The 56,580-nt window shown below is 71.9% G+C and carries 53 protein-coding genes (2 of these 53 running past the window's edge); 34 read left to right on the top strand and 19 right to left on the bottom strand.

Annotation, left to right across the window (positions count from 1 at the left end):
- Both OWR29_RS37125 and OWR29_RS37120 read left to right on the top strand, forming a co-directional pair.
- Nucleotides 1–79, top strand: the 3' portion of a protein-coding gene (locus OWR29_RS37125; RefSeq protein ID WP_267568188.1) for an alpha/beta hydrolase. The gene continues 2,606 nt to the left of window position 1, outside the view; 79 of the gene's 2,685 nt are visible here — the last part of the coding sequence; its start codon lies off the left edge, out of view; its stop codon occupies nt 77–79.
- Nucleotides 80–239: 160 nt separating this feature from the next.
- Nucleotides 240–1,073: a PPK2 family polyphosphate kinase gene (locus tag OWR29_RS37120; RefSeq protein ID WP_324291294.1), complete on the top strand. Its 834-nt coding sequence runs from the start codon at nt 240–242 to the stop codon at nt 1,071–1,073.
- 62 nt (nt 1,074–1,135) lie between these two features.
- Here the strand turns inward: OWR29_RS37120 and OWR29_RS37115 are convergent, their stop codons facing one another.
- A complete protein-coding gene (locus OWR29_RS37115; RefSeq protein WP_267568186.1) occupies nt 1,136–2,734 on the bottom strand; it encodes a cellulase family glycosylhydrolase in 1,599 nt (532 codons plus the stop codon).
- A gap of 185 nt (nt 2,735–2,919) precedes the next feature.
- Between OWR29_RS37115 and OWR29_RS37110 the strand changes: the two genes are divergently transcribed.
- Together OWR29_RS37110 and OWR29_RS37105 are read left to right on the top strand one after the other, a co-directional pair.
- Complete coding sequence (locus tag OWR29_RS37110; protein ID WP_267568185.1) at nt 2,920–4,914, top strand: AAA family ATPase; 1,995 nt, start codon at nt 2,920–2,922, stop codon at nt 4,912–4,914.
- Nucleotides 4,915–4,952: 38 nt separating this feature from the next.
- Nucleotides 4,953–6,356, top strand: coding sequence for an FAD-dependent oxidoreductase (locus OWR29_RS37105; RefSeq protein ID WP_267568184.1), 1,404 nt, complete (start codon nt 4,953–4,955; stop codon nt 6,354–6,356).
- 58 nt (nt 6,357–6,414) lie between these two features.
- Here the strand turns inward: OWR29_RS37105 and OWR29_RS37100 are convergent, their stop codons facing one another.
- The 4 genes from OWR29_RS37100 to OWR29_RS37085 all read right to left on the bottom strand — a co-directional run bounded on the left by OWR29_RS37100 (nt 6,415) and on the right by OWR29_RS37085 (nt 12,466).
- Nucleotides 6,415–7,986, bottom strand: a complete 1,572-nt coding sequence (locus tag OWR29_RS37100; RefSeq protein WP_267568183.1) for a GGDEF domain-containing protein — start codon at nt 7,984–7,986, stop codon at nt 6,415–6,417.
- A 141-nt stretch (nt 7,987–8,127) separates the two neighbouring features.
- A complete protein-coding gene (locus OWR29_RS37095; RefSeq protein ID WP_267568182.1) occupies nt 8,128–9,702 on the bottom strand; it encodes a ricin-type beta-trefoil lectin domain protein in 1,575 nt (524 codons plus the stop codon).
- Nucleotides 9,703–9,943: 241 nt separating this feature from the next.
- Nucleotides 9,944–10,720, bottom strand: coding sequence for an SDR family NAD(P)-dependent oxidoreductase (locus OWR29_RS37090; RefSeq protein WP_267568181.1), 777 nt, complete (start codon nt 10,718–10,720; stop codon nt 9,944–9,946).
- 129 nt (nt 10,721–10,849) lie between these two features.
- Entirely contained in the window at nt 10,850–12,466 is a 1,617-nt protein-coding gene (locus tag OWR29_RS37085; RefSeq protein WP_267568180.1) for an MFS transporter, read from the bottom strand.
- 104 nt (nt 12,467–12,570) lie between these two features.
- On the opposite strand from OWR29_RS37085, the gene OWR29_RS37080 reads away from it, so the two are divergent.
- Both OWR29_RS37080 and OWR29_RS37075 read left to right on the top strand, forming a co-directional pair.
- A complete protein-coding gene (locus tag OWR29_RS37080; protein WP_267568179.1) occupies nt 12,571–13,041 on the top strand; it encodes a MarR family winged helix-turn-helix transcriptional regulator in 471 nt (156 codons plus the stop codon).
- An 88-nt stretch (nt 13,042–13,129) separates the two neighbouring features.
- Nucleotides 13,130–13,861 (top strand): cellulose binding domain-containing protein, encoded by a 732-nt coding sequence (locus OWR29_RS37075; protein ID WP_267568178.1) that lies wholly within the window; start codon nt 13,130–13,132, stop codon nt 13,859–13,861.
- On the opposite strand, the gene OWR29_RS37070 is transcribed toward OWR29_RS37075, so the two are convergent.
- Genes OWR29_RS37070 through OWR29_RS37060 form a run of 3 tightly spaced genes read right to left on the bottom strand, consistent with a single transcriptional unit; the run spans nt 13,858 to nt 16,869 of the window.
- The gene (locus OWR29_RS37070) at nt 13,858–14,976 is read right to left on the bottom strand and encodes a monodechloroaminopyrrolnitrin synthase PrnB family protein (protein WP_267568177.1); all 1,119 of its coding nucleotides are present in this window, start codon (nt 14,974–14,976) and stop codon (nt 13,858–13,860) included. The two genes, OWR29_RS37075 and OWR29_RS37070, sit on opposite strands and share 4 nt — an antisense overlap.
- 26 nt (nt 14,977–15,002) lie before the next feature.
- Nucleotides 15,003–16,229: an LLM class flavin-dependent oxidoreductase gene (locus OWR29_RS37065; protein WP_267568176.1), complete on the bottom strand. Its 1,227-nt coding sequence runs from the start codon at nt 16,227–16,229 to the stop codon at nt 15,003–15,005.
- Nucleotides 16,230–16,236: 7 nt separating this feature from the next.
- A complete protein-coding gene (locus tag OWR29_RS37060; protein WP_267568175.1) occupies nt 16,237–16,869 on the bottom strand; it encodes a LysE family translocator in 633 nt (210 codons plus the stop codon).
- A 198-nt stretch (nt 16,870–17,067) separates the two neighbouring features.
- Here OWR29_RS37060 and OWR29_RS37055 point away from each other — a divergent pair, with 198 nt between their 5' ends.
- The 17 genes from OWR29_RS37055 (at nt 17,068) to OWR29_RS36975 (ending at nt 31,741) form a co-directional block, all read left to right on the top strand.
- Nucleotides 17,068–17,547 carry a GNAT family N-acetyltransferase gene (locus OWR29_RS37055; protein WP_267568174.1) on the top strand — a complete coding sequence of 160 codons (480 nt, stop codon included), beginning with the start codon at nt 17,068–17,070 and terminating at the stop codon, nt 17,545–17,547.
- A gap of 125 nt (nt 17,548–17,672) precedes the next feature.
- Nucleotides 17,673–18,833: a tryptophan synthase subunit beta gene (gene trpB, locus OWR29_RS37050; RefSeq protein ID WP_267568311.1), complete on the top strand. Its 1,161-nt coding sequence runs from the start codon at nt 17,673–17,675 to the stop codon at nt 18,831–18,833.
- Complete coding sequence (gene trpA, locus OWR29_RS37045) at nt 18,830–19,627, top strand: tryptophan synthase subunit alpha (protein ID WP_267568173.1); 798 nt, start codon at nt 18,830–18,832, stop codon at nt 19,625–19,627. Before trpB ends, trpA begins: the two co-directional genes overlap by 4 nt.
- Nucleotides 19,628–19,690: 63 nt before the next feature.
- Nucleotides 19,691–20,677 carry an ornithine cyclodeaminase family protein gene (locus OWR29_RS37040; RefSeq protein ID WP_267568172.1) on the top strand — a complete coding sequence of 329 codons (987 nt, stop codon included), beginning with the start codon at nt 19,691–19,693 and terminating at the stop codon, nt 20,675–20,677.
- Nucleotide 20,678: 1 nt separating this feature from the next.
- Nucleotides 20,679–21,512: an alpha/beta fold hydrolase gene (locus tag OWR29_RS37035; RefSeq protein ID WP_267568171.1), complete on the top strand. Its 834-nt coding sequence runs from the start codon at nt 20,679–20,681 to the stop codon at nt 21,510–21,512.
- A gap of 155 nt (nt 21,513–21,667) precedes the next feature.
- A complete protein-coding gene (locus tag OWR29_RS37030; RefSeq protein ID WP_267568170.1) occupies nt 21,668–21,946 on the top strand; it encodes a BMC domain-containing protein in 279 nt (92 codons plus the stop codon).
- Between the two features lies 1 nt (nt 21,947).
- Nucleotides 21,948–22,235 (top strand): BMC domain-containing protein, encoded by a 288-nt coding sequence (locus tag OWR29_RS37025; protein ID WP_267568169.1) that lies wholly within the window; start codon nt 21,948–21,950, stop codon nt 22,233–22,235.
- A 36-nt stretch (nt 22,236–22,271) separates the two neighbouring features.
- Nucleotides 22,272–23,294 (top strand): PEP/pyruvate-binding domain-containing protein, encoded by a 1,023-nt coding sequence (locus OWR29_RS37020; RefSeq protein ID WP_267568168.1) that lies wholly within the window; start codon nt 22,272–22,274, stop codon nt 23,292–23,294.
- Between the two features lie 35 nt (nt 23,295–23,329).
- Entirely contained in the window at nt 23,330–25,168 is a 1,839-nt protein-coding gene (locus OWR29_RS37015) for a PEP-utilizing enzyme (protein ID WP_267568167.1), read from the top strand.
- A 7-nt stretch (nt 25,169–25,175) separates the two neighbouring features.
- A complete protein-coding gene (locus OWR29_RS37010; protein WP_267568165.1) occupies nt 25,176–25,952 on the top strand; it encodes an HAD-IA family hydrolase in 777 nt (258 codons plus the stop codon).
- Nucleotides 25,918–26,697, top strand: coding sequence for a tryptophan 2,3-dioxygenase family protein (locus OWR29_RS37005; protein WP_267568164.1), 780 nt, complete (start codon nt 25,918–25,920; stop codon nt 26,695–26,697). Before OWR29_RS37010 ends, OWR29_RS37005 begins: the two co-directional genes overlap by 35 nt.
- 10 nt (nt 26,698–26,707) lie before the next feature.
- Nucleotides 26,708–26,983 (top strand): EutN/CcmL family microcompartment protein, encoded by a 276-nt coding sequence (locus OWR29_RS37000; RefSeq protein ID WP_267568163.1) that lies wholly within the window; start codon nt 26,708–26,710, stop codon nt 26,981–26,983.
- On the top strand, nt 26,980–27,273 hold the full coding sequence (locus tag OWR29_RS36995) for a BMC domain-containing protein (protein ID WP_324291293.1): 294 nt from the start codon (nt 26,980–26,982) through the stop codon (nt 27,271–27,273). The genes OWR29_RS37000 and OWR29_RS36995 overlap by 4 nt, the downstream gene beginning before the upstream one ends.
- On the top strand, nt 27,270–28,865 hold the full coding sequence (locus tag OWR29_RS36990; protein ID WP_267568162.1) for a TrpB-like pyridoxal phosphate-dependent enzyme: 1,596 nt from the start codon (nt 27,270–27,272) through the stop codon (nt 28,863–28,865). Before OWR29_RS36995 ends, OWR29_RS36990 begins: the two co-directional genes overlap by 4 nt.
- On the top strand, nt 28,862–29,890 hold the full coding sequence (locus OWR29_RS36985; RefSeq protein ID WP_267568161.1) for a DUF1611 domain-containing protein: 1,029 nt from the start codon (nt 28,862–28,864) through the stop codon (nt 29,888–29,890). Before OWR29_RS36990 ends, OWR29_RS36985 begins: the two co-directional genes overlap by 4 nt.
- Complete coding sequence (locus OWR29_RS36980; protein WP_267568160.1) at nt 29,890–30,864, top strand: enolase C-terminal domain-like protein; 975 nt, start codon at nt 29,890–29,892, stop codon at nt 30,862–30,864. The genes OWR29_RS36985 and OWR29_RS36980 overlap by 1 nt, the downstream gene beginning before the upstream one ends.
- A gap of 100 nt (nt 30,865–30,964) precedes the next feature.
- Nucleotides 30,965–31,741: a GntR family transcriptional regulator gene (locus OWR29_RS36975; RefSeq protein ID WP_267568159.1), complete on the top strand. Its 777-nt coding sequence runs from the start codon at nt 30,965–30,967 to the stop codon at nt 31,739–31,741.
- 3 nt (nt 31,742–31,744) lie between these two features.
- On the opposite strand, the gene OWR29_RS36970 is transcribed toward OWR29_RS36975, so the two are convergent.
- From OWR29_RS36970 to OWR29_RS36955, 4 genes are read right to left on the bottom strand one after another with little or no spacing between them, the layout of a single operon-like run.
- Entirely contained in the window at nt 31,745–32,653 is a 909-nt protein-coding gene (locus OWR29_RS36970; RefSeq protein WP_267568158.1) for a sugar ABC transporter substrate-binding protein, read from the bottom strand.
- On the bottom strand, nt 32,644–34,194 hold the full coding sequence (locus OWR29_RS36965) for an FGGY family carbohydrate kinase (protein ID WP_267568157.1): 1,551 nt from the start codon (nt 34,192–34,194) through the stop codon (nt 32,644–32,646). The genes OWR29_RS36970 and OWR29_RS36965 overlap by 10 nt, the downstream gene beginning before the upstream one ends.
- Nucleotides 34,191–35,195: an ABC transporter permease gene (locus OWR29_RS36960; RefSeq protein ID WP_267568156.1), complete on the bottom strand. Its 1,005-nt coding sequence runs from the start codon at nt 35,193–35,195 to the stop codon at nt 34,191–34,193. Before OWR29_RS36960 ends, OWR29_RS36965 begins: the two co-directional genes overlap by 4 nt.
- On the bottom strand, nt 35,192–36,679 hold the full coding sequence (locus tag OWR29_RS36955) for a sugar ABC transporter ATP-binding protein (protein ID WP_267568155.1): 1,488 nt from the start codon (nt 36,677–36,679) through the stop codon (nt 35,192–35,194). Before OWR29_RS36955 ends, OWR29_RS36960 begins: the two co-directional genes overlap by 4 nt.
- Nucleotides 36,680–36,781: 102 nt before the next feature.
- Here OWR29_RS36955 and OWR29_RS36950 point away from each other — a divergent pair, with 102 nt between their 5' ends.
- Both OWR29_RS36950 and OWR29_RS36945 read left to right on the top strand, forming a co-directional pair.
- Nucleotides 36,782–37,285, top strand: coding sequence for a flavin reductase family protein (locus OWR29_RS36950; protein WP_267568154.1), 504 nt, complete (start codon nt 36,782–36,784; stop codon nt 37,283–37,285).
- Nucleotides 37,286–37,320: 35 nt separating this feature from the next.
- Nucleotides 37,321–37,497, top strand: a complete 177-nt coding sequence (locus tag OWR29_RS36945; protein WP_267568153.1) for a DUF1059 domain-containing protein — start codon at nt 37,321–37,323, stop codon at nt 37,495–37,497.
- Here OWR29_RS36945 and OWR29_RS36940 read toward each other — a convergent pair.
- The 4 genes from OWR29_RS36940 to OWR29_RS36925 form a co-directional block, all read right to left on the bottom strand.
- Nucleotides 37,472–38,773 (bottom strand): outer membrane protein assembly factor BamB family protein, encoded by a 1,302-nt coding sequence (locus tag OWR29_RS36940; RefSeq protein WP_267568152.1) that lies wholly within the window; start codon nt 38,771–38,773, stop codon nt 37,472–37,474. The genes OWR29_RS36945 and OWR29_RS36940 overlap by 26 nt on opposite strands.
- 84 nt (nt 38,774–38,857) lie before the next feature.
- Nucleotides 38,858–40,267, bottom strand: a complete 1,410-nt coding sequence (locus OWR29_RS36935; RefSeq protein WP_267568151.1) for an NADP-dependent succinic semialdehyde dehydrogenase — start codon at nt 40,265–40,267, stop codon at nt 38,858–38,860.
- Nucleotides 40,268–40,333: 66 nt separating this feature from the next.
- Nucleotides 40,334–41,929: a GGDEF domain-containing protein gene (locus tag OWR29_RS36930; protein ID WP_267568150.1), complete on the bottom strand. Its 1,596-nt coding sequence runs from the start codon at nt 41,927–41,929 to the stop codon at nt 40,334–40,336.
- An 87-nt stretch (nt 41,930–42,016) separates the two neighbouring features.
- A complete protein-coding gene (locus OWR29_RS36925; RefSeq protein ID WP_267568149.1) occupies nt 42,017–42,529 on the bottom strand; it encodes a MarR family winged helix-turn-helix transcriptional regulator in 513 nt (170 codons plus the stop codon).
- Between the two features lie 84 nt (nt 42,530–42,613).
- Here OWR29_RS36925 and OWR29_RS36920 point away from each other — a divergent pair, with 84 nt between their 5' ends.
- From OWR29_RS36920 to OWR29_RS36905, 4 genes are all read left to right on the top strand, one after another.
- Complete coding sequence (locus tag OWR29_RS36920) at nt 42,614–43,204, top strand: NADPH-dependent FMN reductase (RefSeq protein WP_267568148.1); 591 nt, start codon at nt 42,614–42,616, stop codon at nt 43,202–43,204.
- A 7-nt stretch (nt 43,205–43,211) separates the two neighbouring features.
- Nucleotides 43,212–44,582, top strand: a complete 1,371-nt coding sequence (locus OWR29_RS36915; protein WP_267568147.1) for a nitroreductase/quinone reductase family protein — start codon at nt 43,212–43,214, stop codon at nt 44,580–44,582.
- Between the two features lie 95 nt (nt 44,583–44,677).
- Nucleotides 44,678–45,520 (top strand): alpha/beta fold hydrolase, encoded by an 843-nt coding sequence (locus OWR29_RS36910; RefSeq protein ID WP_267568146.1) that lies wholly within the window; start codon nt 44,678–44,680, stop codon nt 45,518–45,520.
- A gap of 51 nt (nt 45,521–45,571) precedes the next feature.
- Nucleotides 45,572–46,498: an NADP-dependent oxidoreductase gene (locus tag OWR29_RS36905; protein ID WP_267568145.1), complete on the top strand. Its 927-nt coding sequence runs from the start codon at nt 45,572–45,574 to the stop codon at nt 46,496–46,498.
- A 6-nt stretch (nt 46,499–46,504) separates the two neighbouring features.
- Here OWR29_RS36905 and OWR29_RS36900 read toward each other — a convergent pair whose 3' ends face one another.
- The gene (locus tag OWR29_RS36900; protein WP_267568144.1) at nt 46,505–47,422 is read right to left on the bottom strand and encodes a GGDEF domain-containing protein; all 918 of its coding nucleotides are present in this window, start codon (nt 47,420–47,422) and stop codon (nt 46,505–46,507) included.
- A 298-nt stretch (nt 47,423–47,720) separates the two neighbouring features.
- Between OWR29_RS36900 and OWR29_RS36895 the strand changes: the two genes are divergently transcribed.
- Entirely contained in the window at nt 47,721–47,927 is a 207-nt protein-coding gene (locus tag OWR29_RS36895) for a DUF397 domain-containing protein (protein ID WP_267568143.1), read from the top strand.
- Between the two features lie 6 nt (nt 47,928–47,933).
- Here OWR29_RS36895 and OWR29_RS36890 read toward each other — a convergent pair whose 3' ends face one another.
- On the bottom strand, nt 47,934–48,755 hold the full coding sequence (locus OWR29_RS36890) for a helix-turn-helix domain-containing protein (RefSeq protein WP_267568142.1): 822 nt from the start codon (nt 48,753–48,755) through the stop codon (nt 47,934–47,936).
- A gap of 181 nt (nt 48,756–48,936) precedes the next feature.
- Between OWR29_RS36890 and OWR29_RS36885 the strand changes: the two genes are divergently transcribed.
- Together OWR29_RS36885 and OWR29_RS36880 are read left to right on the top strand one after the other, a co-directional pair.
- Nucleotides 48,937–51,126 carry a S1 family peptidase gene (locus OWR29_RS36885; protein ID WP_267568141.1) on the top strand — a complete coding sequence of 730 codons (2,190 nt, stop codon included), beginning with the start codon at nt 48,937–48,939 and terminating at the stop codon, nt 51,124–51,126.
- A gap of 61 nt (nt 51,127–51,187) precedes the next feature.
- A complete protein-coding gene (locus OWR29_RS36880) occupies nt 51,188–52,366 on the top strand; it encodes an SGNH/GDSL hydrolase family protein (protein ID WP_267568140.1) in 1,179 nt (392 codons plus the stop codon).
- Here the strand turns inward: OWR29_RS36880 and OWR29_RS36875 are convergent.
- Nucleotides 52,350–53,918, bottom strand: a complete 1,569-nt coding sequence (locus OWR29_RS36875) for a helix-turn-helix domain-containing protein (RefSeq protein ID WP_267568139.1) — start codon at nt 53,916–53,918, stop codon at nt 52,350–52,352. The genes OWR29_RS36880 and OWR29_RS36875 overlap by 17 nt on opposite strands.
- 61 nt (nt 53,919–53,979) lie before the next feature.
- Between OWR29_RS36875 and OWR29_RS36870 the strand changes: the two genes are divergently transcribed.
- Nucleotides 53,980–55,815 (top strand): siderophore-interacting protein, encoded by a 1,836-nt coding sequence (locus OWR29_RS36870; protein ID WP_267568138.1) that lies wholly within the window; start codon nt 53,980–53,982, stop codon nt 55,813–55,815.
- 14 nt (nt 55,816–55,829) lie between these two features.
- Nucleotides 55,830–56,580, top strand: the 5' portion of a protein-coding gene (locus OWR29_RS36865; RefSeq protein WP_267568137.1) for an ABC transporter substrate-binding protein. It continues 215 nt past the right edge of the window; the window shows 751 of its 966 coding nt (coding positions 1–751); its start codon is at nt 55,830–55,832; its stop codon lies off the right edge, out of view.

Here is a 56,580-nt window from a genome sequence, read left to right as displayed (position 1 = left end):
CGAGCAGGTACGGCTCGAGATGTACGGAACCAACGACGAGACCCCCTTCACGACGGTGATCGGCACGGTCACCGACTAGGCGGTCCACAAGACCGCACAGCGGCAGCCTCCGCAGAGTTGGTGCCTGGCCCGCAGCCACATCGACTCTGCGGAGCGCTTCATGGGGGCGGACACGGGCATGGAGCCGGTTCGCCCGGGTAATGCGCAAGTTCATGCCTGACTTGCGAGACATTCTGAGGGTGCGACCCGACACCCGGCTGGCCGAGATCGACCCGCGCGGCACTCCCGGTCTGCCCGGCGGCAAAACGGTCGGAAAAGACCCGAAGCGGTGGTCGAAGACCGAGGTGGCCGCGATCTCGCAGGAGCTGGCCGGCTATCAGGAGCGGATGTTCGCTTCAGCCAAGGAGGGCGCGACCGACAAGCGTGTGCTCCTGCTGCTGCAGGCCATGGATTGCGGCGGCAAGGACGGCACCGTCCGCAACGTCACCCAGGGCATGAGCCCGGCCGGGATGACGGCGGTCAGCTTCGGCCCGCCCAGCGAGGAAGAGCGCCGGCACGATTTCCTCTGGCGCGTGCGGCGAGCCCTGCCCGCGCCCGGCTACGTGGGAATCTTCAATCGTTCCCAGTACGAGGATGTGCTGATCGTGCGGGTGCACGACCTCGTGGGAGAGGACGTCTGGTCGCAGCGTTACGACGCCATCAACGAGTTCGAGGCCGAGCAGGCGGCCGGCGGGCTGACCATGGTGAAGGTGATGCTGCACATCTCGAAGGGGGAGCAGAAGCAGCGGCTGCTCGACCGCCTCGACGACCCGGCCAAGAACTGGAAGTACAACCCCGGCGACCTGACCGAGCGCGCCCGCTGGGACGACTACCAGCAGGCCTACCAGGACGCGTTGACCCGGTGCAGCACCGCTGCCGCGCCCTGGCACGTCGTGCCCGCCGACCGCAAGTGGTATCGCAACTGGGCGGTCGCCACCCTGCTGCGCGAGACTTTCGCCGACCTCGACCCCCGCTATCCCGCACCCGACTTCGACGTCGACGCCGAACGCGCCAAGCTGCTTGCCGCCGGCTGATCGCGTGCGGTCGAGTGAGGCGGGGGCCGGGCTACGGAGTAGCGCCGGCCCCAGCGGGTGGGTCAGCTGCAGGTGGCGCCGTTGAGCTTGAAGCCGGTCGGGGCGGCGGCGTTGCCGGTGTGGTTGGCCTGGTAACCGATGGTGGTCGAGCCACCGGGCGCGAGGGTGCCGTTGTAGCTCGCGTTGGTCGCGGTGACCGTGCCGGTGGCGGGGGAGTAGGTCGCGCTCCAGCCGCCGGTGATGCTCTGTCCGGTGGCCAGGGTGAAGGTCAGCGTCCAGCCGTTGACGGCGGTCGAGCCGGTGTGGGTGATGGTGACGCTGTTGGTCAGCCCGGTGTTCCACGCGCTGACGGCGCTGGTGACCCGGCAAGTCCCGGTGGGGTTGGCCGGCGGCGTGGTCGTCGGTGGCGTGGTGGTCGGAGGTGTGGTGGTGGGCGGTGTGGTCGTCGGCGGCGTGGTGCCGCCCGCGGCGGTGATGATGGCGTCGATGATGCCCTGCTGGGTCACGGTGGCCGTGCTGCGGTTGAACAGCCCGAACCCGTACGCGCCGTTGTAGCCGTTGTCCCAGTACGCGGTGGCTGCCCCGTACTTCTTGGCGGTGGACACCAGGGTGCGCGCGTAGTCGGCGCGGTACCGGTTGTTCGTGGAGTCCGCCGCGGTCTTGTCGATCGAGCCGTACTCACCGACGAGCACGGGGTAGCCGCGCGCGACGAAGGTGTCGCGGACCTTCTTCAGCTGTCCGTCGAGGTAGTCCGCCTGTCCCCAGGTCGACGTCTTCGCCGGGTTGGTGGCGTTCGGGCCCCACTGCGTGATATTGCCGTCCTCCTGACCCGTGAAGTCCCACGGGTCGTAGTAGTGGACGGAGATCATGAGCCGCTGTTCGCCGCTGGGAATGGACGACGACCGGTACTGGTCGGTCGGCAGGGCGAACCCGTAGTTGCCGACGGTGTAATCGATGTTGGTGTTCCAGCCGGGGACGAGCAGCCACCGAGAGGCATTGACGCCGCCGGTCCGGCGGACGGTGTCCACGAAGATCTGGTTGTAGGCGTTGATGTTCGAGTAGCACGGCTGGGTCGGGTTGCCGTACTGGCCGTCGAACTCCTCGTTCATCGACTCGAGGATGAGATGGTCGTTGTAGCTCGCGAACCTGGTGGCGACCTGCTGCCACACCTTCTGGTACTTGGCCCTGATCGTCGTCTGATCGGCCGCGTCGCAGATCAGCCAGGATCCGCCGACCGACTTGTAGCCGTCGCCGTGCATGTTGATCACGACGTACAGGCCCTGGTCGTACGCGTACTTGACCACTTCCTCGATGCGGTTCAGCCACGCGGCGGTGATCGTGTAGTCGGGTCCGGAGCCGATGTTGCCCAGGTAGGAGACGGGGATGCGGATCGTCCGGAAGCCGGACGCCTTCACCCGGTTGATGAGGGCCTGGGTGATGACCGGGTTGCCCCAGGCCGTCTCGCTGGGGATGCCGTTGTTGCTGGCCTCCAGCTGGTTGCCGAGGTTCCATCCGGCGCCCATGTCGGCTACCAGCTGAGGAGCGGTCAGCTGGGCTGCGACGTCGGCCGAGGCGGGCCTCGTCGCGCCGTACACGGCTCCGGTGAGGGCCAGGGCGGCAGCGACAACTGCCAGCCCGGCCCTCCTTGCCGTCGAACTCATAGAGCTTCCTTTCGTCCAGGTCGTGGCGCGGGACCGGCGGTGACTCCGGTCCGCACCTGGCGAGAAGTGTTGGCCTGCGCCGGCGCTCGTGTCAATCGAAACGCTTCGATTGATGGTGACTGCAAAATGCAAATTTGTCGGCTGGACGCTCGCGCGGCCCCGCCGGGACGCCGAGACTGTGCTGCATGGCGAACCTGGGCGACGTCATGGACGACGTTCGGTGGCACGGCTTCGTCGGCCGGGCCGCGCAGGTGGCCGCCTTCGACGATGCCCTGGCCGGCCGAACGGCTCGTCGCGTGCTGTTCGTCCACGGCCCGGGCGGCGTCGGCAAGACCACCCTTCTGCTGCATTTGCGCAGCCGGGCCCGGCGGGCCGGCCGTCCCGCCGTCTACCTGGACGGCAGCGAGCTCGATCCGTCCCCGGAGGGCTTCGTCCAGGCTGTCCAGTCGGTGGACGCCGGTGCCGCGCCGGTGCTGCTGGTCGACGGATACGAGCATCTCGCCCCGATCGACGGCTGGTTGCGCCGTGACCTGGTGCCCACTCTGCCCGCCGACGGCGTCGTGGTTGTCGCCGGCCGCGACCCTCCCGCGCCGGCCTGGCGGGCCGACCTGGGCTGGCGGGGACTGGTCGCCGTGCACTGCCTGTGCAACCTGGACGAGTCCGACAGTGCCGCCCTGCTCGAGCGGGCCGGTGTCGTCGCACCGGACCGGGAGGCGATCATGCGGCTGGGCCGTGGCCACCCGCTCGCCCTCGCCCTGCTCGCCGACGCGGCTCTGACCGGCGCCGTGCCGGAAACCCTGGCCGACGCGCCGCACCTGATCTCCGCGCTGATCGCGTCGCTGGTGCATGACGCGCCGTCGGAGGCCCACCTGGTCGGCCTGGGCACCTGCGCCAAGGCGCTGCTGACCACCGAGGACCTGCTGCGGCGGACCGTCGGCGACGACGCGCCGCGGGTCTGGGAGTGGTTGCGGGACAGGCCGTTCGTCACGGTCCGGCCGCACGGCCTGACGCCGCACGACCTGACCCGCGCCGTTCTGGAGGCCGAGTTCGAGCGGCGGTTCCCCGACCGCTACCGGGATCTGCACCGGATCGTCCACGACTACGTCGTCGAAGGTCTGCACGCCTCCGCCGGCACGCATCGTCAGCTGCTCGCCCAGCAACTCGCCCAGCTGCACCGCGAGGGGCCGTTCAGCGCCCAGTTCCGCGCGGTAGCGGCGGACGGGACCGTAGCCCTGGCGCGGGCGCGTCCGGAGGAGCTTCCCGATGTCGCCGAGCTGATCGGCCGGCACGTGGGCCCCCGGTCGGCCGATCTGGCTCGCGGCTGGTTCGCCGAGCGGCCGGCCGGCGCGAGTGTGGTGCGGGTCGAGGGTGGGGCCGGCGGTTTCATCTATCACGCGCGGTGCCCGTCCGGCTCCCCGACCGAAGATCAAGATCCGGTGGTACGGGCCATTCTCGATCATGTTGCCCGTGTCGCACCGCTGAGACCCGGTGAGAAGGTCGACATCTCGCGGTTCCTGCTCGGGCGCGACGGTGCGCAGAGTGACCCGTACGCGGTCTTCGCCGGGTCCATCTCGTCGATCATCGAGTGGTGCGGCCGGCCGCTCGCGTGGGCTTTCATCGTGTCGGTGGAGCCGTCGTTCTGGGGCCCGTTCTTCGACTATCTCGCCTTCCGCGAGGTCCTCGAGGTGACCTTCGACGGGCGGCGCCACGTGGTGTACGGCAACGACTGGCGGCGCTTCCCGGTCCACGCGTGGCTCGAGCTCATGGAGGAGCGGGAGCAGTCCGGCGGCACCGGCCCGCCACCGGACTGGATGCAACGACCCCGGCCGCTGAGCCGCGACTCGTTCATTGCCGCCGTACGCGCCGCGCTGCCCAACCTGTGCCGGCCGGACCGGCTCGCCGCGTCCCGCCTGGTCGGCACCCACCTGGGCGCCGATGCCGCCGCCGTGCGGACAACGTTGCGCACGGCGGTGGACGAGCTGGCCGGGTTGCCGCGCGGCGATCGGCTCCGGGCGGTGCTGCACCGCACGTACGTCAGTCCCGCGCCCACCCAGGAAGCCGCGGCGGAGGTGCTCGGCCTGCCCTTCAGCACCTACCGGCGGCATCTCGCCAAGGCGGTGGACGCGCTCGCCGAGCGGCTGTGGGTTCAGGAGACCGGGCAGGAAATGACCGGCGACTGACCTGGAGAGTGAACAGCGCCCGGTCCCATCCTCGGGCCATGACGACCACAACGATCCTGGGCGCCGGCCTCGCCGGTCTGACCACCGCGATGATGCTCCACCGGGACGGCCACGAGGTGACCGTCCTCGAACGTGACCCGGCCGCGCCCGCCGACCGGCCGTGGGACGACTGGGACCGGCCGGGGGTGAGCCAGTTCCGGCTGCCGCACTACCTGCTGCCGCGCTGGTGGGCGGAGTTGCGCGCGGAACTGCCCGACGCCGCGGCTGCCGTGCAGGCCGCCGGCGCCACCGTGGTCAACCCGTTGGCGGCCCTGCCATCGGATATCCGCGGCCCGGATCGCGACGGTGACGACCGGTTCGCCACGGTGACGGCTCGTCGCCCGGTCCTCGAGGCAGCCCTGGCGTCGGCCGCCACCGCCGCCGGGGTCGGCATCCGGCGCGGTGTGCGCGTCACCGGCGTACGCACCGACGGCCACCTTCCGGTTCCCCGGGTCACCGGCGTCACCACCACCGGCGGCACGGTGAGCGCCGACCTGGTGATCGACTGTGGCGGCCGCCGGTCCGCGCTGCCGGCGTGGCTGGCCGCGGCCGGCGCCCGGCCGGTCGCCGAGGAACGTTCCGACGCGGGCTTCGTCTACTACGCCCGGCACTTCCGGTCGCCGCACGGCCGGCTCCCGGAGATCAGATCGATGCTGATCCAGCCGTACGACTCGCTGTCGGTGCTGACGCTGCCGGCCGACCACGGCGTCTGGAGCGTGGTGCTGACCACCAGCGGCAGGGACAAGGCGCTGCGGGCACTGCGCGAACCGGCAGTCTGGTCGGCCGCGGTCGGCCGCTATCCGGCGGCCGCGGCCTGGCTCGACGCCGAGCCGATCACCGGCGTGGACGTCATGGCCGGCCTGGAGGACAGGCTGCGCCGGTACGTCGTCGACGGCCGACCGGTCGCCACCGGCGTCGTCGCGGTCGGCGACGCGTGGGCGTGCACCAACCCGTCGCTGGGCCGCGGCGCCTCCTTCGCGATCATTCACGCCCGCGTCCTGCGTGACGTCCTGCGCGAGGTCGGTGTGGCCGACCACGACAAGCTGGTCCGCCGGTTCGACGAGGCGACGGCTCAGGTCGTCGAACCGCTCTACCGCGCCACCAACTTCGTCGACACGCACCGGCTGGCCGAGATCGAGGGTGACGTGTCCGGTGTGCCGTACCGGCCGGACGACCTGCGCTGGCTCGCTTCGAAGGCGCTGTTCGCCGCCGCCCTCCGCGACCCCGCAGCGCTACGCGGCTACCTGTCGATCAGCTCGTTCCTGGACACCCCCGACGAGGTCTTCGCGACGCCGGGCCTGCGGGACCGGGTCCTGGCCCTCGGCCTGTCGGCGCCGCAGTACCCGCTGCCCGGGCCGTCCCGCGCCGAACTCCTGGACGCCGTCGCCGGCGGTACCCGATGAACATCCCCGCTGCTGTCGATTCGACGACCCAGCTCGCCGGCGCTCAACGCATGGCCGTTCAGGCGGCGACGGCCACCTCGTCGGGGCCTTCCTCGATGCCGTCGCCGCCACGGCGTTTCACTCGGTACATCGCGCGGTCGGCCCGCTCCACCATGTCGATCAGGGTGCCGGCTCGGCCGCTGACCAGGCCGATGCTCACCGTGGCCGGGCAGTCCGGGATGTCGCGGACGGCGCGGACCATGCGGGACGCGACTTCCTTGGCCACGGCCGTGCCGGCCCCCGGCAGCAGGGCCACGAACTCGTCGCCGCCCAAGCGGGCGATCAGGTCGTCGTCGCGAATCTGGGTCGAAAGTGCGCGAGCGATCGCCCGCAGAGCAGCGTCGCCGGCGGCGTGGCCGGCGGTGTCGTTGATTTTCTTGAACTTGTCGGTGTCGATGACGAGCACCGCTACCAGATCGTCGGGGCGGGCGGAGGCCTGAACAAGCGCGCGGTCATAGGCGCGCCGGTTGGCGATGGCCGTCAGCGAATCGAGGTCGGCGGCCTTCGAGGCCTGCTCGTGACTCTGCCGCAGAGTCTCCAGCGACTTCATCATGGTGACCGTGTGCAGGGTGCGCTGCCGTTGCTGCCACAGCGCGGCGGCCAGCGTGTCGCCGTAGGCGAGACCGGCCCTCGCGCCGGCCGAACCCGAATCGGCCAGCAGCAGCGCATGGGTCCGCCGGGTGGCCAGCGTGATGGTCAGCCCGGCGTCGGCGGGCAGGGTGGCGATCGCCTTCTCCAGCACCACCATCGCCTCGTCGGGGCGGCCGGTGCGGCGCAGCGCGACCGCGTGGAACGGCCGGCTGTACGCGAGCAGCGCCGTACTCATCCCTTGCGATTCGAGCACGCCCAAGTGGTGGCCGATCTCCTCGGCGGCGGTCGCCGGGTCGTGCCGGTCGGCCTTCGCACAGGCGGCCAGCAGCAGGGCGTACTCGTGCCAGACGTCGGCGGCCGAGCCGTCGGCCTCGGCGGCCGCGCGGCTCGCGATGATCTCGGCCTGGGCGGTGTGGCCCTCGGCGGCTGCCACCTGGCCGACCGAATACAGCTCCAGGGCCCAGTGCAGGTGCAACTCGGCGATGTTCGACAACCACATGGCCCGGTTGCCGTTCTCCTGCCCGTCGAGCACGGTGATCTCGTACGCGGCCTGGTAGTGCTCGCCGACCAGCTCGAACAGGCGCAGATCGAAGTAGCTGGCGGCGACCGCGACACGGCCGTTGATGGCGGCGACCGGCTCGGTCTCCCGCATCACCAGGTTCTCGGCGGCGACCAGATCGCGAAGGACCTCCTCGAGGTCGTAGTCGGCGCCGTCGACCTCGCCGACTTTGATGCGCTCGGAGGCACGGGTGGCGATGGCGCAGCCCAGCCAGCCGGGGCTCTGCTCGCGCTCGGCCACCGCCGCCATCCGGTCGAGTCCCTCCCGCGCCGCACAGAGGTCACCCAGCATGTTCAGCGCGATGGAGCGTACGAAGTGCAGGCAGGCGACGTCCCCGCCGGGCTCACCGAGCAACTCTTCCACCTCGACGAGCACCTCGGCCGCGTGACCGCCCTGCGCTCTTTCGAGCAGGTGCGCCGCGTGCCGCGTGACGTCAGTCATCGCGCCTTCCACGTAGGGGCCATCGGCAGACCGGGAGCCCACTCCAGGAAAACGGCGAAGTTTCGGCACCGCATACAGCGCCGCCGCGACAGCTGAGGTGGTTGGCCTCAGCTGTCGCGGCGGCGAGCTTCATGCGGCTGGTCAGCCGCGGCGCCACTTCTGGTTCGCGCCGCCGGTGCACTCCCACAGCACCAGCTTGGCGCCGTCGTTGGGGTTCCAGGCGTCGATGTCGGCGCACTTGTTGGCCTGCGGGTTCACCAGGTCACCGGCGGCCGACAGGACCCACTGCTGGGCCGGGTTGCCCGAGCAGCCGACGATCTGCAGGATCGCCCCGTTGGCGGTCGAGCCCCACGCCACGTCCAGGCACTTGTTGTTTCCCGTACGCAGGGAGCCGTTGACCGATTCCCACTTCTGGGCGGCCGAGCCGTTGCAGTTCCACATCTGCACCCGTACGCCGTCGGAGAAGTCGCCGTTCGGGACGTCCAGGCACTTGCTGTTCAGGGCGCTGATGAGCGCGCCGCCGCTGCCGCCGCTGTTGCCGCCGCCGCTGGTGACCAGGGCGATGCCCCAGCGCGACAGGATCGGGTTGACCGGCTGGAACCAGGTCTGCGGGTTGGCCGAGCCACAGCCGCCGGAGATGCCCGAGGTGACGCCCTGGGCCTGGTTGCCGGCGATGACCGAACCACCGGAGTCGCCGGGGTTGGCGCAGGCGCTCATCCGGCTCATCCCGTACACCGGGCCGTTCGAGTAGTTGATCGTCTCGTTGCGGCCCTGCAGGGTGCCGCAGGTCCACGAGGACGTCCGCCCGGAGCGGCAGATCGACGAGCCGATCGCGGCGTCGTTGGAGCCGGCCACGATCACGTTGCCGCCGGCGTAGTTGTTCACCCACGGTTGCGGGGTCCAGTTGCCGTTGGCCGCCACGTAGGCCATGTCGGTGTTCGGGAACTCCGACTCCTGGAAGCTGCCCAGATCGACGTTGTTGACGCCCTTGACCGGGGCGCCCCGGCCGCCGCAGTGACCAGCCGTCACGAATCCCGGCGCGCCGCCGCGGCGGGCCGGGAAGCCGACCGAGCACAGCGTGTTGCCGTTGATGACGTACTGGTCGCCGCCGCGGATGTCGTACACCGGCTTGGGCGCGACCGCTGAGGTCTCCACGGTGATCTCGCCGACGCCGCTGTCCTTGGCGAACGCGCGAGCCTCGGCCTCGGCACCCGGCTTCACGGTCACGACGACGCTGTTGGTGGCCGGGTCGATGCGCCAGGCGCGGATGGTGTCGTCCGCCTTCGCGGCCCGCTTGTCCAGCTTCGCGCGGTCGGCGGCGAGCGCGCCCTCGCCGCGGTCGACGATCTCCGCCCGGGCGCCTTCGGCGCGCACCTGCTTCGCGGCGGCCTCGGAGGTGACGGCGACGGTGAGACGCTCCTCGCCGTTCTTGATCCAGGCGCCGCCGTACGCCTGGCCCAGCTTGGCCTTCAGCCGCTTCTGCACGACCGGGGCCGCGGCCTCGGTGCGCAGGCGCTCGGCGACCTGCTCGTCGCTGCTGAGGTCGAGGTCGCGCTTCATCGCCTTGACGACACCGGCCGGGAGGTCCAGGGTCTGCGCCACGTCGACCCGCGGGTACGGCGTGGGTTCGTCGTCGGCGAAACTCATCAGGGGGGTCAGGCCGACCGCCGTCACCGCAACTGCGGCCACCGCGATCCACCGGTACGGGCGAGCCATGGGGGAGCTCCTCGTGTGCAGACATGGGGGAAAGTGAGCGGACGCTTCCGTTCACTCGCGTTGGAGTCTGCGGATCAGTAAACAACCCGTCAAGAAGTGACGTCCGACGATGGCCTGCCGAGGGTCAGCGATGTCCACTCGGGCAAGAATCGCCCGGAATTACCGACGGATCACAGCTGGGCGACGCAGTGGGGGCACCGGACGCCGCGGTTGAACAGCACGACGCCGTAATCGCCGGCGATCAGCTGCCGGGGAGGGCGGCACCGGTCAGCCGGGCGCAGAGCGCGAGCAAGCCATCCTGCTTTCCCGGGTCGTTCTCGTTCCTCCCGGGTCGCCAGGCGCGTTCGGTGTCGTAGGAGTCCGGCGGCACCTCATCGGCCGTCGCGAGCCGGGCCAGGCGTTCGCCCGCGTGTTGCGGGGTCAGCGGCGCGGTGTCGCCGTTGCGCAGGGTCATCTGGGTCGACACCCATCCCGGGTCGAACGCCAGACTTTCCACACCGGACCAGCGGCGACCGATGCCCAGCGCCAACAGGATCAGGTGGAACTTGGTGTCCTGGTAGACCTGCCAGCCGTCGAACGGCCGGTGGGCGCAGTTCGGGTCGTCCAGATCGAGCGTGCCGTTGCTCGCGAGGGCGGACGAGGTGAAGATCAGGCGTCGCGGCCGGGGGAGCAGGGCGGCGACCAGGTAGGCCGACAACGTGTTGACCTGGAACATCAGTTCATTGCCGTCGACGGTCAGCTCTCGCTCGGTGGCGTGCTTCAGGCCGAGGCCGGCATTCAGTACGACAGTGTCGTACCGTCCGAATTTCTGCGCCTCGGCCACCATGGCGCGGGTCTGCTGGAACGAGGCGAGATCCGCCACCACCGCGCCGGCCGCCCCCGGCACCGCGGCGAGAGCCTGCTCCGCCCGTCGCTCGTTCCGAGCGTGCAGCACCACCTCGTGCTCCTGCTCGACGAGGGCGACCGCGGCCGCCTGCCCGATGCCCGTGGAGGAGCCGGTGATCAATATTCTGGACACGCGGCGACTATAGACGGCGTCCGGCTCGCAGCCCGGCCACGGAGATCGATGTCGATGCCGGCGGCGGCTTCGGCTAGATGACGGTTTCACCTGTTCGAGGCGTACTCGGGCGACGGGCCGGGGGGTGGATCAGGGGACCGGCTGGGTCTCTCGCGGGTCGGCGGCGGTGGGCGATGTGGGACGGGCCGCCGGGATCAGCAACGTGGCCAGGACGCCGAGGGCGAGCAGGCCGGCGGCGAGGTAGGACCCGAGCGCGATGCCGTCGGCCATGGCGTCGCGGGCCGCCTGGGCCACCGCCGCGGTGGCCGGGTCGGCCGACAGCGGGGCGATGACCGCGCCGGCGCTGTCGGTTACCGCGGCGGCGAACTTGTCGATCTGGTCAGCCGGCAGCCCGCCGCCGCTCAGGGTGTCTTTCACCTGACCGCTCAGGGTGGAGAAGAACACGGTGGTCAGCACCGCGATACCCAGCGCCGAGCCGAGCTGGCGGAAGGTGGACTGGATGCCAGAGCCCTGGCCGGCGTCGGCGTCAGGAACTTCGGCGAGTACGACGTTGGTGACCTGCGCGGTGGCGAAGCCGACGCCGATGCCGTAGAAGAACAGCGGAAGCGCGATGGCCCACCACGGCGCCGAGGTGGTGGAGGCGACCACGCCGAGTCCGGCCAGCGCTACAGCTTCCAGGCCGAGGCCGAGCCGGACGAGTCCGAGCGCGGACAGTTTCTCGGCCAGCCCGAAGCTCAGGCCGCTGGCGAAGAAGCTGCCAACGGCGAGGGGCAGCAGGGCGACGCCGGCCTGCAGGGCGCTGTAGTCGAGGGTGAACTGCAACCACAGCGGCAGTACGGCGATGATGCCGAACTCGCCGAGGCCGATGATCACGGTGGCGATGTTGCCGTTGCGGAACGACGGGATCGTGAACAGCCGGGTGTTCATGAGCGGGTCGCCGTTCGTACTCAATCGCACCTGACGCCAGACGAACAGCGCCAGCAGCAGCACGGCGGCGGCCAGCGCCACGAACACCGGCGAAAGGCCGCCGTCCCAGGTGTAGCCGAACAGGTCGAACGGGCTCTTGGTCGTGATCCAGCCATAGGTGCGTCCCTCGACGAGCCCGAAGGCCAGCGCGCCCAGCCCGAGGATCGACAGGACCGAGCCGGGCAGGTCGACCTTGCCGGCGGCCCGCGGGGACGGGGCGATGAACACCAACGTCAAGGCGAGGATCACGGCGACGATGGGCAGGTTGATGCCGAAGGCCCAGCGCCAGCTGGCGTGCTCGGACAACCAGCCGCCGATCACCGGGCCGACCGCGGTGGCGGCGCCGATGGTCGAGCCCCACACGGCGAAGGCCTGCCCGCGGGCTTTACCGGTGAACGTCTGGTTCAACAGCGACAGCGAGGTCGGCAGCAGCATGGCGCCGCCCGCGCCCTGCAGGAATCGCGCCAGGATGAGCAACCCGCCGTTCGGAGCCACCGCCGCGATGAGGCTGGTGACACCGAAGACCGCGACGCCCAGGGCGAACAACCGGCGGGCGCCGATGAGGTCCGACACCCGGCCGAACAGCAGCAGCAACGCCGCGAACACGATGGCGTAGGACTCCTGGATCCATTGCGCCTGCGACGAGTTGATCCCCAGGTCGTCGATGACCGAAGGGGTGATCACGTTCACGATCGTGGTGTCGACCACGATCATCGAGACCCCCAGCGCGATCCCGATCAGGCCCCACCACTTGCGGGCCTCCGATGCTTGTGACGCCATGAGCCGTCCCTCCAACTAGTTATACGCTGATACTATCACGCCATAAAACTATCTCCCGGTGATACCATTTGTGACGTACCTGGCACGAGGTCGGAGGAGGGCCAGTGGCTGACGCGCAACGGGATCGGCTGCTGCTGCGGCTGCGGGAGCACGGAACGGTCTTCGGGGAGCTCGGTCGCCAGTTCGGCGTACGGATGGGGCTGCACACCACCGATGCCACGGCTCTGGTGGAAATCCTCTCGGCGCAGGACCGCGGCGCGCCGTTGACGCCGGTTGAGCTCAGTCACCACATCGGCTTGACCAAGGGGGCGACTTCAGCACTGCTCAACCGGCTGGAGGCCGCCGGCCACGTGACACGCGCACGCGACAGTGCGGACCGGCGGGTCGTGACCCTGCGCGCGACCGAAGGCGTCGACGCGATGGTCGATCGTTTCTTCGACCCGCTCATCGAGCGCATGGGCACGATGATGAGCAAGTATTCGCCCGAACAGCTGGCCGAGTTCGAACGCTTCCTCGACGACGTGAACGCCGCGATGAACAGCCACGTGCAGGAGCAGGGGCAGTCCCGGACCTGAGGTGGTGGGCGTTGGGATGGCCTTCCGTTCATCGGCAATCTTCGATAAGTGTGGGGATGCTGGTGGTGGCTGACAACGGGAGGTAGCGATGCGGCGCGGACTGGGTGGCCTGCTGGGCGGGGTGGTTCTGGCTCTACTGGCGATGGTCGCCGGGGCGGGTGGTGCCGCCGCGGCCGGACCGGCGGTTGCGGTGACGCCGGCGCCCACGCCGACGTGTCCGCCTGCGTTGCCCCTCAGTGGTGGGGTGTCCGCGGCTACCAGCCGTAGCCTGACGATCAGCTACTCGATATTCTTCGCGCCGCCCTGCGGCTACAACCCGCCCGTCGTCGTGACGCTGTTCGCCAGCGCCGAGGACGCTCGGCAGTGGCTGAACCCGGTGGCCGAGGCTGTGTCCGGGTTGGAGCGCAACGGGCGGGTCACCATCGACGGGCTCGCGCCGGACACCACTTACTGGTTCCGGTTCAGCGCCGACGGCAAGCACGACCCGTACGCGGTGGGCTCGGGTCGCACCGCGGCGGTCGAGGTCTGCGCGGCCTCGGTTGCGGTCGGTAGCGCATGGAACGGCGGCTACGTAGCGACTGTCACCGTTCGCAACACTGGCGTCGAGACTTTGGACTCCTGGCGCGTTTCCTGGAGCTGGAGCGGTGACGAAAGCATCGTGTCGCTGTGGAACGCCGTGCGGGAGGATGTCGCCGGCGGCGTCGTGGCCGGCAACGCCTCCTACAACGGGGTGGTGGCGCCGGGTGGCTCGACCACCTTCGGGCTGCTCGTCGCCTCGAGCAGCCCGCCGGCCGGCCTCACACCCTCTTGCACGCGCTAGGCCGGCCGGATCTCCTCGCGCGGGGCCGGGACGACCGGGGACGGGCGAGAGCGGCGGGCGTTCTCCTTCGTCAGGTCGAGGATCTGGCGGAGCAGGTCGACGCTGCCGCCGCCCGATCCCTCGGTGTAGGTGTCGTCGAGGTCGTAGACGCGCCGGGCGATGCCCAGGTGGCGGCCGCGGAAGGTGACCAGGACCCGCAGGGCCCGTACGGCCGCCTCGGCCCCCGCCCGCAGGGCCGGCGACCGGCGGGTGGCCTCCTGCGGATCGGCGCCCAACGTGGCCACCAGCCGGCCGGCGATCGACGGCCGGCCGGTGAGCCGTTCGTGCAGGCGGCGCCAGCGGGGCAAGCTGTACGGGACCAGGCCGAGCAGGAAGGGCTCGTACTCCTCGTCGGTGTGGTCGGTGGCCCACAGCGCCTTGTCGACCAGCCAGATCGGCAGCTGGGCGGCGGCCGGGCCGAAGTAGTCGACGCCGTCGACCCGGGCCGCCTCGAGGTAGGGCCGCAGCCCGAACGCGAAGAACTCGGGCGTCACGTGCCGGGCCACCAGCGTCATCGAGGCGACGGTGGGCTGCAGCCGGTCGGCCACCGCGTCGAGCCGCGGGGCGAAGTCCGGGTCGTGGACGTCCAGGCCCGACAGCCAATCCAGGTCGGCCAGGGCCGCGTGCAGGTCGGGCCAGACCATGCGGACCGACTCCTGCAGGTGCCCTTCCTGGTCGTCGTCGGTGTACATGCGCTGCCGCACGCCGGGCGGATTCCACACCGTGTAGTGCAGGATCGTGTCGCGCGGGACCATGTCGGTGCGCCGGCCCAGGGCGAGCAGCGCCGGGGTCAGTTCGGGCGCCAATTCCAGCGGCTCGGGGCCGTGCCGGCGGATCGACCCCATGATCAGGCCGAGGTCGCGCAGCGCGGCCAGGGTGTCGGCGATGGTCATGCGGTCGATCGTCGCGAGGTCGGGCGCGATCGCGCGCATGGCCGCGACCAGGCCGTTCACGTCGGCGCCGGCGTTGAGCCGGGGCGCTGTGGCGAGGACGCGGTCGGCGCCCAGCGGGTCGGCCGCCTGCACCTCGCCGGTCAGGATCTCGCTCGCGAAGTCCAGGGCGTCGGTCGATGACATGCGGTGTTCCTCTTTCCTGACGTTTCTCAAGCCACGCCGCGCTCGGCCAGCAGCGGGACCACCTGCTGCCGGAAGTCGGCCAAGCCGTCGGTGACGGTGTCGGCGTCGGGCGCGAAGAAGTCGAACCAGAGCATCAGCCGGTCGTCCGGGTGGAAGCGCTCGACGATCTGGGCGGCCACGTCCTCCGGCGCCCCGACCAGGGCGTTGTCGGCCGAACCGGCCACCTTGGCCGGGTCGACGGTGCCGTCCATGGCCTGCCAGTAGGCGGCGAGAGTGGCTTCGGCCCGCTCCCGGGCCGCCGCCCGCCGCCGCTCGCGGCTCAGTCCGGGGGTGGCGTCGAGGAACACGAAGACCGTCCGCGGCATGTAGTCGCGCCGCCACGGCCCACCGGCCGGGTGGTAGGCGCCGGCCATCCGGCGGTGGGTGTCCTCGATGACCTCGGGCCGGGTGATGCTCAGGTTGAACACCCGCACCGGGGCGAACTGGTTGAGCCGGATCTGCAGCGCGGGGTCGTGGGTGCCGCCGACCAGCCGCAGCAGCTCGGGCCGGAAGCCGGGCACCAGCCCGGTCGTGTCGAACGTCCAGCGGCGTTCCAGCGGGATGCCGTCGTCCCCGGCGCCGGCTTGGGCGGCGATTCGGTCGTACGCGTCCCGGTCGCGGAACGCGTCGGGCATCAGCCGGGGCGCGGTGACCTGGTCGGAGCCGAGCTCTTCGCCGCTGAGCAGCCGCACGAAGATCTCGGCCGCCTCGGCGGTGACGGCCGAGCGCACCTGCGGCCAGGCCGCCTCTTCCCACTCGGTGCGGGGCGCGACGCCGGTGGCGCGGGCGATGAAGTCGAAGCGGCCGCCCGCGAAGCCGATGTTCAGCCGCCGGCTCTCGGTCTTGTCCAGGCCGTGCCAGGCGAGCGCGGCGGCGACGCGTTCGGCCGCGGGCAGCGGGCCGCCGCAGGCCACCACGTTCATGATCGCCGAACCGACGTCGATGCGCCGGGTCCGGGCGAACACCCGGGCGGCCAGCTGCAGCACGTCGGTGTTGAGCCCGATCTCGCCGGTCCAGTGCGGCACCGCCGGGCTGGCGTGCCCCTGCTGGACGCGGGTGCTGAAGTGCGACTCGGCCACCCACAAGCAGCCGTAGCCGAGATCGTCGGCCAGCGCGGCCTGGTCCAGGAACTCATTCAGCAGCTCGGCGTGCGGAGGCAGCCCGACACCGGGCCGGGGCGTCTGCGCCAGGCTGCAGAAGACGTCGAAGCGCATGGCCGGGTCAGCTCAGCGCCAGGCGGGCGGCCACGACGAGCAGAGCCGCGCCGGTGATGCCGTTGAGGATGTTGCGGAACTTGCGGCGGGTGAAGGCCCGGCGGAAGGTGCCCACGGTGATCGCCACGATCGAGAACCAGTTCATCACCGCGACCACGCTGACCGCGCCGAAGATGATCTGCTCGGTCAGGGTCGGCTGATCGGGCAGGAACTGCGGCATGAGGGTGACCAGGAAGACGACCACCTTCGGGTTGAGGAAGTTGGCGAACAACCCGTGCCGGTACGCCTGCCATATGCCCTTGCGGTCGAGCGGGGCCAGCGCCTCGAGCGGCTGGTCGCCCTCGCCGCGCTGCCGCAGCGACAGCAGGATGCGGATGGCCAGATAGATCAGGTACGCCGCGCCGGCCAGCTTGACGATCAGGTAAAGCCGCTCGGACGCCGCCACCAGCGCGCCCACGCCGGCGATGGCCAGCGTGGTGTTGATGGCCATGCCGGTCGCGACGCCGGCCGCCGAGGCGACCCCGGCCGGCCGGCCGGACAGGGCGGCGTAGCGGGTGACCACCGCGAAGTCGGGCCCGGGGGAGGCCGCGGCGAGCGTCACCACCAGGGCGTACGACAGGATCTGGAGCACCAGGCTCATCGGCTGACTCCTCGGTTGCGGACCCGTGATTCCCCCGGTGCGACCGGAGGAGGGAAGGCGGAGGGCGCGGAGCAGCCATGGCCGTCGTCCGCCTGAACCCCCGTAAGGCGATGCGGCCAATATGGCACACGGCGTGGCCCGTCCGGAAGGTGGAGTTCTAGAATTGTCGGAATTTCGTCGCCTGCCGGGAGAATGATCATGACCGATGCCGACACCACGCTGCCGATCGCCGAGGCCACCCCGGACGATCTCGAGGGCATCCTCAAGCTGCAGTACCTCTGCTACCAGATCGAGGCCGAGCGGTACGACTTCTGGACGATCCCCGCGCTCACCCAGAGCCTGGCCTCGCTGGCCGAGGACCTGCGCACCAAGCCCGTGCTGGTGGCCCGGATGGGCGACGAGGTGGTCGGTTCGGTGCGTGGTGAGCGCACCGGCGACGACTTCCACATCGGACGGCTGGTGGTGCATCCGCGCGTCCAGCGGCGCGGACTGGGCCGGCGGCTCCTGCGCGAGATCGAGGCGCGCGCGGGCGACGTGCGGCGTTTCGAGAGCTACACCGGCTACCGCAGCACCGAGTTCCTGGCCGTGTTCAGCGGCGGCGGCTACCGCCCGTTCCGCGAGGAAAAAGTGAGCGACCGGCTGCGGCTGACCTACCTCGAGAAGGTCCGGCCGGCCTGACCGACCCGGTGCTTGCCCGCCCCGCCGGGCGTGGTTAGTGTGGCGATAGTTCTAGAACGGAGTGAGTCATGGACCTCATGTTGCGGGGCATCGCCGACGGTGTCGTCGACAGCGCCCGGCGCTCGATGATGGACGATCCCGGCCCGCTCGGCCGGTTCGGCCGCTTCGGCGGCCGCTACGTGCCCGAGGCGCTGATCCCGGCCTGCGAGGCGCTGGAGGAGGGCTTCCGCGACGCCTGGGCCGACGCCACGTTCCGGGCGACGCTGCAACAGACCCTGGAGCTGTACGCCGGCCGGCCGACCCCGGTCACTCCGGCGCTGCGCCTGTCGGCCGAGCTCGGCGTCACGGTGCTGCTCAAGCGCGAGGACCTGGCCCACACCGGCTCTCACAAGATCAACAACGTGCTCGGTCAGGCGTTGCTGGCCCGCCGGATGGGCAAGAGGCACCTGCTGGCCGAGACCGGCGCCGGTCAGCACGGTGTGGCCACGGCCACCGCGGCCGCGTTGTTCGGCATGCGGGCCACCGTCTTCATGGGCGAGCGCGACATGGAACGCCAGGAGCTCAACGTCTTCCGCATGCGGCTGCTCGGGGCCGAGGTCGTGCCGGTGACTAGCGGCAGCCGCACACTCAAGGACGCGTGCAGCGAGGCCCTGCGGGCCTGGGTCACCGAGGTGGCCGACGCGCACTACTGCATCGGCTCGGTGATGGGCCCGCACCCCTACCCGTGGATGGTCCGCGAGTTCCAGCGCGTGGTGGGCGAGGAGGCGCGCGCCCAGTGCGCCGGCCTGCTGCCCGCCGCCCAGCCCGACGTCGTGGTCGCCTGCGTCGGCGGCGGGTCGAACGCGGCCGGCACCTTCGCCGGCTTCGTCGACACCACGGCCCGGCTGGTCGGGGTCGAGGCGGCCGGCGGCGCCGCGATCACCGACGGCGCGCCCGGCGTGCTGCACGGCTTCCAGTCCCAGGTGCTGCAGGACGAGGCCGGTCAGGTGCGCGAGGCCCACTCCATCTCGGCCGGCCTCGACTACCCGGGCATCGGGCCTGAGCACGCCCACCTGGCCGACATCGGCCGGGCGGAGTACGTGACCGCCACCGACGAGGAAGTGCTGGCCGCGGTCGAGCGGCTGGCCCGGGCCGAGGGCATCCTCCCCGCGCTCGAGTCGTCGCACGCGCTGGCCTGGGTGCTGCGGGCCGCGGGCACCCCGGCGCTGCCGACCGGCTCCACGGTTCTCGTCACGCTCTCCGGCCGCGGGGACAAGGACGCCGAGCAGCTGGCGGCCCGGCGATGACCGTGGTCGCGACCGGCGTCGACCGGCTGGAGGCGCATCTGCGCGGGCGGCGCGACGCCGGGCGGGCGTTGCTGGTCCCGTACGTCACCGCGGGGATCTCCGCCGACTGGACCAGGTACGTCGAGGCGTGTGCCGAGGCCGGCGCCGACGCGGTGGAGATCGGGCTGCCGTTCTCCGACCCGATGCTCGACGGCCCGACGATCCAGGAGGCCTCGCACCGGGCGCTGGAGCGGGGCGTCACCCCGCAGAGCCTGCTGGCCGAGCTGGCCGGCCTGGCGGTGCAGGTGCCGCTGGTGGTGATGACGTACGCGAACATCGTGCTGCGCGACGGCGCCCCGGCCTTCGCCGAGCGGCTGTCCGCGGCCGGGGTGAGCGGGCTGATCGTGCCCGACCTGCCGCTGGACGAGCTCGACGACGTGGCCGCCCCGTTCGAGGCGGCCGGCGTGGCGATGATCCTGCTCGCGGCCCCGGCCACCCGGCCCGACCGCCTGCGCCGGATCGCCGAGCGCAGCCGCGGGTTCATCTACGGGGTCACCGTCATGGGCACGACCGGCGAGCGGGACTCGCTGGCCGCTTCGGCGGCCGGGGTGGCCGAGCGGGTGCGGGCCGCCACCGACCGGCCGGTCCTGCTCGGATTCGGCATCTCGCGGCCCGACCACGCCGTCCAGGCGGCCGCGCACGCCGACGGCGTCGTGGTGGCCTCGGCCCTCATGCGCCGGGTGCTCGACGGGGCCGCGCCGGCCGAGGTCGGCGCGGACGTGGCCGCCCTGCGCGACGCTCTCGACCGGCGCTGATTTCCGCGAGGAGACCGGCGCTGATTCCGACGCGCGTCCCGACCGACCCGAGGAGATGACGACATGGCCGTCCTGGTGCTCGACGCCGCGCACGTCCGCGAACTGTTCACGCCCGCCGAGGCGACCCGGGCGATGCGCGACGCCCTGACCGCGCTGGCCCGCGACGAGGTGCATCAGCCGCTGCGCATGGTGGTCCGGCCACCCGGCGCCAAGGGCCTGATGGCGGTCATGCCCTCCTACCGCGGCGGTGGGCGGGCGGCGTACGGCCTCAAGTCGGTCTGCGTTTTCCACGACAACCCGCGCCTCGGCAAGGACGCCCACCAGGGCGCCGTGCTGTTGTTCAGCGCCGAGACCGGTGAGCTGCGGGCCCTGATGAACGCCTCGGCCATCACCGAGATCCGCACCGCCGCGGTCTCCGCGCTGGCCACCGATCTGCTGGCCCGCCCGGACGCCGGCGATCTGGCCATCCTCGGCGCCGGGGTGCAGGCCCGGGCCCACCTGGCCGCGCTGGCCGGCGTCCGGACCCTGCGCCGGGTCCGGGTGGCCGGACGCGACCCCGAGCGGCTGCGGCGCTTCGCCGGCGAGGCGGCGGCCTGGTCCCCGGTGCCGGTCGAGGCGTGCGACTCGGCCGAGGCCGCGGTGACCGGGGCCGACCTGATCGTCACCGTGACGACATCGGCCGAGCCGGTGATCCGCCGCGAGTGGATCGCGCCCGGCGCGCACATCAACGCCGTCGGCTCGAGCATCCCGACGGCTCGTGAGATCGACACCGCCACCATGGCCGACGCCGCCCTGTTCGTCGACCGTCGCGAGTCGACCGTCAACGAGTCCGGCGACTACCTCTTCGCGGCGGCCGAGGGGGCGATCGGGCCGGACAGCATCCGGGCCGAGCTCGGCTCGGTGTTGATCGGCGCCGCGCCCGGCCGCACCGACGACAAAGAGATAACCCTGTTCAAGTCGCTCGGGCTCGCGGTCGAGGATCTGGTCTCGGCCGACCTGCTCTACGCCGAGGCGCAGCGGCTCGGCGTGGGCACCTGGGTCGACTACTGACATGCCGGAACTGGTCGCCCCGGACGGCACGCGGCTGGCCTACCGCGTGCTCGGCGAGGGGCCCGTTCTGGTGTGTCATCCCGGCGGCCCGGGCCGCCCGGCCGACTATCTGGGTGACCTCGGCGGGCTGTCCGCGTGTCGCCGGCTCGTCCTGCTCGATCCCCGAGGCACGGGCCGTTCCGGCCGGCCGGCCGAGCCGGACGGCTACCGCTTCACCCGGCTGGCGGCCGACCTGGAGGTGCTGCGCCACCACCTCGGTCTGGAGCGGATGGATCTGCTCGGGCACTCGGCCGGGGCCAACGTGGCTCTGGCCTACGCCGCCGCCCACCCGGAGCGGACCGGCCGCCTGATCCTGCTCACCCCGTCGGCCCGGCTGACCGGCGCGCCGGACGAGATGGCCGCCGTCGCCGCGCGGTTCCACACCGGCGAGCCCTGGCACGCCGAAGCCGTGACCGCGCTGGCCGCCTTGGGCGCGGGCGACACCGACCCGGCACTCGAGTCGAAGATCGAACCGCTGCTGTACGGCCGGTGGGACCCCTCCGCCGCGGAGCACGCCGCCCGCAGCGCCGCCACCGTCGCGCCGGCCGCCCGCGACGGCTTCGACGAACCCGACTTCGACCGGGCCGCCCTGGTGGCCGCCCTGGGCCGGGTGACCGCCCGGGCCGCCGTGCTGGCCGGCGACCGCGATCCGGTCACCGGCACGGTCGCACCGCGGGTCATCGCCTCGTGGCTGCCCGGCGCCCGGCTCGACTGGCTGCCCGGCTGCGGGCACTTCCCGTGGCTCGACGATCCTGTTCGGACCTTCACCGCGCTCGATGCGGCACTGGCCGACTGAACGGGCCCGAACGGGCAATCAACGGGGCACGAAAAACATCCGGTGCGGCCTTGTGCGACAGTGACAATTCTAGAACACTCTGTGATCAGTGCTGCGGGGGACAGCGCGTTGGAGGACAAGTGTTGGCACGTACGGATGAAAAAGAGCAGAACGCCGTGGCCTTTCTGGAGGCGGCCGGTTACATCGCCGCCTTCGACGCGGCCGAGGCGATGAGCAAGGCCGCCGCGGTCAGCCTGGGCGGTCTCACCAAGCTCGGCGGCGGCCTGGTCGCGGTGTCGGTCCTGGGTGGACTGGCCGATGTGCTCGAGGCCATCGAGGTCGGCGAGGAAACCGTGCGGGCCACCCACCAGGTTGAGGTCCGGTCGGTCGTGTTCGCCCGGCCGGTGGCCGCCGTCGCCGCCGTGGCTCGCCGGCCGCAGCTGGTGGGGAGCTGACTTGGCCGACGCGTTCGGCCTGATCGAATGCCGGGGGCTGGTCGCCACGATGGTGGCGGTCGAAGCGATGTGCAAGGCGGCGAGCGTGCGCTGCGCCCGGATCGACCGGGTCAGTGGCGGCGTCGTCGTGGCGGTGGTCATCGGGGACCTCGCCGGCGTGGGGGTGGCGCTCGAAGCCGCCGGGGCCGCGGTCGCGGCGTACGGCGAGACCCCCCGCACCCAGATCTATCCGCGGCTGGAGCCCGGAGCGGCGAGGTTGCTGCTCGGCACCGGCGAACCCATCACCTAAAAGGCCGGGCGCGGCCTTGCACGGGGGGACTCTGTCATGTCCGAACGTCACATCATCGACCTGTTACCCGGCACCGACGGGAACGTCGCGGAGCTGGGCGGCAAGGGCGCCGGGCTGGCCGGCATGATCCGCCGCGAGCTACCGGTTCCGCCGGCGTTCGTGGTGAGCACGACGGCCTTCCGGACGGCCGTGGGCGCACCGGCCGGCCGTGTCGACGACCGGCTCGACGGGCTCGACGCCGACGACCCGGCCTTCGCCGGGCACTGTGCCCGGGCCCGGGCCGAGGTGTACGAGGCATCGGCCGCCGCCACCGGGGTGCTCGACGAGATCGCCGCCGCCTACGACCGCCTCGACCCGGCCGGCGGCGGCGTGGCCGTACGCTCCAGCTCGGCCGCCGAGGACTCCGGGAACGCCAGCTTCGCCGGTGAGCACGACTCGTACCTGTGGGTCGGCGGCCGGGACGCGGTGGTCGAGCGGGTGCGTGCCTGCTGGGCCGGGCTCTACACCGAACGCGCGGTCCGCTACCGCCGGCGGACCGGGGTTCGCGGCGACGCCATGGCGGTGGTGGTGCAACGGATGGTCGACGCCCGCGCGGCCGGCGTGCTGATGACGCTCAACCCGGTCAGCGGCGACCGGTCGGTGATCGTGGTGGAGAGCGTCTTCGGGCTGGGCGAGCCGCTGGTCTCGGCCGAGGTCACGCCGGACCGCTTCGTCCTCGACAAGGTCACCGGCGAGATCCGCCGCCGCGAGACGGTCGAGCAGTCCCGCCGGCTGACCGGTTCGGCCGGCCGCGGCACGCGCTGGGAGCCGGTGCCCGAGCCAGGCGCGCCGTCGCTGTCGGACGCCGAGCTGGGCCGGTTGCGCGAGCTCGGCCGCGAGCTGGAACGCGGGGCCGGTCATCCGGTCGACGTCGAGTTCGCTGTCGAGGGCGACCGCATTCACCTCCTCCAGGTCCGGCCCGAGACGGTGTGGTCGCGTACCGGCCCCGCGCCGCAGCCGGCCGCGCCGGCCGCCGCGGGCGCCGTCCACCTGGTTCTGGCCACGCTCACGGCGCGGTGAGCCCGATCGCATCCGACGAGAAAGCGACGGACAGCATGACTTCTGACAACCGATTCCCGAGCCCGTTCGACATCGAGGCGCCTGAGGGCGCGCAGGGCTGGGAGCAGCTTTACAACTGGTACCACTTGTTCGGCGAGGACCGCCGCGAGCAGGACGAGCAGCGGTTCTGGTTCCAGGACAGGCTGCACCATCCCGAAGTGCTCCACCCGTACGACGAGATTCAGTGCGAGTGCTGGTGGCAGGCGCTGGGCGCGTTCAACACCCGCGTGTTCGCGATGCCGCCGGCGTTCGGCGTCGACCAGCGCGTCCTCAACGGCTACCTGTACGTCACCCCGGTCCCCGCGCCGCCGGAGGACCTGGCCGCGCGGGCCGAGCTGTTCGGCCGCCGGGCCGGCTACTACTACGAGAACTGGGATTCCATCTACGCCGAGTGGAAGACCAAGGTCCTGGCCTGCCTCGACCGGATCACGAAGATCAGCTTCGAGCCGCTGCCGGACATCGAGCCCGAGTCGGTGGTCTTCGAGCGGACCGGCCAGTCCTCCGGCTACCGGATGATCCGTGACTTCTCGGACCTCGTGCAGACGATGTACGAGACCTACCAGTACCACTTCGAGCTGCTCAACGTCGGCTACGCCGCGTACCTGACGTTCTTCCAGTTCGTCCGCGAGCGGTTCCCCGACATCAGCGACCAGACCATCTCGCGGATGGTCGGCGGGCTGCGGGTCGACCTGTACCGCCCCGACGACGAGCTCAAGCGGCTGGCCCGCGAGGCCGAGCAGCTCGGAATCGGCGACGTACTGCTCGAGGGCACCGACCCGGCGTCCGTCTTCGCCGCGCTGGACGCGACCGACGAGGGCCGCCAGTGGCGCACGGACTGGGACAAGACGAAGGACCCCTGGTTCCTCATCAACACCGACCCGGGCCACCCGGGCGCCTCGCACGTGCACCCCACCTGGATCGACGAGCCGGCCATCCCGCTGGCCACGGTCAAGGAGTACGTCCGGCGGCTGCGCGCGGGCGAACAGATCGACCGGGACACGGCCGGCGTGCTGGCCGAGCGCGACCGCATCTCGGGGGAGTACCGCGAGCTGCTCGACCCGGCCGACCGGACCGCCTTCGACCAGATCGTCGAGCTGGCCCGGACGGTGTTCGCCTACATCGAGGAGCACGTGCTCTACATCGAGCACTGGATGTGGGCGACGTTCTGGGCGAAGTCCAAGGACCTGTCCCGGGCCCTGACGGCGATGGGCGCGCTCGACGACCCGGAGGACATGTTCTTCCTGCGGCGGACCGAGGTCGCCGAGACCCTGTACGACGTGGTGGCGGCCTGGTCGGTCGGTGGCACGCCGCGCGGGGCCAACTACTGGCGCCCGATCGTCGAGCAGCGCCGCGGCATCTACGAGAAGCTGCGGGCGCAGCCGCCCGTCCTGGCCATGGGACCGCCGCCGGCCGAGATCAACGAGCCCTTCACGGTCATGCTGTGGGGCATCACCACGGCCAGTGTGAGCGAGTGGCTGGCCCAGCGCCGGACCACCGACCAGGGCGAGAAGGTCACCGTGCTGCGCGGCGTGGCCGGCTCGCCCGGCGTGGCCGAGGGCCCGGCCCGGGTCGTCCGCACCGTCGGCGAGCTGCTCACCGTCCAGGCCGGCGACATCCTGGTCTGCCCGGCCACCTCGCCGTCCTGGTCGACCGTCTTCGGCCAGGTCGCCGCGACGGTGTCCGACGTGGGCGGCATCATGAGCCACACCGCGATCGTGTGCCGGGAGTACGGCCTGCCCGCCGTGGTCGGCGCGGGCAACGCGGTCGCCACCATCCGCGACGGCCAGCGGATCCGGGTCGACGGGGACACCGGTGTCGTCACCATCCTCGATTGACGGTGTCGTGTCCGGCCCGATGTGCCGGGTGCCGCCGGCCGGCCCCCCGGTCGAGATGCCGGATCCGCTCTCGTGGCGGGTCCGGCAGCGCCGGGCACTGTGGCGGCGGGCGGCGCTGGCCGGGCACAGCCCGACGACGGTGCTGCTCGACATCGGCGGCGTCATCGTGCCGTCGCTGTTCGAGTCGGTCGCGCTGCCCGGCTTCCCGCGCGGACCCCTGGCCGGCGAGCCGGAGTACCGCGAGGTCGAGCAGGGCCGCCGGTCCGAGCGGGCCTACTGGGCCGACGTGGCGCACCGGCACCCCGACCTCGACCTGGGCGAGCTCTGGCGCGCCTGCACCGGACTGCGGCCCACGATGATGGCCGCGGTGGCGACGATGCTGTCCCGGCTGCGCGTGGTCGCCTTCACCAACGACATGGCGTACTGGTTCGGCCCGGACTGGCTCGGCGGCCGGTTCCCCGAGCTCCGCGCGCTCGACGAGGTGCTGGAGGCCAAGGACTTCGGCGTGCTCAAGCCGGACCCGCGGGCCTACCGGCTCGCGGCCGGGCGGATCGGCGAACAACCGCGGCACTGCCTGTTCGTGGACGACCATCAGGCCAACCTGGACGGCGCGGCGGCCGCGGGGATGGACACGTTCCTGTTCGACGTCGCCGCGCCCGGCCCGTCGGTCTCCGCGTTGCTGGCCCGTCTCGGGCTGCCGGAGTCGTCGCCGCCGCGGATCTTCCGACAACCCGCATGGGGGGATTTTCATGAGCGAGGCCCGCGGCAGCGCCGCCACGCGTGAGATCGACTATCAGGGTTATCTGCTCCTGGACCGCCTGCTCGAGCTGCAGGCGCCGCGCAGCTGGCCGGAGCATCCCGACGAGATGCACTTCATCATCACCCACCAGGCCATCGAGCTGTGGTTCCGGCTGATGGTGCGCACGGTGCGACAGGCCCGCGACGAGGTCGCCGCGGCCGAGTGGGTGGCGGCCACCGCGACGGCCCGGCGGCTGACCCGCTACACCGGCGTGGTGCTGGCTCAGACCAGCACGCTGGCCGAGATGCCGCCCGGCGCCTTCCACAAGTTCCGGCAGTTCCTGGGCACGGCCAGTGGCCTGCAGTCGTCGCAGTTCCGCGAGCTCGAGATCCTGTCCGGACATCGCGACGAGAGCTACCTGGACGCCCTGCGGCGGGCCGGCGGCGGCCGGCTGGAGGGCCGGCACACCAAGGCTCTGGCCGAGCCGAGCCTGGCCGCCGCTCTGCAGCAGGGCGCGGCCGACGCCGGCGTACGGGACTGGGCGCGCTTCTACGCCGAGGAGGCCGGCCGGTCGCCGCTCTACACGTTGTGCGAGGCGCTGGTCGACTACGACGAAGCGTGGTTCCGCTGGCGCTGCGAGCACCGGATCCTGGTCGAGCGGATGCTCGGCGGCGGCACCGGCACGGCCGGCACCCGGCCTTCGTACCTGGAAAAGTCGTTGCAGATCCGGTTCTTCCCGTGGCTGTGGCAGGCGCGCGGCGCGCTGGCGCTGCTCAGCCCGGACGCCTAGGCCGGGCCAGGTGCACATCGGCACAGTGCGCGAAACGGTCGTGGCGCCCACCCGGCATCCCGGTCTGGCCGGTACGAAACTGCTGCTCGTGGTGGTCGGCGAGGGAACCACCAGGGCCGAGATCCTGGCCGTCGACTCGGTCGGCGCCGGCGTGGGCGACCGCGTCGTCGTGGCCACCGGAAGTCACGCGGTCTCGCTGGTGAGACCGCAAGCCCCCACGGACGCGGTGATCGTGGGGATCGTTCAGGCGCCCGGCACGTCGCCGGCGCACGAGAGGATCGGATGAGCAACATGGACAACGCGTTGGGCATGCTCGAGACCCGTGGTCTGACGGCAGCCATCTCGGGCAGCGACGCGATGGTCAAGGCCGCCGAGGTCGAGATCGTCAAGGTCGAGCAGATCGGCTCGGCCTACGTGGCCGTGCTGGTTCGCGGCGACGTCGCCTCGGTCAAGGCGGCGGTGGACGCGGGAGCCGAGGCGGCCGCCCGGCACGGCGAGGTCATCAGCGTCAACGTCATCGCCAGCCCGCACTCGTCGACGGCCACGCTGACCGGACTGACGCGGGACCCGGCATGACGGCAGCCGTGCCCGTACCGAAGCACTGGTACAACGCCGCCGCCGACCTGCCCGAGCTGTACGAGCCCTACATCGACCCGGCCACCGGGCGGGAGTTGCCGGCCGATTCGCTCACCGAGCTGTTCGCGGGCGAGCTGGTCGAGCAGGAACTCGACCGCGACACCCGGCTGCGGCCGATACCGGAGGAGGTGCAGGCGCGGTACGCCCTGTGGCGGCCCACCCCGCTGCTGCGGGCCACCGCGCTGGAGAAGGCGATCGGCACCCGCTGCAAGATCTTCTACAAGTACGAGGGCATCTCGCCGATCGGCAGCCACAAAGCCAATTCCGGTGTGGCCCAGGCCTACTACTCGCGGCGCGACGGCCGCAAGCGGGTCTTCTCCGAGACCGGCGCCGGGCAGTGGGGCAGCGCGATCAGCATGGGGTCGTCGTTCGTCGGCCTCGACGCCGAGGTGTTCATGGTGGGCAGCAGCTACGACGCCAAGCCGTCGCGGCGCATCCTCATGGAGACCTTCGGGGCCAAGGTGCACCGCAGCCCGAGCCCGCTCACCGAGGTCGGCCGGGTCGCCCGCAAGCCGGACGAGAACGACCCGGGCAGCCTCGGCCTGGCCATCGGCGAGGCCGTCGAGGCGGCCCGGGCCGACCGCGAAGCCGCGTACGCGCTCGGCAGCGCGTTCAATTTCGTCTGTCTGCACCAGACGGTCATCGGGCAGGAGTTGCGGGCCCAGCTCGACGCGGCCGGGCTGCGACCGGACGCGCTGATCTCGTGCATCGGCGGCGGCAGCAGCTACGCCGGGCTGGTCTTCCCGTTCCTCGACCAGGTCGAGCGTCCGGGCCGCAAGCTCGATCTGGTCGCGGTCGAGTCCAACGCCGTGCCCAAGGTGACCAAGGGGAAATTCGCCTACGACCACGGCGACAGCGCCAAGCTGACCCCGCTGATCAAGATGTACACGCTGGGCCACGAGTTCGCGGCTCCCGGCATCCACTCCGGCGGACTGCGCTACCACGGGCTGTCGGGCCAGGTGAGCAAGGCGCTGCACCTGGGGCTGGGCCGCGCCGTGGCGTACTCGCAATTGGAGATCTTCCGCGCCGCGACCCTGTTCGCCCGGACCGAGGGGCTGATCCCGGCCCCGGAGGCGGCCCATTCCATCGCGGCCACGATCGAGCTGGCTCGCGAGCACCGCGACGAGGAACGGGTTCTCGTCTTCTGCCTCACCGGGCACGGGTTCTTCGACCTGTCGGCCTACCAGCGCTACAACCAGGGACAGATGGACGACTCGGACTCGCCGTCGGCGGCCATCGAGGCGTCGCTCGGCCAGTTGCCGGCCGTCGGGAACCCGGGAACTTCCGGCGCATCGGAGGACCCGTTCAACGCCTGGCAGCGGTGGCATTTCGGGGCTCCGCGCCCGTCGGCGTCGGGCGCGGTCGGCACCGATCTGCGCGGCTACCGGGTGGTCTCCGAGCGACTGGTCCGCGAGGCCAGTCAGGGCGGCGCCGGGGACCTGCTGGTCGCCCGCGACGCCGTGATCACCCCGGCCGCCGAGAGCGAGGCCCGCGACCTGGGTCGCAAGCTCGTCCGCGGGGGTGACCGATGACCGCCCGCCCGCCGGCCGCCGTGGCCACCTTCGGGCGGCTGGTCGAGCTGGACGCCAAGATGGCCCACGGCATTCTGCGCTACTGCGACCACATCGTCGCGGTGGTGGACGCGGCCCACGCCGGGCGGCGGCTCAAAGAGATCCTGCCCTACGCGGGCCGGGACATCCCGGTCGTGGCCACGATCGCCGACGCGCACCGGCTCGGCGCCCGCGAGCTCGTCGTCGGGGCCTCACCGCCCGGCGGGGCGGCCGATCCGGCGATGGTCGGCGAGGTGGCGGCCGCGGCCGGGCTCGGCATGTGGATCGTGCACGGTCTGCACACCCGCCTGTCGCGGGTGCCGGAGCTGGCCCCGTACGCCGAACGCATCGTCGAGTTGCGGCACCGGCCCCTGGACGAACGAGTCGCCACCGGGCGGTCGGCCTCGCTGGGCGGCAACGTCGTCCTCACGGTGGCCTCGGACTGCGCGTCGGGCAAGATGACCGCCGCCCTGGAGCTGTGGCAGGGGCTGCGGCGGCGGGGTGCGGCGGCCGAGTTCGTGGCCACCGGGCAGACCGGCATGTACATCGCGGGCGGGGGAGCCCCTATCGACGCCGTACGGTCCGACTTCACCGCCGGCGTGGTCGAGGAGCTCGTGCTCGACGCGGCCGCCGCCGCACCGGACGGCTACGTGCTCGTCGAGGGGCAGGGGTCGATCCTGCACCCGGCGTACTCCGGGGTCAGCCTGTCGCTGCTGCACGGCAGCGCGCCCAACCTGCTGGTGTTCTGCCACGACCTGGGCCGCGACCAGCTGGCCTACTTCGACCAGCCGGTGGTCGACGTGGCCGAGGAGATCGCGCTGCTCGAGCGGCTCTCGGTCCACCAGCGCGGCGCCCGCGTGGTGGCCGTCGTCGGGGTCGACCGGGGCGCCGATCCGGCGACGGCCGAGCGGAGCCGGGCCCGGCTCGAGGACCGGCTCGGGCTGCCGGTCGTGCCGGCCACCGCGCCCGGCTTCGACCGGCTCACCGACCTCATCGCGGAGTTCTGATGGAGGCCTGGGCCGGGGTCGAGCAGCGGCGGCTGGCGGTGCCGCTGGCGGTGTCGCACACGGTGGTCACCGACGTGACCGTGGTGACGCTTTCCGTTGCGGCGGGCGACATCCGGGGCACGGGCGAGGTGGCGGTCGGGCCGTGGACCACCGAGCCGGCCGAGACAGTCCGCGGCGGTGCGCTGGCTGCCGTCCAGGCGTTCACCGGCCGGGCCACGGTGACCGAGGTGGCCGGCGCATTGGCCCGCGAACCGCTGGCCCGGCGCGGCCCGACCACCCGCCTGCTGGCCGAGATGGCGCTGCTGGACCTGGCCGCCCGCACCGCCGGGCGGCCGCTGTGGCAGCTGCTCGGCCTGGCCCGGCCCGAGCCGTACGACGTCCTGCGTACGGTGTCGGTCGGCGCCGAGGTGCCGGCCGGCCCGGACGCCCGGCTCAAGGTGAAGCTGGGCGGTCCGGGCGATGCCGACGTGCTCACCCGGCTGGCCACCCTGGCCGCCCGCGAGGTCGTCATCGACGTGAACCGGGGCTGGACCCGCGACGACTGGCGGCGGGTGCGAGAACCCCTGCGGCGGCTGCGGCCGCAGGCCCTGGAGGACCCGGTGGCCGATCCGGGTCTGCTGGCCGAGGTGCGAGCGGCCCTGCCCGGCGTGCCGATCCTGCTCGACGAGGGCATCCGCACGCCCGATCAGGCGGTGGCCGCGCTCGAGCGAGCCGACGGGGCCAACGTCAAGCTGGCCAAGATGGGCGGGCTGCTCGCCGCCCGGGAATCGCTGGAACGGGTGGCGAAGGCGGGCGGGCGAACCATGCTGGGCTGTTTCGTCGAGCCCCCGTCGACCATCGCGTACGCCGCTCAACTGGCCGGACTGGCCGGGTGGACCGACCTCGACGGCCACCTGCTGCTCGTCGGCGGACCGGTGCCGCCCCGCCTCGCCCTCGACGTGGATCGGCCGGGCCGCCCCGAATTCATACAGTGATCGTCGGGGCGGGGCCCGGCGGTGACGTGGGGTAGGCTCTGCTGCTCGTGAGCACAGAATGCGGCAGCGTGCTCGGCCGCCGGGAACGCGGGACGCGTCGGTGAGCGCCGAGGACAGGGCGGCCGGGAAGGCGCCGTTCGTTCCGAAGTACCGCCTGATCGAGCAGGAGCTGACCGCCCGCATCCGTAGCGGTCAGTATCGGCCGGGTGAGCCGATGCCGCCGCAACGTGAGCTCAGCGCGTCACTCGGCGTGACGCTGATGACGCTGCGGCAGGCGTTACGGGCGCTCAGCGATCAGGGTCTGGTGCAGCAGCAGCCGGGTCGCGGCACGTTCGTCACCCCGCCACCCGCCGCGTACCGCCTGGAATCGTTGCGCAGCCTCAGCGACGACCTGCGCAGCCAGGGTCTCGACGTGGTCACCGACGTGCGCCGGGCGCAGAGCCGGTTGCTGCCGGCCAAGATCGGCGTCGCCCTCGGACTCGAGAGCGGGACCCGCGGGCTGCGCCTGGAACGCGTCCGGTCGGTGCGCGGCCGGCCGGTCGTGCATCAGGTCTCGTGGGTGCCCGAGCCGTACGCGAGCGCGATCGCCAAGGAGGACTTCGCCGTCACCCCGCTGTACGCGGCGCTGGCCGAGCGGTGCGGGGTGGCTGTGGCCGGGGCACGCGAGGCCGTGCGTCCGGGGATCCTCCCGGCGGCGCTGGCCGAGGTGATGGCCCGGCCGGCGGGCACCCCGGTCTTCCTGAGCGAGCGGATCACGTACGGGGTGGAACGCACGGCCATCGTCTACGACCTGGCCACCATCGACGGTCAGCGCATGGAGATCCGCACCGACCGGCTGGCCAACTCGGTGTCGCTGGCCTGGGGCGTACGCGGCTGAGTCCTATTTCTTCTGCGTCACCAGGGTGCCCGGGAGCGTGTACTGCTTCTCGGCGGCCGCCTTGCCATTGAGCAGGTCGTCCACCACGGCGGCGGCCTTGTCGGCGACCCCGGGCCAGTCCTGCTTGACGGTCGCCCGGAACGGGCCGCCCTTGTCGATCTCGGCCAGTGCGAAGTCCTGGCCGTCGACGCCGACGACGGCGACGTCCGGCCGCCCGGCCTGCTCGATCGACTGGGTCGCGCCCAGCGCGGGCTCGTCCCAGCCGGCCCAGATCCCGTTCAGCGCGTTGCCTCCGGTGTAGGCGGTGAGCAGGTCGTCGGTCACCTTGCGGGCCGCCTCGACCGGGCCCGGCACGGCGACGTGCTTGCTGGCGACGACCTGGATGCCGGCCTTCTCGAAGACCGCCTTGGCCGCCGCCGCGCGGGCCCGCACGCCCGGGTGCGGATCGTGGGTCAGCATGGCGATGCGGCCCTGGCCGCCGACCGCCTCGACCAGCGCCTCGGCGCTCTGCCGGCCGAGGTCGTCGTTGTCGCTGGTGACGTTGGCGGCGATGCCGTCGGCGGCCGCGGCGTCGATGGCCACCACCGGCACCGACGCGTCGCCGGCGGCGCGCAGGCCCAGCCCCATCTGCTGGGGGTCGCCCATGCCGAGCACGATCGCCGACACCTTTTCGTTGGCCGCGTTCACCATCTTGGAGTTGAGCGCGTTGAAATCGCCGGCCGTGTCGGTGACGGTCACCTTCCAGCCGCGCTTCTCGCCGGCCGCCTGGAAGTCCTCGACGACCTCTTTGGTGGCCGCGTTGGCCAGGTAGGCGGTGATGACGGCGACCGTGGGGCGATCGGCCGCCGGCTCGGCGCAGGCGGCCGCGGTGACGAGCAGGCCGGCGGCCAGCAGGGACGGGATCAGGCGCATGGGTTGCTCCAGGGTCGGGCGTGACTCAGGGCATGGAAGACAGCGGGCGCCGTCTTCCACAGGACGGCGTACGCGGTGCGCAGTCGTTGGTAGGTCTCGGAATCCGGGCCGGGTTCGACGGCCGGACCGCTCGCCTGGCCGGCCAGGGGAGCGGGCGGCACGACGCCGAGGGCGGCGAACGCCGTGCGGACGGCGCCGTGCGCGGCCGCGGTCTCGGACTGGCCGGCGGTCAGCGGCAGCACGGGCCGGTCGGTCACGTCGGCGAGAATCCGGGCCCACACAGGCGAAAGGCCGGCCTCACCGCACAGCGGCAGCGGATCCCGGCCGGGGGGAAGCAGGGTGGCGAAGGCGAAGGCGACGCTTTCCAGCACGGCCCGGTACATCTGCGGCGCGGTGGTGGTGGCGGTCATTCCGAGCAGGGTGGCGCGGGCGTCCGGGTCGCGCAGCGGAAAGCGCTCGCCGGCCAGCGAGGGCAACGCCAGCAGCCCCGACGGGCCGCAGGCGGAGGCCGCGGCATCGGCCTCCGCCCACGACACCCCGCCGAGCACCGTGCGGCGGGCCCAGTCCGCGGCCGAACCGGCCGCCGCCACGGCGCCGACGAGGAGAGTGTGCCCGGCTCGGGGCAGGGGTAGCCGGTGCGCGGCCGGTGGCCGGTGACCGTCGCGCACGATCGAGGCGAGCCAGCCGCTGGTTCCCAGCGAGGCGTAGGCCCGGCCGGGCTCGTGGCCGACCAGGCCGATCGTCGTCGCGGCGGCGTCACCCGGGCACAGGACGACCGGGATGCCGGGGGACAGGCCGAGCTCGGTCGCCTCCGCGGTGCGCAGCCGGCCGGTGACTGTGTCGCCGGAAGTCAGCGCGGGCAGTTCGATGTCGCCGGCCGCCGGCGGCCACCAGGTCCGCCGGCGGGCGTCGAGCAGGCCGGTGGTGCCGGCCGTGGTCAGGTCGCAGGCGGCCACGCCGGTCGCGCGCCAGACGACGTAGCCGCCGGCGCCGGCCAGCACGTGCCGGGTCGCCTTCAGCGCGGCCGGCTCGTGCCGGCGCAGCCACAGCAACTTGCCGGGCAGTGTGGTGGCGTCGGGCTCGTTGTCGATGCGGTCGGCCCATTCGGGGCCGAGCTCGTCGGTCAGCTCCGCGTACTCGGCGACGGCGCGGGTGTCGCTGTAGAGAATTGCCGGGCGCACGGCGTCCGTCTCGCCCACACAGACCAGGTCCTGCATCTGGCCGGTGACCGCGAACGCCCCGGCCCGGCTCCGGGCCGGGCCGCACGCCGCCAGCGCGGCGGCCGTCGCCTGCCACCACTGGGCGGCCGATTGTTCGACGTGGCCGGGTCGCGGCCGGTCGGTGCCGATCGGCGCACTGCCCCGGCCCAGCACCCGGCCCTCGCTGTCCACGACGAGGGCCTTGACCGCGCTCGTCCCGACGTCGACCGCGACGACCACATCGGGCCGGCTCGCCGGGCGGCCGGGCGCCGGCTGACCGGGTGGGCGACCGTTCACCGGCCGGTCGCCCGTATGCGGGCCCCGCTGCGCCGGGACGCTCATCGGCGGGCCTCGCGGCGGCGGGAGAGGGCGACCGCGTAGATCAGGATCAGGCCGGTCAGCACCTGCTGGACGTAGGTGTCGATCTGCAGCAGGTTGAGGCCGTTGTCGAGCACGCCGAGCACGGCTACGCCGAGCAGCGTGCCGCCGACCGTGACCCGGCCCGAGCGTGACGCGGTCATCCCGAGGAACACGGCGGCGATGGAGGTGAGCATCAGCCCGTCCCCGGCTGTCGGGTGGGCCGAGGCCAGGCGGCTGGTCAGCAGCACCCCGGCCACCCCGGCCCCGGCCCCGGAGACCACGAACGCGGCCAGCCGCATCCACCGGGCGTCGATGCCCGCGTACCAGGCCGCCTCGGCGTTGCCGCCGACCGCGTACCACCGGGCGCCGGCCGAGGTGTGCGCGAGCAGGAACCACACCACCGCGGCGGCGACGGCGGCCACGATGACCAGCACCGGCACGCCGCCCAGCCGGTCGCGGCCGATTGCGACGAACCCGGCGGGCAGGCCGAACAGGGTGCTGCCGTCGGTGAGCAGCAGCGACGTGCCGGCCAGCGCGGTCAGCACGGCCAGCGTGGCCACGAAGGCGGACAGCCGCAGCCAGGCGACCAGCACGCCGTTGACCACGCCGACGGCCGTGCCGGTCAGCACGGCGGCCAGGATGGCCGGCGCGACCGGTGTGCCGTCGAGCATCAGGTGGGCCGCGACCACGCCGGTCAGCGAGACCAGCGCACCAACGGAGAGGTCGAACTCGCCCACCGCCATGACGACCGTCTGCACCGCGGCCACGACGGCCAGGATGGCGATCTGCTCCACCGTGTTGCGGAGGTTCCCGGTGCTGAGAAAGCTCTGCGGGCGCAGAACCGCGAACAACACCACCAGGGCGGCGAAGGCCACCGGCGTGCCGGGTATCCAGCGCCGCGTGCCCCCGGCCGCGGTCGGCTCGGCTGCCGCAGCCGGCCCGGCGGCGTCCACAGTGGGCAGGCCGGCGCGAGTTTCTTTCACCGGGATGAGCCTCCGTAGCAGTGTCGTAGAACCGTTTCCTCGTCCGCGTCGGCCGCGCTCAGCTCGGCCACGACCCGCCCCTCGCGCAGGATGAGCACCCGGTCGGCGACGGCGGTGAGCTCGTCCAGCTCGGAGCTGACGATCAGTACCGCCGCGTTGCTCGCGGTTCGGGCGATCAGGCCGCGGATGGCTTGCTTGGTACGGATGTCGACGCCGCGGGTGGGTTCGTCGAGCAGCAGGACGGCCGGCGCCCGGCGCAGCACCCGGGCCAGCACGAGCTTCTGCTGGTTGCCGCCGGAGAGCTGGGTGACCGGTTGGCGCGGGCCGGTCGCCCGGATCGTCAGCTGTCGTGCGGCCGCCGCCCAGGCCGCGCGGTCTCGGCGGGCCGAGCGGATGCCGAGGCGGCTCAACTCGCGCAGGCTGGCCAGCACCACGTTCTCGGTCACGTCGGCCTGGGGGAGCAGCGCCTGATGCAGGCGGTCCTCGGGGACGAGCGCGACCCCGGCGGCCAGGGCGCGCCGAGTCGACCCGGGCTGCAGCGGGCGGCCGCGCACCGCTGTCCGGCCGGCTCGGGGACGCTGGGCGCCGGCCAGCAACCGCAACAGCTCGCTGCGGCCGCTCCCGGCCAGTCCGGCCACTCCCACGACCTCGCCCGCGTGCAGGGTCAGCGAGACGTCGCGGACACGTCGGCCGGTCAGTCCGTCGGCGCGCAGGATCTCCGGTCCGCGCGCACTTGCGGCTGCGCCCGAACTGGCGAGTGGTTCGCCGGCCATCATGGTGACCAGGTCGTCGGCGTCCACCTCGGCCGGCGGCACGGTGGCCACCACCCGGCGGTCGCGCAGAACGGTGACCCGGTCGGCCAGCAGGAACACCTCGTGCAGGCGGTGCGTCACGTAGACGATTGCCACGCCCCGCTCGCGCAGGCGGCGCAGCAGCGTGAACAGCAGCGAGCTCTCCTGATCGGTCAGCGCCGCGGTCGGCTCGTCCAGGATCAGCACCCGGGCTCGGCCGGCCAGCGCCCGGGCCAGCGCAACCACCGTCTGTCGGACCGGGGACAGCCGGCCCACCAGCTCGTCCAGCGGCAACTGGACGCCGACGGTGGCCAGCCACTCCCGTGCGACCCGCCGGGCCTCGGCGCGGTGGGGCAACGGGCCGCGGCGGGGCAGCGGCCGGCCGAGGTACAGGTTCTCCAGCACGGTCAGGCCACTCACCAGGCCCAGGTCCTGCTGGACGGTGACGATGCCGGCCGCGTGGGCGTCCCGGGCGCTGCGCAGGGTCACCGGCTGCCCGAAGACGCTGAGCCGGCCCGCGGTGGGCCGCTGCACGCCGCTGAGAATCTTGATCAGCGTGGACTTGCCGGCCCCGTTGGCGCCGAGCAGGGCATGAATTTCGCCCATTCGCACCGTCAGGTCTACATCGGACAAGACGGTCTGCGCGCCGTACCGGTGCTCGAGCTCGCTGACCTCGAGAGCGGTTCCGCCCACCTCGTCCTCCCCCTTTTGTTCTAGAACGGGCACGTTTTCCACTGGCTGCCCTTCTAGAACTCCACCTAGGATCGGGTGGCACCTCGTCGATGTCAAGGACGGGTGACCACGGGGGAGGACGCGGTGGGGGAGCAGGATCACCGGGCGTTGCGGGACGCCCTGGGCACGTTCGCGACCGGAGTCACGATCATCACGATGGCGGCGCCCGACGGGAGTCCGGGCGGGTTGACCGTCAACTCGTTCACGTCGGTGTCGCTCGACCCGCCGCTGGTTCTCTGGTGCCTGCGGCGCCGCTCGCGCTGGCGACCGGTGCTGGCCGCGGCGGGCCGGTTCGCGGTCAACGTGCTGGCGTCACACCAGCGGCAGGAATCGCGGCGGTTCGCCGGACGCGACGAGAGCCCGTTCGACCGTACGGCGTGGCAGCCCGGCCCGGACGGGGTGCCCCTGATCGACGGGGCGCTGGCTCATTTCGTGTGCCGCAAGCGCCAGGATGTGGACGCCGGCGATCACGTCATCATTCTGGGCGAGGTGGAGGGCTTCTCGGTCGGCGAGGGGGAGCCGCTGGTCTTCCACGGCGGCGGGTACTTCACCGTGGGCGGCCACTGAAGGTTCGGACGCCGATCGGCGGGTACCCCCACGGCATGGCCGTGAAGATTCGTTGCGCAGATTTCAACAATGACTGTCCCGCTCAGTTCACCGCGGGCGAGGAGGACGAACTGCTCCAGCACGTCGAGTTGCACACCAAGACCGCTCACCAGCCGATGGAATGGACTCCTGAGCTGGTCGAGGTGGTCAAGACGCACCTGCAGCCCGCGTGACGGTCAACGTGTTCCCGCGTGGGCAGAGCAGATAGCCGGACGCTCCCTGGCAGCTCAGCTCGGCGAGCCGGTCGACCGTGCCGAGCACGGTCCGACGGCCGTCGGCCAGGTCGAGGCGGACCACCGCGGTGCGATCGTCGGACGTTCCCGTCGTACGCAGCAGGAGCAGCGAACCGGCCGGGCCCGGCACGAACGCCTCCTGGCCGCCGAGCGGGCGGCCGACGGTGCGGCCGGTGCCCGCGTCGACCAGCACGGTCGTGGCCGAGGCCAGGTTGGCGGCGGCCGACAGCAGCAGGCGGTCGGCGCCGACGTCCCACACGAACCTCATGTCGTCGCGGAGCCAGAGCCGGCGACCGGTGACCGGGTCACGGCCGGCCACACCGCGCACACCGGCCGTGCAGATGAGCCGGCCGCAGCCGGTGACCGAGCCGATCAGCTCGTCGGATCGCCACAGCAGGCGCAGGTCGGAGGCGCGGTGAACGGTGGCCGCGGTCTGGGCCGACGCCCGGCGGATCACCACCAGCTGAGCGCCGGCGGGGAAGAACGTCACGGAGTACACCCCGTTCCAGGGGATGCGGCTGCGGTGGCGTACGGCGCCGTCGTCGTAGCCGTAGACGGTGGCATCGCCGGCGCCGGTCACCGTGACGATCAAGCCGTTGAGGGTGGTCCAGTCCTCGGCCGGGGTGATCGACCGTCGCCACACCTGATGGCCGTCCCGGAGCCCGACCAGGCGCAGGCCGGTGGTGGCCCCCGACGGGCCGGTCTCGGCCAGCAGCACCTCGCCGCGGCCCGGCGTTGCCTCGCCGCCGACCGGCGAGGCGGCGCCGGCGGACTGCCAGAGTCGTGTGCCGGTCGCCGCGTCGAGCGCGATCGTGTTGGGGCCCGGCGAGTACGAGGCCGAGCCGACCGGTAGGGGACCGGTCGTCACCAGCACGACACCCCCGACGGGCCGGACACCGTACGCGTCGCCGGTCGGCGCAGTCCAGCGCAGGCGGCCGGTGCGCAGATCGTAGGCGACAACCTCGGCCGGCCCGGACGGACTGCTGCGGTTCAGATAGACCGACTGGCCGTCCATGGCCACGGTGTCGCTCGGCTGCAAGGCCGTCGCCCAGAGCGGGCGCACCAGGGCCGGCCCGGGCGGCGCCGAGGCCGTCATCGCGGCCAGACCCACCACGGTCAGAACGGCCAGCGCCAGCCGGCGCAGCCGGGGCAGGTTGACCGGCGCGCCCGCGGCGACGGTGTCGGACTCGGCCGTGCCGAGGTCGATCAGAGTCATCGTCAGCCGACCACCGTCACCGCGCACGCGTCCCGCATCTTGTAGGCAAGATAGCTCGCCGGCTCAGGTCAGAGTCTCCGGTTGTCACTCCGTGGCCGAGTCGACATCGGCGCCGCCGCTTTCGCCGACCCAGACGGTCTTGAGGTTGCAGAACTCGCGGATGCCGGCGGCGGACAGTTCGCGGCCGTAGCCGGAGTTCTTGACGCCGCCGAACGGCAGCGGGGGATAGGAGGTGACCATGCCGTTGATGAACACGGCGCCCGCGTCGAGCTCGCCGGCCAGCCGGCGCTGCTCCTCGGGGTCGTCGGTCCAGGCGTTGGCGCCCAGACCGTACGAGGTGCCGTTGGCCAGCTCGATGGCCTCGTCGATCGAGGCGGCGCGGTAGACGCCGGCGACCGGCCCGAAGACTTCCTCGCCGAACATGCGCATGTCGGGGGTGATGTCGGTGATCACCGTGGGCGGGTACCACCAGCCGTTGCCGTCCGGCGCCTTGCCCCCGCACCGCACGGTGGCGCCCTTGCTCACCGCGTCGGCGACCTGGGCCTCGACATCCTCGCGGCCCTGCTGGGTGGCCAGGGGGCCGACGTCGGTGCCGTCCAGCATCGGGTCGCCCACGGTCAGCGCCGACATGTGCGCGACGAAGGTGTCGACGAACTGGTCGTAGACGTCGGTGTGCACGATGAAGCGCTTCGCGGCGATGCACGACTGGCCGTTGTTCTGGCACCGTGAGGTGGTCGCGACCTGGGCCGCGCGGTCGAGGTCGGCGGTCGGCAGGACGACGAACGGGTCGCTGCCGCCCAGCTCGAGGACAGTCTTCTTCAGCTCGCGGCCGGCGATCGCGGCGATCGAACGGCCGGCGTTCTCGCTGCCGGTCAGGGTCGCCGCGCGTACCCGCGGGTCGGAAAGGATCTTCTCGACCGCATCCGAGCCGACCAGCAGGGTCTGGAACGCTCCGGCCGGGAAACCGGCCCGGACGAACAGCTCGCCCAGATAGAGGGCGGTCTGCGGGACGTTCGAGGCGTGCTTGAGCAGGCCGGTGTTGCCCGCCATCAGCGCCGGCGCGGCGAAGCGCATGGCCTGCCAGAGCGGGAAGTTCCACGGCATGACCGCCAGCACCGGGCCGAGCGGCTGATAGTGGGCGTACGCGTTGACGGCGCCGACCGTGGAAGGCTCGACCGGCTCGTCGGCGAGGAACTGTTCGGCGTGCCCGGCGTAGAAGCGGCACGCGCTCGCGCACTTGGTGACCTCGGCCTTGGCCGCCGCGAGCGTCTTGCCCATCTCCTGGGTCATCAGGGCGCCGACGTCGTCCTGTTCGGCGTCCAGCAGGTCGGCGGCCGCGCGCATCCAGGCGGCGCGCTGCTCGAAGGTGGTCTCCCGCAGCGCTCGGAAGCCTGTGACGGACCGTCCGATCGCCTCGTCGATCTGGTGCTCGGTCAGCGGCTCGAAGGTCTTGAGGACCTCGCCCGTGACGGGGTTGGTCGTAGCGATCGGCATGGTGGCCTCCCTGTGGCTCAGGGGTGCGGCTACCCGCTGACTCTTCCGTTAACCGTGCGACAGGTCTCAGCGAGCCGGGGCCAGGGCGTACGCGCCCTTGCCGTCGCGCTTCACCGCGTACATCGCCCGGTCGGCCTCCCGCAGGAGGGCGTTACCACTGTCGGTCGCCGCCGTGGCGACGGCGATACCCACGCTTGCGCCGACCCGGGCCGAGCCACCGCCCTCGACGGCGACCGGCTGTTCCACCGTACGGATGATCCGGGCCGCGACGTCGTGCAGGTCGTCGTCCGGGCCGGGTTGCAGAAGGACCGCGAACTCGTCGCCGCCGATGCGGGCCACCGTGTCGCCGTCGCGCAGGCAGGCCCGCAGCCGCCCGGCGACCTCCCGCAGCACGCTGTCGCCGGCCGCGTGGCCCCACTGGTCGTTGACCTGCTTGAAGCCGTCCAGATCGATCAGCATGGCCACGACGGGCCGGCCCTCGGCCAGGGCCGCGTCGAGGCGTTCGGCGTACAGCACGCGGTTGGGCAGGCCGGTCAGGCCGTCGTGGAAGGCATGGTGGCGCAGCCGGGCCGCGAGAGCGTCGCGCTCGGCCAGCGAGGCGTGCAGGCCTTCCTGCGTCAGGTGCAGCTCGCGGACCTTGGCGTCGAGCTCGTCGAGCAGCCGGGCGTTGTCCCGGAACGCGACGAGCTGGCGCACCACGACCAGCAGCGTGCTGACCGCGGCGCCGGCCAGGCCGACGGCCACGGTCACCGGTTCGTCCCGCACCACGGCGATGGTGAGCAAGAGGTAGGTGACGGCAATTGATCCGTACGGAAGAAGGCTGTAGGGCTTGCGGCGCCGCAACCGCAGGGCTTCGGGGCGGCCGGCGAGCTGAATCTGGTTGGCCCGCAACGCAATCGTCAGCAAGGCGTGCGCGACGACCGTACAGGCGAGGAACAGGTGCAGCCGGCTGTCGGTCAGACCGTCGCGGCCCAGCGCGTCGGCCCCCGACTTGACCGCCGCACCGCCGGCGCCGATCAGCCCGCACAGCCGGGTGAACGGCGCGGTGCCCGACATGACGAGCTTGGCCACGACGAAGACACACAGCAGGATGACCACCGGCCCGGCCAGCACCGGCGCCGCCATGTCGAGCAGCGCGGCCGGCCGCTCGGGCACGACCAGATACCAGCCCACCACGACCGCGGCCACCATCACGGTGGCCACGTCGAGCCAGAACCGGGTGCGCTCCCGGCTCGAGCGGAACCCCAGCGGCACGGTGAGCAGGGTGAACATGAGGCCGGCGCTGCCCAGCGCCAGAGTGACCATCTGAATCGTGCCGCCGGTGGCCGCGAAGGGCGCGTACGGGTCGCGGGCGGCCACGACCACCTGGGCGAGGTCACCCAGCAGGTAGATGACACCGGCCACCGCCACCGACCACCAGAACCGGCGGGCCGGCGCGGACAGTCCGGGCATCCGGGCGGTCGACCGGGCCACCCCGGCCAGGCAGACGTGGATGGCCGCCACGGCGACCCAGGCCGTCACGACCTGGACGCCGGTCGTGGCGAAGTCGGCGGCGTAGAGCGCGACCAGGGCCGCGGTGCCGCCCAGCAGCCCCACCAGCAGGCGGTCGGCTCGTCCCCACCGGTCCCGCGCCCGGACCGCGCGGCCCTGTCTCACATCCACCTGGGCCTGATCGGTCGCCCGGCGTCACGCTGAAGTGGTCGCCCGCAACTGTGTCGCACCTGGCAGGCGGTCCGGCGCCCCGGTAGCTCACGCCGGCGGGTGCAGGGCCTTGCGGATCGTCGGGGCCAGGGGCAGGCCGGACAGGCTGAGCGCGGCGACGATCCGGTCCGCCGTGTTCTGGAGTTCTCGCAGTCCGGCGGGGTCGAGGCCGTCGAAGATCAGGCTGCGGACGGTGGCCACGTGCCCCGGAGCGGCCGCCTGGACCTTCTCCCACCCCTGCTCGGTGAGCACCGCGTTCGTGTAGCGGGCGTCGTCCGGGTCGGGGCGGCGTAGCACCAGGCCGCGCTTCTCGAGCCGGGCCACCAGGTGGGAGATGCGGGACAACTCGGCGCCGGTGAGGATGGCCAGGTCGCTGAGGCGCAGCGTGCGGTCGGGGCGCTCGGACAGCCCGGCCAGGGCGTAGTACTCCAGATGGCTGATCTGGGCGTCGCGCTGCAACTGGACGTCCAGCGCGGCCGGCAGCACCACGACGACGGCGTGCAGAGCGCGCCAGGCCCGCATCTCGTCGGCAGTCAGCCAGGTCGGCCCGTCGGTCGTCACGGGGATGAGTCTAGCGTCACGTGAATGTTCACGTATCCTCTGCTACGGTCTCACATGAAAGTTCATGTAACCGAAGGAGCAGGCATGTCCGCCCTGAAGATCGCCGTCATCCTCGGCAGCACCCGCCCCGGCCGCAACGGCGCCGTCGTCGCCGACTGGGTGCTGGCCCAGGCCGCCGGGCGCGCCGCCGCCCGGTACGAGCTGCTCGACCTGGCCGACTACCCGTTGCCGCACCTGGACGAGCCCGTCTCGGCCAAGGCCGGCTCCGACCTGTACTCCAAGGAGCACACCAAGGCCTGGGCCGCCAAGATCGCCGAGTACGACGCCTTCGTCTTCGTCACGCCGGAGTACAACCACTCCACGTCCGGCGTCCTCAAGAACGCGATCGATTTCCTGTACGCCGAATGGACCAACAAGGCGGCCGGGTTCGTCAGCTACGGCGGCGTCGGCGGCGCCCGGGCCATCGAGCACCTGCGCGGCGTGATGAGCGAACTGCAGGTGGCCCACGTGCAGCAGCAGCTGAGCTTCTCGCTGTTCACCGACTTCGAGAACTTCGCCGACTTCAAGCCGGCCGGCATGCACACCGGCGCCGCCCAACTGCTGTTCGAGCAGCTCGAGAGCTGGGCCGGCGCGATGCGGGCCGTCCGCGAGGCCGCCCTCACCCCGGTCGCCTGAGGCCCGCATGCCTCTGCACGGTGAATACGTACGCGGAACCTTTGATCTTTCGGCCGACCAGGTGGCCGCCTTCGAGGCGCAGGACGGCCGGGGCGAGACCGGGTTCAACCCGGCCGGCGCGCCCATCGTCGTCCTGACCAGCGTCGGCGCCAGGTCCGGCAAGCTGCGCAAGTCGGCGCTGATCCGGGTCGAGCACGACGGCACGTACGCGGTGGTCGCCTCGCTCGGCGGCGCCCCGCAGAATCCGGCCTGGTACTTCAACCTCACGGCGAACCCGCACGTCGAGCTGCAGGACGGCGCGCGCAAGCACGACTACCGGGCCCGCCAGGTGGACGGCGACGAGTATCAGCGCTGGTGGGACCGGGCGATCGAGATCTGGCCGGACTACGTGGAGTATCAGACCAAAACCGACCGTAAGATGCCGATCTTCGTGCTCGAACGCCTGTCGCGAAAGGTCCAGATCACCCGGTACGGCGGTCCCGACGTCCTCGAGGTCGTCGAGGCGACCCGGCCCGAGCCGGCGGCCGGTCAGGTGCTCGTCGAGGTGGTCGTGGCCTCGCTCAACCCGGCCGAGGTGGGCATCCGGGAGGGCGCCTTCGCCACGATCTGGCCCGCCGATTTCCCGCAGGGCATGGGCCACGACTTCGCCGGTGTGGTCGCCGCCGCCGGCCCGGGCGTCACCGGGTTCGCGGTCGGCGACGAGGTCGTCGGATATGCCCAGCGCGGCTCGATGGCCGACTTCGCCGTCGTCGACGCCGGTTCGGTAGGCCCCAAGCTGGCGGGGCTGGGCTTCGCCCCGGCGGCCGTAGTCCCGGCCGCGGGCGCCACCGCGTGGGCGACGGTCGCCGCGGTGGATCCGGCCCCCGGGGAGACGGTGTTCGTCTCGGCCGCCTCGGGCGGTGTCGGGGTGCTGGCCGGCCAGCTGGCCCGGCTGGCCGGGGCCCGGGTCATCGGGGCCACCTCGGCCGCGAACATGCCCCGCCTCGAAGCCCTCGGCATCGAGCCGGTCCGGTACGGGCCGGGCCTCGAGTCCCGCCTGCGGGCGATGACTCCGGACGGCCTGGACGCGGTCATCGACACCTTCGGCGGCGGCTACGTCGAACTCGCGCTGGCCCTCGGCGTACCCGCAAAGCGGATCAACACCATCACCGATTATGCGGCGGTCCACCGGTACGGCGTCCAGGGCCGCGGCAACGGTGATGCCCTGTCGCCGGACATCTGGAGCGAGCTGCAGGCGCTGATCGCCTCCGGCCGATTGGTCGTGCCGATCGAGGCGGAGTACCCGCTCGAGGACATCGCGCGCGCCTACCTCGACGTGGCCACCCGCCACGGCTTCGGCAAGCGGGCCGTCCGGCTGCGCCCGGATCCGATCGCCTGATCGCCAGTCATTCTGCTGAGGGGGTGGCCGGCCGGGCCGGTCAGTCTGGTTCACGAGTACCGGGGCCACTGACCGGCAATGACGAGAGGACCACGATGGAGACCTATGCGACGGCGGCCAACGCCGTGGTGCGGGCGGCCGACGGCATCGACTACACCTACCGCGAGACAGGCGCCGGCGACCCCCTCGTCCTGCTGCAGCACTTCCGGGGCAACCTCGACAACTGGGACCCGGCCCTCGTCGACGCGCTCGCCACGGAACGACGGGTCATCGCGTTCGACAACGCCGGGGTCGGCGGGTCGTCGGGAACCACCCCGTCGACGGTGGCCGGGATGGCCCGCGACGCCCTGGCCTTCCTCGACGCGCTCGGGCTGACGCGGGCCGACGTGCTCGGATTCTCGCTGGGCAGCTTCGTGGCGCAGGAGATCGCCCTGATCCGCCCCGACGCCGTCCGCCGGCTCGTCCTGGCTTCGGCCGCGCCGCAGGGCGCGGCCGGCATGCACGGCTGGGCGCCGGAGGTGATCGGCGCGGTCGGCCAGCCGGAGACCGGGCCGGCCGACTACCTCGGTGTGTTCTTCACCCCGTCGGACTCGAGCCGGAAGTCCGGCCAGGAAGTGCTGGGCCGGATCTACGGCCGCACCGACGACCGTGACGAGGCCACCTCGTGGCAGACCCGGCAGGCCCAGTACGACGCGATCTGCGCCTGGGGCATTCCGGACCACAGCCGGCTGGAGCGGCTCGGCGGCATCACCGCGCCCGTCCTCGTGGCCAACGACGACAGCGATCCGATGATCCTGCCCCGATACACCCACCTGCTCGGCGGCCTGATCCCGGACGCGCGCGTGACGATCTATCCCGATGCCGCCCACGGCTTCCTGTTCCAGCACCACGACGCATTCGCGGCCGAGGTCCTCGACTTCCTGCGGCCGCAACCGTGACCGGGGAATTGCCGGACTGATAATCGGGAGCTGACGGTCTAGAGTGGACGCGTGCTGGGAGTCGTCGCGGTCGCGCTTGGCGGGCCTGAGGTGTTGCAGGTTACTGAGCTGCCCGAGCCCGAGGCGGGGCCGGGGCAGGTGGTGGTCCGGGTCCGCGCGGTGTGTGTGCACCCGGCCGACGTCGCCGCCACCACCGGCGAGATTCCGCGCGGGCCGGATCTGCCGCCGTTCTCGCCCGGGTGGGATATTGCGGGCGAGGTGGCCTCGGTCGGGCCCGGCACAACAGACTTCGCCGTCGGAGATCGCGTCGCCGGGATGATTCCGTGGTACACGACTCGGGGTGTGCCGGGCGGCTATGCCGAGTTGGTGCCGGCCGAGACGGATTGGTTGGTGCCGTTGCCGGAGGGGCTCGACTTCGTGCCCGCGGCCACGGTGCCGCTCAACGCGCAGACTGCCCATCAGGGGCTGTCACTGGTGTCGCTGGCCATGCTCCCGGCCGGCAGCAGCATTCTGGTCACCGGCGCCAGCGGCGGCGTCGGCGGGTTCGCCACCCAGCTCGCGGTTCAGGGCGGCTATCGCGTTCTGGCCCAGGCCAGCGACGGCGACGAGCAGTGGGTGCAGAGTCTCGGCGCGCACGAGGTCGTTTCCCGGTCCGCCGATCTGGCTTCGGTCGGGCCGGTGGCCGCGGTGTTCGACGCGATCCCGCTCGGCGAGGCGGCGGCCGCTGCCGTCGAGGACAGGGGAGTTGTGGTTGCGACCCGGCCCACGGCGCCCATCGTTCCGGCCCGCGGGGTGCGTCAAGAGCTGCAACTCATCCGGCTCGACCGCGAGCTGCTGGCCGATCTGGTCGGGCAGGTGGCGGCGGGGAGCCTGCGTACGCGCGTGGCGGACACGATGCCGCTGACCGAAGCGGCCGACGCCCACCGGCGGGTCCTGGCCGGCGGCCTGAACGGCAAGCTCGTGCTGACGGTGGGCTGAGCGCCCTCAGATGGAGGACAGCCGGTCCAGGTACGGGTCGGCTTCCGTCCGGATCGTGAGGCTGCTCGTGGGGATCGTGTCGACCATCGTGCCGGCGCCGTTCGGGCAGCGGTAGCGAACCAGAGCCGCCCATTCGCAGGCGCTCTCGACCACTCCCGCGCGACGGGCGCCGCTGCGGTGCACCCACACCGGGTCGCCCGGACGGCATCCCACTACAGGTTCCGAGGCGACCGGCCCGTACGTCTCGGTGTGGTCGCCGCTCTCGGTGGCCACAACCCACGTGATGCCGGCCCGGTCGGTGCTGTTCGCGTGCCGCTTGGCGCTGAACATCGCCTGGTCCGCGCGGCGCAGCAGGTCGGGAAGGTCGGCCGGGCGGCCCGCCGGCACGACGCCGATCGAGGCGGTGACCGACAGGGTGTGCCCCTGCACGTCCATCGGGGGCGCGATCGCCGCGCTCAGCGAGCCGGCCACCTCCCGCCACCACGTCTCCGAGACGTCGGCGTACGGGGCGCGGGGCAGGGCGGCGAACTCGTCACCGCCGAGCCGGGCCACCAGATGGTCGCCGAGGCAGGTCGCCATGCGCCGGGCGACCACGCGGAGGACTTCGTCGCCGGCGTCGTGCCCGTACGTGTCGTTGATCGGTTTGAAGCCGTTGAGGTCGAGGATCACGACGGCCGACGAACGGTCGTCCCCGCGCAGCTGCTCCGGGGCGAGCGCGTGGAACAGGCGGCGGTTGGCCAGGCCGGTCAGCTCGTCGTGGCCGGCCATCCACCGCAGTGAGGCGCGTTCCTGCTCGAGCCGCTGAACGTGCGCGGCGAGCTGGTCGATCCGGGCCTGGAGGCGGGCGACCTCAGGCCCGGTACGCGACTGAGCGTCCGGCAGTACGCCACCGGCGTCGGCGGCTGCAGGATCGAGGATCCGCATCGGCCGTCCTCTCAGAACTGCGGCGGACCAGCTGGAGCTGTCGAGGCGGCGTCCAGGGGTCACCCGGCGCCACAGTGGAATCATGACAGTCGCTCAAGAACCGTGCAAGATTTCACGAAGACAGGTCTCACGCTGACAGGATGCGTCCGCGCCGAGTTTCGGCTACTCTGAGTGCCGCCGCTTTCGTGGTGAAAGATTCATGAGTATGCCCGCGGCATACCTTCTGCACCTCAGGGACGACGCCGTATCCGTGCCGCGTCGATTACACAGAGCAAGCAACTCCGGGGGAGGGGCACTGATGAGCAGCGAAGCCGGCTGGATTATTTCCAGCAGATCTACGGGCAATGGCGGCAGTTGCGTCGAGGCTCGCCGCCAGGACGGCCTCATCGAGGTCCGTAACAGCAACGACCGTGAGGCCGGCACCGTGGTGTTCACCACCGAGGAATGGGACTCGTTCCTGTTCGGCGCCAAGCGCGGCGAGTTCGACCGGCTCCTGACCGACTGAGCGTCGTTACCGGAACTCGCCGACCGGTACGGAATCCCGGCTGATCAGCTCGAAGATCCGCCGGTATTCGTCCACCTCGAACTGCTCTTCCAGATAGAGCGCGCCGACGTGGGATTCGAGGTAGACCACGTCCGGGTCGTCCGGGTCGTCGAACTCGAGGATCCGGAAGGCGCCGGCCATCGCCGCGTGCGCCCCGGCCGAGAACGGCAGCACCCGGATGTCGATGGTGTCCTCTCCGGACAGCCGCCGCAGATGCTCGATCTGGCCCTTCATCACCTGTTCGCCGCCGACCGACCGGGTCAGCGCCCCCTCGCCGAGCACCGTCCTGAGGCGGACCGGCGGGGTGCGGGCGAAGAGCGTCTTCTGCCGCTGCAGGCGGAGGTTGATGTGGCGCTCGGCGATCTCCGAGTCGAGCGGCTGCTCGGCGCCGAAGACGGCGCGCGCGTACTCCGGGGTCTGCAGCTCGCCGGGAACGATCTCGCCGTCGTACCCGAACATGTGGGACGCGGACGCCTCGAGTCCGACGTACAGCTTGAACCACTCGGGGATGACCGGGCTGGCGTCCCACCACTCCTGCTGTGAGGTGCCCAGCGCGAGGTCGGCCAGCGCGTCGGTGATGCCCTGGTCTGCGCCGTAGAGCCAGCACAGCGCGCGCACGTTGGCCCCGGTGACCGGCACCTTGCCCGTCTCGATGCGGTGCAGCGTCGGCTCCGAGATGCCCAGCCGCGCTCCCACCACGTCGCGCCGGCTCATGCCGGACGCCGTGCGCAGACGCGTCAACCGCCGCCCCAGTGCCCGCCGCACGACGCGTTGGCCCGTGACCGGCACGCCTTACCTCCGCTTACCCAACCCCTGTGGACGGTGATCCAGACCACCGTACCCGCCATGCCGCCTTGTCAAAAGGCAAGTCGTCGCTGCTCATCGACGGCCGGCCAGGCCGCGGGCACCCCCAGGCATTCGTCGTTGCCTATACTCCGCGGGTCATCGCATAGATCACGGGGGATCTGACATGAAGTTCTTGCGGGGGCTGGCGCTGGGCGCGACGGCTGTCGTCGTGTCCGGGCTGGCCGCGGGGTCGGCGTCGGCCGCCGGCGGCGACGAGGTGCCGGACGGCACGTACGCGTTCGCGGCGCGGGTCGAGGTCGGGGCGCAACCGAACGCCCAGGCGTGCAGCGGCGCCCTCGTCGCTCCACAGTGGGTGATCACCGCCCGCAGCTGCTTCGGACCGGGACCGGTCCAGCTCGGCGTGCCGGCCCGCGACACCACGGTCACCGTCGGCCGGACCGACCTCACCGGGACGGGTGGGCACGTCGCCCCGGTCGTCTGGCTCGTGCCGCACCCCGACCGGGACGTCGTGCTGGCCCGGCTGGCCACCCCGGCGACCGGTGTCACGCCGGTCCGCGCCGCCGTCACCGCGCCCGTCGCGGGCGAGACGCTGCAGGCGGCCGGCTACGGCCGGACCCGCACCGAGTGGGTGCCGAACCGTCTGCACGCGGCCGACTTCGTCGTCGGCGACGTCACGGCGGCCACCGCGGCGGTCAGCCCGGCCGCCGGCGGCGTGATCTGCAAGGGTGACGCGGGCGGGCCGGCCCTGCGCCAGACCTCCACCGGCCCCGAACTGGTGGGCCTGCACTACGAATCGGCGGCCGGCGGCTGCCTCGGCTCGACCGGCTCCGATGCCGGCGCGGTCGAGACCCGGGTCGACGTGCTGGCCGGCTGGATCCGCCAGACCACGGTGGCCGATGTGCAGATCTACGGCGCGCTGCCGGACGGCCGCCTGACTTTCTCGGTCATCGAATCGGCGAGCGGGGACAGGCTGACCACCGTCACCTCGACCGCCGCGCTGGGCTTCACGCCCCGGGCGGTCGCCGCGCTGAACCAGAACACGCTGCTGGTCACCTCCGAGCAGAACGCGCTGTACCGGGTCGACATCACCGGCAACAACCCGGCGCTGAGCTTCGCCGCCCCGGTGCAGCTGGCCCCGTCCGGCTGGTCGCACCGGCTGCTGAGCTTCGACGGCGACGGCACCCTGTTCGGCATCGCCGGCAACTTCATGCGCCGCTACACCGTCACGTCGGCCAAGCCCGGTCCGGCCCAGATCATCAACAACAACCTGGTCATCCCGGACGGGCTCGGATCGATCCAGACCCTGGCCGCCACCGGGCCCGACTACGTGATCGGTTCGACCAGCGCGGGCGTCGTACGCGCCTATCGCTTGCCGCGCCTGACCACGTGGGTCGGCGCGACCCTGACCACCAACTCGGTGTGGGCCGGGTTCACCGCTGTCGTGTCGCCCGGCCGGGGGCTCTACTACGGCCGTACGGCCGCCGGTGGCCTGCAGCGGTTCAGCGACCCGACGCCGAACGACCTGAACGGCGCCGGCCTGGTGTCCTACCCGAACGACCCGGTGGACACCGCGGGCTGGACCATGTCGATGCTGGCCGCCGTGCCGTTCGACGCTAACCCGCAGAGCCCGGTCGACACCTCGATCTTCGGCCTCACCAGCGACAAGCGGTTGACCTACACGGCGATCGACTCGGTGACCGGCGACCGGGACGGCCCGACCGTCGTCTCCGCGGCGACGCTGCCGTTCACGCCGGGCACCCTGGCCACCCTGAACTACAACACCCTGCTGGTCACCGACACGACCACCAGCTTCAACCTGTACCGGGTCGACATCATCGCCACCAAGCCGGCGCTGCTGTTCGCTCCGCCGGTGAAAATCGCCGCCGGCTGGTCGCACCGGCTGCTGACCTTCGACGGCAACGACACCCTGTACGGCATCGCCGGCAGCACCCTGCGGCGCTACCGGCTGACCAAGGCGAAGCCGGTCGCGGGCGACATCACCGACAACGTGCAGGTCGGCACCGGCTTCACCCAGACCACCCTGGCCGCGCCCCTGCTCGGGCACGTGCTCGGCACCACGTCCGACGGGCGCCTGCTCAGCTACCCGATCAGCCGGGAGGGCGAGTGGTCGCCGGCGCAGGTCCTCGCGGCCTCCGGCTGGAACTACGCGTCACTGGTGTCACCCGGCAACGGCGACTACTTCGTCCGTACGTCCGCCGGAGCCCTGCTGCGGTTCAAGGACGCCGACCCGGACAACGGCTCGGGCACCGACATCCGCTCCTTCCCGGACGACCCGGTGGACACCGCCGGCTGGAACCAGATCGCCCTGTCGGCCCAGCCCTACATCTCCTGACCGCTGACCCCGCGGGTCCCGGCGCAGCCGTGCCGGGACCCACTGAGGAGCCCCCTCCGCCATGTTGCTGCGCCGACTTGCTGCCACCCTCACCTTGATCATCGTCTGCGCCACCAACCCCGCCCCGGCCTGGAGCGCTGACGCGTCCGCGGCGCCGGCCGACGCCGCACCGGCGGATCTGCTGCAACGGCTCGACAGCGGCCAGTCCGCCGTCGTCACGCTGCTCGGCGACTCGACCGGCAACGAGACGAGCGAGTGGTTCCACAGCCTCTCCGTGTGGCTGGCCGGCCGCAGCCCCGAACACCGCACCACGTACCGGACGTGGTCCGATCCCGACCAGGCCTACGGCACCGCGACCGTGCTCGGAGCCGGCGCCCCGAGCGGGCCCGCGCTGACCATCTACAACGGCAGTGTGCCCGGCACCAAGGCGAGCTACGCCACCGATGCCACCCGGTTCGCGAAGCTCACCGCGCACGCCGGCGACCTGTACGTGATCAACTACAGCCACAACGAGGGCGCCGCCACCACCTACCCGGACTACGCCACCCTCACCGGCGCGCTGCAGGCCAAGCACCCCGCCGCCGGCATCGTCCCGGTGCTGCAGAACCCCGAGGGCGAGGGCTCGGCCGGCAAGACCGCCGAGCAGATCGCCGCGCACGCCCAGCGCATCCAGCTCATCCGGACGCTGGCCGGCGAGAACCGGTGGCCCGTCATCGACGCCTACAACGCGTTCCGCAACGACGCGCGCTCCCAGGCCGAGCTCGTGCCCGACGGCGTGCACCCGTCGCCGGCCGGGCACGCCCTCTGGGCAACCGTCGCCCAGCGCATGTTCCTGGATCAGTCCGCGCAGGGCAATTGGACCGACTGCCCGACCGGCACCGCGGCCACCGGCGGCTACCTCTGCCTGTGGGACAACACCAACTACGACAACGGCCGCCTGATCCGGAGCTACGAAACCCTCCGGGCGACCCGCACGGCCGGGATCGCCGGCTGCTGGAACCTCACCGGCAGCTCGTACTCCAGCGGCTTCTGGGCCTACGACTCGGCGTCCTCGTGGGCCCTGCGGAAGAACCCCGACAGCGCCACCCGGTACTACGTGCAGATCTTCGAGTGGACCGACTGCAACACCGAGGGCAACTACCGCAGCTACGTCGTCGACCAGGACTACGCGGCGGCCGACCTCAGAACGATCGGCTGGAACAACACGGCCGCCTCCGTCCGGGTCACCATCGCCCCGTGACGACATCGGCGACCCGGTCGGCCGACCCCTTCGCGGGCGCCGCGCGGTCCTGATAGTCGCGTGGTGACAGTCCGTGGAAGCGGGTGAAGGCGGCGCTGAAGGTGGGCAGGTGGGCGTAGCCGACGCGACGGGAGACGGCGGTGGGCTTGGCGCCGCCGGCGAGCATGTCGCGGGCGACGCGCATGCGGGCGGCGTAGCACCACCGGGCGAAGCTCATGCCGGTCTGTTCGCGGAAGGCCCGGTGGATGTCGGCCGGCACGTCGAGGCCTGTGCCGCCCGAGGTGCCGATGCGACGCAGATAGTCCATGGCCGCTGCCCGGGCCCGGGACTCGGTCGGCATCGGTAGCGACAGTGCCCGCTGCGCGGCGACCTGATCGGCGAACAGATCGGAGACGTGGCTCGGGTCGTAGTCGTCGGGGCGCAGGGGAGTGCGGGCACTGACGGAACAGAACATCAGGTAGTCGTCCCAGGCCGGCGAGAACTGGACCTGCAGCGGCTCGGTCAGCTGCAGGTCGCCGGGGCCGGCGTTGCCGAGGGGCAGAGAGATCGAGTTCTCGCGTACGCCCATCGTGTGCTCCGCGCCCGCGGGGATCCAGGTCGCGACGCCCCGTTCCTGCTCGTAGCGGTGGTCGCCGACGTCCAGGTATCCGCTGCCGCGATACGTCCAGACGAGCACGTGGACGTTGTTCGTGTGCGACGGCGTGCGAGCCGCGGGCAGCAGGTCGGGCGCGCGGGGGGCGTCGTTCGCGCGCATCATGCGCATCAGGTTGTCGGTCAGCGCGCTCGCGGCAGGCCGGGCGGACAGCTCACGGCTGAACTCGTGCGGCGTCAGCCCGAATCGCTGCTTGAACGCGCGGATGAAACCGCTCTGAGTTGAGAAACCCACCCGGGCCGGCACTCCACCGACGCTGTGGCCGGCTGCGATGTACTCGGCGGCCGCGGTCAACCGGCAGCGCAGCCGCCACTGCTCGAAGGTCAGCCCGGTGTCGGCGCGGAAGTCCCGCAGCAGGGTGCGCGGGCTGGACAGCACCCGGGCCGCCCATTCGGTGACGGTGAGGTCGAGCGCGGGATTCCGCATCAGTTCCTCGGCCACTTCGCGGGCCCCGGCGGCTCTCGGCACGATCGGCGGATCGCCCGCGCGGCCGGCCGGCGCCGGTCGCCTTTCGGAGCCGCGAAGCAAATCGACGAGCGCGTCCTGGGAGTACCCGTGGCCGGTCAGCGGCGTGACCATGAGGTTGAAGGCCTGGATCAGCCAGTCCTGCCAGCCGTCGGGAACCACGAACCGCCTCGGCTCCGGCCACGTCCCGGCCGCGATGCTCGGATGGGTCAGCAGCGGGAAGGCGACCGTGCCGGGCTCCGTGTCGACCGTCCAGTGGCTGCCCCCGTACGCCGGAATCCAGACACCCTCGCCGCCGGTGAGCCGAAAGTCCGGATTGCCCTCCATGCGGACACAGGCCGAGCCGGTGCGGACCCACAGCAGCAGGTGCTCGGGCTGGTCCCACAGGCCGCTCGATCGCACCCGGGGGATCGGCGGCGGATCCACTGCCGCCATGTCCTAACTATATGGCGATCTAGGTGCACCACTGGAGGTTAGGTTTGCCTAACATTACCGCATGCCGAAGACCTCACGCCGGATCACCGTGCACCCATTGACCTTGCGAGAGGTCGAGGTCGTACGGGTTCTGGACCTGACACCGGGGATGCGGCGCATCACGCTGGCCGGCCCGCAGCTGCGCGAGTTCACCTCGGCCAACGGCTTCGCTCAGCCGGCATTCGCGTCGACGGGCTTCGACGACGACATCCGGCTCGCGTTCTGCTACCCCGGCCACTCCGAGCCGGTGCTGCCGGTGCAGCTGGAGAAGGGCCTGCACTTCCCCAGGGATCCCCGGCCGTTGTCGAGGCCCTACACCGTACGGCGGTGGGAGCCCGAGATCGGCGAGCTGGACGTGGACTTCGTCAAGCACGGCATCGGTGTCGGCACGACCTGGGCGTACCGCGCCGAGGTCGGCGACCGCATCCACATCGCCGGCCCGCGCACGTCGCGGGCGCTGCCGCAGGATGCGGACTGGCTGCTGGTCGCCGGAGACGACACGACGATCCCCGCGATCGCCCGGCTGCTCGAGGAACTGCCCGAGGACGCCAAAGCACAGGTGTTCATCGACGTCGCCACGGAAGAGGACCGCCAGCCGTTGCGTGAGCTGCCCGGCGTCGAGGTGACCTGGCTCGTCCGCGACGGCGCCGAGGCCCGTCTCCTGAACGCCGTCCGGAACTGCGGCTGGTGGGCCGGTCGGCCGTACGCGTGGGTGGCCGGGGAACAGGCGACCGTACGAGACCTCCGGCGTCATCTGGTCGAGGACCGGGGAGTGCCCAAACAGGACGTCGAGTTCATCGGGTACTGGCGTCGCGGCGAGGTCGTCGCGTTGGAGACCGACGCCGCGGTGCCCGACTCCGCGAGGACGAAGACCCCGATGGAGAAGATCCACGATCTGACCGAGCTGATCCCGCCGCTGGCGATCCGCACCGCCGTGGAGCTGGGCGTGCCCGAGCTGATCTCGCGCGGCACGACCGCCGTGACGGACCTGGCTGCCAAGACTGACACCGACGAGCGGGCGCTGGGCAAGTTGCTGCGCTACTTGCGCACCCTCGACGTCGTGACCGAGACCGGGCCGGGCCGCTACGAACTGACGTCGTCCGGTGAGGTCCTGACCGTCGACTTCATGATCGAACTGCTGCACCCGGCGGGCGTGACGGGGCGCGAGATGCTCGGCATCCACGGGCTGACCGAGTCGATCCGCACCGGCCGGGCGGCCTACTCCTCGGTCACCGGGCAGACCTTCGCCGAGGTACGGGCCGAGCAGGCCTACGAGGACCGCTACCTGGAACGGCTCGCGAAGTTCCAGGCGACGCTGGCCGAGCCGATCGCCTCGTCCGACATCCTCAAGGGGGTCTCGCACCTGGTGCTGCACTCCGGCGGCGCGGGCGCCCAGGCGGCCGCGTTCGTCGCCGCCCACGAGAACCTGCGGGTGACGATCTGCGCGCTGCCCGCCCAGGCTGACTGGCTGCGCCGCGACCTGCTCGACACCATCGGGGACGAGCAGCAGCGCGCGCGGGTCGCCGTGCTCGAGCAGTCCGTCTTCGAGCCCAGCCCGCCGGCCGACGCGGTGTTCGTCATCCGCGCCTTCAGCAACCTGCCCGACGCCGATGCCGCCCACGCCCTGCGGCGAGCCGCCGAGAGCGGCGGCCGGGTGCTGCTGGTCGAGGAGCTGTTCGACACCGACGACCTCGACGAGCACGACGGCGAGGCCGACCTGCTCGCCCTCACCGTGCACGGCTCCGGCCTGCGCACCGCGGCCGAACTCGACCACGTCATCGCCCGGGCCGGCCTCGAACGGAGAGCCACGCACACCGTCGGCTGGGGCACCAACGTCCACGAACTCGAAACCATCTGAAAGAGAACATAACCATGACCAGAACACCCCTGATAGCCGCATTCCTGGGCGCAGCTCTCGTCCTCACCGCCTGTGGCGGGGACGGCGGCGACGACACCGCCGAGGCGGCGGCCCCCACGACCCGCAGCGTCACGGCCGACAACGGCACCGTCCAGGTTCCGGCCGCCCCGCAACGGGTGGCCACGATCGGCAACACGACTCAGCCGTACATCGACCTCGGCGGCAAGCCGGTCGCCGTCACCCAGGTGGTCGAGTCGACGCTCACGAAGCTGCCCGCAGACCAGCAGGCGACGTACAAGGCCGCCACGAACGTCGGTGATCAGGAGATCGACCTCGAGAAGCTGGCCGGCTTGAAGCCGGACCTCATCCTGGTCCAGATCGACGACGCCGGGTTCAAGGCGATCGAGAAGCAGCTCACGTCGATCGCCCCGACGGTCTCGTGGTCGCTCGACACCGAGTGGAAAGAGTTCGCCGACGCGATCTCGGAGGCCGGCAACACGTCGGCCGCCCTGAGCCAGCAGAAGACGCAGTTCGCGGAGAAGGTCGCGAAGATCAAGGAGACCTACGGCGCGGTCATCAAGGACACCACGTTCGTCGACATCGCCCGCGCGGAGTGGAGCGATCCCGGAACGTTCTACATCGCGGACATCGGCTGCTCCGAGATCGCCCGGGACGACATCGGCCTGAACCTGCCCGAGGCCGCCGCCGGCCAGGACCCGCTGGCGTACGCGAACCTGCCGTACGAGCAGCTCACTTCGCTGTCCA

This window comes from Paractinoplanes pyxinae (assembly GCF_026626335.1).
Taxonomy (GTDB): Bacteria; Actinomycetota; Actinomycetes; order Mycobacteriales; family Micromonosporaceae; genus Actinoplanes; species Actinoplanes pyxinae.
Note: the sequence above shows the minus strand (reverse complement) of the source record. Positions and strands in the feature narration are given on the sequence as shown.

Excerpts from the sequence above, each read along its gene's own strand:
- OWR29_RS36920 (WP_267568148.1), top strand. The coding sequence starts at position 42,614 with ATGTCCGCCCTGAAGATCGCCGTCATCCTCGGCAGCACCCGCCCCGGC.
- OWR29_RS36885 (WP_267568141.1), top strand. The coding sequence starts at position 48,937 with ATGAAGTTCTTGCGGGGGCTGGCGCTGGGCGCGACGGCTGTCGTCGTG.
- OWR29_RS36900 (WP_267568144.1), bottom strand. The coding sequence starts at position 47,422 with ATGCGGATCCTCGATCCTGCAGCCGCCGACGCCGGTGGCGTACTGCCG.
- OWR29_RS37015 (WP_267568167.1), top strand. The coding sequence starts at position 23,330 with ATGACTTCTGACAACCGATTCCCGAGCCCGTTCGACATCGAGGCGCCT.
- OWR29_RS37085 (WP_267568180.1), bottom strand. The coding sequence starts at position 12,466 with ATGGCGTCACAAGCATCGGAGGCCCGCAAGTGGTGGGGCCTGATCGGG.
- OWR29_RS36915 (WP_267568147.1), top strand. The coding sequence starts at position 43,212 with ATGCCTCTGCACGGTGAATACGTACGCGGAACCTTTGATCTTTCGGCC.
- OWR29_RS36870 (WP_267568138.1), top strand. The coding sequence starts at position 53,980 with ATGCCGAAGACCTCACGCCGGATCACCGTGCACCCATTGACCTTGCGA.
- OWR29_RS37105 (WP_267568184.1), top strand. The coding sequence starts at position 4,953 with ATGACGACCACAACGATCCTGGGCGCCGGCCTCGCCGGTCTGACCACC.
- OWR29_RS37095 (WP_267568182.1), bottom strand. The coding sequence starts at position 9,702 with ATGGCTCGCCCGTACCGGTGGATCGCGGTGGCCGCAGTTGCGGTGACG.
- OWR29_RS36990 (WP_267568162.1), top strand. The coding sequence starts at position 27,270 with ATGACGGCAGCCGTGCCCGTACCGAAGCACTGGTACAACGCCGCCGCC.
- OWR29_RS37060 (WP_267568175.1), bottom strand. The coding sequence starts at position 16,869 with ATGAGCCTGGTGCTCCAGATCCTGTCGTACGCCCTGGTGGTGACGCTC.
- OWR29_RS37040 (WP_267568172.1), top strand. The coding sequence starts at position 19,691 with ATGGCCGTCCTGGTGCTCGACGCCGCGCACGTCCGCGAACTGTTCACG.
- OWR29_RS37115 (WP_267568186.1), bottom strand. The coding sequence starts at position 2,734 with ATGAGTTCGACGGCAAGGAGGGCCGGGCTGGCAGTTGTCGCTGCCGCC.
- OWR29_RS36970 (WP_267568158.1), bottom strand. The coding sequence starts at position 32,653 with ATGCGCCTGATCCCGTCCCTGCTGGCCGCCGGCCTGCTCGTCACCGCG.
- OWR29_RS37005 (WP_267568164.1), top strand. The coding sequence starts at position 25,918 with ATGAGCGAGGCCCGCGGCAGCGCCGCCACGCGTGAGATCGACTATCAG.
- OWR29_RS36985 (WP_267568161.1), top strand. The coding sequence starts at position 28,862 with ATGACCGCCCGCCCGCCGGCCGCCGTGGCCACCTTCGGGCGGCTGGTC.
- OWR29_RS37020 (WP_267568168.1), top strand. The coding sequence starts at position 22,272 with ATGTCCGAACGTCACATCATCGACCTGTTACCCGGCACCGACGGGAAC.
- trpB (WP_267568311.1), top strand. The coding sequence starts at position 17,673 with ATGATGGACGATCCCGGCCCGCTCGGCCGGTTCGGCCGCTTCGGCGGC.
- trpA (WP_267568173.1), top strand. The coding sequence starts at position 18,830 with ATGACCGTGGTCGCGACCGGCGTCGACCGGCTGGAGGCGCATCTGCGC.
- OWR29_RS36980 (WP_267568160.1), top strand. The coding sequence starts at position 29,890 with ATGGAGGCCTGGGCCGGGGTCGAGCAGCGGCGGCTGGCGGTGCCGCTG.
- OWR29_RS36940 (WP_267568152.1), bottom strand. The coding sequence starts at position 38,773 with ATGACTCTGATCGACCTCGGCACGGCCGAGTCCGACACCGTCGCCGCG.
- OWR29_RS37100 (WP_267568183.1), bottom strand. The coding sequence starts at position 7,986 with ATGACTGACGTCACGCGGCACGCGGCGCACCTGCTCGAAAGAGCGCAG.
- OWR29_RS36880 (WP_267568140.1), top strand. The coding sequence starts at position 51,188 with ATGTTGCTGCGCCGACTTGCTGCCACCCTCACCTTGATCATCGTCTGC.
- OWR29_RS37065 (WP_267568176.1), bottom strand. The coding sequence starts at position 16,229 with ATGCGCTTCGACGTCTTCTGCAGCCTGGCGCAGACGCCCCGGCCCGGT.
- OWR29_RS37070 (WP_267568177.1), bottom strand. The coding sequence starts at position 14,976 with ATGTCATCGACCGACGCCCTGGACTTCGCGAGCGAGATCCTGACCGGC.
- OWR29_RS36875 (WP_267568139.1), bottom strand. The coding sequence starts at position 53,918 with ATGGCGGCAGTGGATCCGCCGCCGATCCCCCGGGTGCGATCGAGCGGC.
- OWR29_RS37075 (WP_267568178.1), top strand. The coding sequence starts at position 13,130 with ATGCGGCGCGGACTGGGTGGCCTGCTGGGCGGGGTGGTTCTGGCTCTA.
- OWR29_RS36995 (WP_324291293.1), top strand. The coding sequence starts at position 26,980 with ATGAGCAACATGGACAACGCGTTGGGCATGCTCGAGACCCGTGGTCTG.
- OWR29_RS37055 (WP_267568174.1), top strand. The coding sequence starts at position 17,068 with ATGACCGATGCCGACACCACGCTGCCGATCGCCGAGGCCACCCCGGAC.
- OWR29_RS37035 (WP_267568171.1), top strand. The coding sequence starts at position 20,679 with ATGCCGGAACTGGTCGCCCCGGACGGCACGCGGCTGGCCTACCGCGTG.
- OWR29_RS36965 (WP_267568157.1), bottom strand. The coding sequence starts at position 34,194 with ATGAGCGTCCCGGCGCAGCGGGGCCCGCATACGGGCGACCGGCCGGTG.
- OWR29_RS36895 (WP_267568143.1), top strand. The coding sequence starts at position 47,721 with ATGAGCAGCGAAGCCGGCTGGATTATTTCCAGCAGATCTACGGGCAAT.
- OWR29_RS36910 (WP_267568146.1), top strand. The coding sequence starts at position 44,678 with ATGGAGACCTATGCGACGGCGGCCAACGCCGTGGTGCGGGCGGCCGAC.
- OWR29_RS37110 (WP_267568185.1), top strand. The coding sequence starts at position 2,920 with ATGGCGAACCTGGGCGACGTCATGGACGACGTTCGGTGGCACGGCTTC.
- OWR29_RS36935 (WP_267568151.1), bottom strand. The coding sequence starts at position 40,267 with ATGCCGATCGCTACGACCAACCCCGTCACGGGCGAGGTCCTCAAGACC.
- OWR29_RS36945 (WP_267568153.1), top strand. The coding sequence starts at position 37,321 with ATGGCCGTGAAGATTCGTTGCGCAGATTTCAACAATGACTGTCCCGCT.